Here is a 57,671-nt window from a genome sequence, read left to right as displayed (position 1 = left end):
CGGTGGGCTCGCACAATGCAAAAAGCCGCACAAGGCGGCTTTTGCACTAACTGGCGTCCCCAAGGGGATTCGAACCCCTGTACTCACCGTGAAAGGGTGATGTCCTAGGCCTCTAGACGATGGGGACCTGAACTGTTGTCAGGTAGTGGCAACTACCCGCAATGTACAAACTACATCAAAACTTGGTGGAGGTAAGCGGGATCGAACCGCTGACCTCTTGCATGCCATGCAAGCGCTCTCCCAGCTGAGCTATACCCCCCATGTAACGCGAACTACTCTGCGCTGGAATAACAAAGAACCGATTCATCGACTCTCTGGTAATACTGGCGTCCCCAAGGGGATTCGAACCCCTGTACTCACCGTGAAAGGGTGATGTCCTAGGCCTCTAGACGATGGGGACAGAAATCTGTCCTGGACGTATTCTACATCCTGACCTTACTTACCGCACCAACAAAAAACCCTGACTAGTCAGGGCGTTTAGTGGTACTAAACTGCGACTACATTGTACTACTTCGTACTGCTTTTTACTACTCGAATCCTGGCGTCCCCAAGGGGATTCGAACCCCTGTACTCACCGTGAAAGGGTGATGTCCTAGGCCTCTAGACGATGGGGACCCGGTACTGCAATCAGGTAGTGGCATCTACCTGCAATCTACTACAACAAACTGCTTCGATTAGTGGTGGAGGTAAGCGGGATCGAACCGCTGACCTCTTGCATGCCATGCAAGCGCTCTCCCAGCTGAGCTATACCCCCGTCCGTCGAAGAAGCAGAATTATATACTAGGGCTTGCAATATGCAAAGCCCCGAGGCCAACAATTTAAACTTCGACTTTCAGGCGTGACAGAACCAGTTCACGGCCCAGCAGCACCAGCACGGCATCGATCGCCGGAGTCTGCAACTGGCCGGTCAGCAAGAGGCGCAGCGGCATGGCCAGCACCGGCATCTTGATGCTGTTAGCAGCCAGCACTTCCTTGATCATGGCGGCCAGCGCTTCGCGCGTCCACTCGACCGTGGCGCAGCGCTCGGCGAACTGGGCTACGACAGGCTTGACGGCGTCGGTCAGATGCTGGGTCATCAGCGCCGCGTCCGGCTGCGGCGTGCGGTAGAACAGCATCGCCGCATCGGCCAGTTCGTTGATGGTATTGGTGCGATCCTTCATCAGCGCCAGCGCGGCGGCCAGGTCGGGCGCGCCCTCGAACTGGGCGCCCTGCGCTTCCATCAGCGGACGCGCCAGCGCGGCCAGGCGGGTGTTGTCGGCCTGCTTGATATAGTGATTGTTCAGCCAGGCCAGCTTTTCCAGGTCGAACTGGGCAGCCGAGCTGGTCAGGTGATCCGTATTGAACCACTCGCAGAACTGTTCCATCGAAAAGATTTCATCATCGCCGTGGCTCCAGCCCAGGCGCGCCAGGTAGTTCAGCATCGCTTCCGGCAAGATGCCCTTGGCCGGGTAATCCATGACGCTGACGGCGGAAGTGCGCTTGGACAGCTTCTTGCCTTCATGGTCGAGGATCATCGGCAGGTGGCCATACTTCGGCAACGGCGCACCGATGGCGCGCAGGATGTTGATCTGGCGTGGCGTGTTATTGACGTGGTCGTCGCCGCGCAGCACGTGGGTGATCTGCATGTCCCAGTCGTCGACGGCCACGCAGAAGTTATAGGTCGGCACGCCGCCCGGACGGGCGATGACGAGGTCGTCCAGTTCCTTGTTGGAAATCGTGATCGTGCCCTTGACCACATCGTCCCAGCTGACGTCGCCGTCGAGCGGGTTCTTGAAGCGCACCACCGGCTCGCGGTCGGCGGGTACGGAAGGCAAGGTCTTGCCCGGCTCCGGACGCCAGGTACCGTCATAGCGCGGCTTTTCGCCGGCGGCCGTAAAGCGCTCGCGCATGGCGTCCACTTCTTCCTTGGAGCAATAGCAGTGGTAGGCCGTGCCCGCTTCCAGCATCTGGGCCAGCACGTCGCGGTAGCGGTCCATGCGCTGCATCTGATAGAACGGGCCTTCGTCGTGCGTCAGGCCCAGCCACTGCATGCCGTCGATGATGGCCTGCACCGCTTCCGGCGTGGAACGCTCGACGTCGGTGTCTTCGATGCGCAGCACGAAGGTGCCGCCGAAATGGCGGGCATACGCCCAGCTGTAGAGCGCGGTGCGGGCGCCGCCAAGGTGGAGGTAGCCGGTTGGGCTGGGGGCAAAACGGGTGCGGACGACGGTCATGGGATCGGTATGCTGAGATAAAGAGAAGTATTTTACAGCGTCGCCGCCGCGCCGCCCATCGGCGCCGGCGTGGCGGCGAAACAAAGGCGCGGCCTAGAGGCTGACGACCTGCAGCATCGGCGCCGGTACGCTGCGTTCGGCCACGCCGAGCAGGTGGGCATGGTGGGTGAACACGATCACCTGGTGGTCCTTGGCGAAATCGGCGATGGCGCGCAGGGCCAGCGCTGCGCGGCCGTCGTCGGAGGTCATCAGCACGTCGTCGAGCACCACCGGCAGGTCGTAGCCGGCGTCGCGCCGGATTTCCAGCGCGGCCAGCCGCAACGCCAGGTAGAGCTGGTCGCGCGTGCCCTCGCTCAAGCCCTCGACCCGCACCTGGCCGCCATTGTCGCGCTGCGCCAGCAGGACCGGCTTGGCACCGGCATCGTCGCTGACCAGGCGCACGAACAGGCCGTCGGTCATCTGCTGGAAGTAGCGCGAAGCCGCCAGCAGCATCGGTCCCTGGGCGCGCTCGCGGAACCGCTTGAGCGCCTCGTCGAGCAAGGCATGCGCCAGCCGCGAGCGCATCCACGGCGCGATCGCCAGGCGTACCCCGGCCGCATCGCGCTCCATCAGCTCGCGCGCCACCGCCGCGGTATCGGCGGAATCGACAGCTTCCAGAGCGCGGCGCGCCGTTTCCTCGGCCTGGCGCGCGCTGCGCAAGAGCTCCTCCAGTGTCGCCAGCTCGGCCGAGACCTGGTTTTGCTCGTCGTTCATGCGCTCGGCGTCGTAGTCGCGCAGCAGCGCGCGCAGTTCGTCCACCGGCCGCGACGATGCCGTGGCGAGGTCCCTGCGCACCCGGTCCGCCTCGGCCTGGGCCTGGCGCTTGCGCTGCGATTGCGCTTCCGCCGCCGGCAGCGCCTCGGGCGAATCGACCTCGGCCGCGCGGCACAGCCGCTCCAGTACCGCTTCATGGCGCAGCGCCAGGCTTTCCTGTTCGCGCTGGCGTTCCTGCGCCTCTTCCAGTGCCTGCTGCTTGAGCGCGCGTTCGCTGTCGATCCGCCTTGCTTGCGCCAGCCTTGCCTTGAGCTGTTCGACGTAGTGCCGCAAGTCGGGGGACGGGGTGTCGCCCATCGCCTGCGCCAGCTCATGGCCCTGCCCCAGCAGCCGCTCGAATGCCTGCTGCGCGCGCAGCTCGCGCGCGCTGACGCTGTCGAGTTCCGCTTTGGCCTCGCCCAAGCGGCCGAATTCGAGCAGGCGCGCGCCCGCCGCGGCAACTCCCGCCTGCGGATCGAGGTGCAGCGCGCCGTACACGCCCGACGACACCGCCGCCGCCGCCCCGGCCAGTTGTTCTTCCAGGGTCTTCTGCTGCGCCTTGAAGCGGCGCTGGTGCTGTTCGCGCTCGGTGCGCTTGCCCAGCGCGGTGCTGAGCGCATGCTGGCGCCGCTCGATGTCGTTCTCGATCTCGCCCACCAGCGACCACAGGGTGGCCAGCGAGCCGTTGGCCGGCGCTGCCACGCCCACCGCCGATATCGCATCGCACAGATCGTCCACCAGCGCGCGCTCGGTTGCGCGCGCCATGTCCAGCTCATCGGTCAGCGCTTGCAGGTTGGCGCCCTGCTCGCGCGCCTCGGCAAGCCGGGACTGCCATTCGCGCAGCGCTTTCGGCGCCAGCTGCGGCAGACCGCGCGCCGCCAGCGTGGCGTTCCAGCGTTCCTGCGCTGCCGCGCTGCGCTGCCCGGTCGCCGCGCGTTCGTGTTCGAGGTCGGCCAACTGCTGCGCAAGCCGTGCCAGCTCGTCCTGGCTGCCCTGCAGCTGCGTGGCGCGTTCAGTGTCGCGCGCCAGCTCGTCGACCAGCCGGTCGGCATCGCGGACATCGGCTTCAAAGCTGTCGAGCAGTGTGCCGGGCGCGGGATTGCCGCCGGCGTTCGCCTCGCGCACCTGCGCCCACTGGCCGTCGCGCTGGCCGCGCGCGGCGCGCACCTGCGTCATCGTCGGTACCGCGCCGGCGGCCAGCAACTGCTCGCATCTGGCCGCAGCCCCCGCGTGCTCGATTTTGAGCTGCGCAAGCTGTTTGCGCAGCGTGGCCAGTTCGGTGTCCGCCGTGTCGAACTCGCTGCGCGCGGCATCGATTTCACTATCGAGCAGAGCGCGCACCTTGGTGAGCGCCACCTCGTCCGCCAGCCCCAGTGCCGCCACATCGGCCGCGACCTGCCGCTCCAGCTGCCGGATGTCGGCCGGAAGCTGCTCCTTGCGCTTCATCAGCACTTCCTTGCGCCTCGCTTCGTCGCGCACCGCATGCAGGGCGCTGACCAGGGCGGGCGTCGGCAGCGCGTCGGCGGCGTGCTCTTCATCGTCCTCCAGCGGCAGTGCCGATTCCAGATGCTGGTGCAGCCGCTGTTGCGCCACTTTGAAGTCGCCGAGCACCTCTTCGATCCGGGCCCGCGCGGCCGGGGCCGGCGCCAGTGCGAGCACGGCGTGCGCCGCCGCGCCGGGCAGGATGGCGCCCGCGCGTTCGTCCAGCAGGCGGCGCGCCTCGGCCACCTGGTCCGCGGCGTCGGCAATCGTGTTACGCAGACTCTCGAACGATTCCGCGCTGGCGGCCAGGCGCTCGATGCGGGCGGCCGCGTCGAGCGCCGCCTGGTCCGGCGCCAGGGCCTTGAGCTGGGTGGATAAACGCTGCACGGCGTCCTGCGCCGCTTGCGCGTTCTGGCATGCGGCGGCCAACCCCGCCTGCGCGGCGGCCCGTTCGGTGGCGGCGTTTTCCGCCAGCAGTGGCACACCGTCCAGCTCGGACAGCATGGCGCCAGCTTCGTCCTGGGTACGGATCAGCGGCGCCACGCCGCGCAATTCGGACAGGCGCAGCTGCCGGCGGTTGGCCTCCTCGTGGCGCACCTCCAGCTCGGCCAGCCGCTTTGCCGCCGACTGGTGCTCCTTGAAGCGTTCCGCCCACCATGCCGGCTTGATCTGCGCGGTTTTCAATTCGGCATGATGTTCTCCATAGCTGCGCAGCGCCTCGTTGATGCGCCCATTCTTTGCGCGCGCACCGGGCATGAAGTAGGTGCGCGCCGACTGGTCGAGCCGCTCCAGCACCGATGGAATGCTGCGCACTCCGGCGCTGGCCTCGAACAAGGCCGCGCCGATCTCGCCGTGGCCGGCCAGCAGCGCCTCGCCGCCGTTGCGCAGGCGGTCGTGGTCCAGGCCGAACATGGCCTCGTAATCCTCCTTCGACAAGCCACAGGTGATCAGCGCCTCGACATCGGGCGTGACCGGGCTGCCGTCGGCATACTGCAGGGTGTTGGTGCGGCCCTTGCGGCGCATGATGTGATAGGACTTGCCGTTGCGGTCCACCAGCACCCCGCCCAGCAGCATGTTACGGTGCTCGTGCACGAAATTATCGCGGCTTAGCTGCGGTATGCCGAAGCGCAGGTCCGAGATTGCGCGCAGGGTTGACGATTTGCCCGCTTCGTTGGGGCCGTGGACGAACACCACGTTCTGTCCGGCGCTGCCGAAATCGAGCTTGCGGTCGGTGAAGGGACCAAAAGCGGTCAGGTGCAATTCGCGCAGCTTCATCGTGCGATTCCTTCCATGCCGCCCAGATGGGCGAGGACGGTCGCCTCGGCGTCGGCCAGCAGCGCGCGCAGCGCTTCGGGCGGCAACGCGCCAGGGTCGCAATCGGCAAGACCCGGCGGCAAGGTCCCCAGGGCGCCCAGCTGCGCCAGCGCCCATGCGCGCAGGTGTTCCTCGCTGGACGCGATCTCGTCGACCAGCTGCACCACCTCGCCCACCGCGTCCTCGCGCTTGAGCGCGGCGGCGCGGTCGAGCGGCGAGCGCAGGTCGAGCTTGACTTCCTCGACCCACAGGTCGGCGCCCTCGAAGTCCTGGGTGCCGGCCTGGATCGTGGCGGCGATGGTGCCGGGCTGCTCGGCCTCGATGCGGTGCAGCTCGGTCTGACCGCTGACGATCACCCGCAGCGCATGCAGGCGCCCGTGCTCGCCGGCCACCAGCTCGCCGGCTTCCTTCATGAAGCGCTGGCGCAAGGCATTGAGGTCGGGCGCGCCGCCGGCGTCCAGTTGCAGCCGGTGCCAGCGCACCACGTCCAGCGGCACGAACTGGGCGCTCGTGATGGCGCCGCCGTCCACCGTCACCAGTTCACAGCCCTTGGGCCCGGTCTCCTTGGCGTGGCGCCCCTGCAGGTTGCCGGGATAAACGATGCGCGGATGGGCCTCGCGCACGACCTCGCGCGCGTGCACGTGGCCCAGCGCGAAATAATCGTAACCCTTGGCGCATAGCGCGTCGACCGTGGTCGGCGCATACACGTCGTGCCCGCCCCGCCCGTTCAGGCTGGTATGCAGCACGCCGATGTTGAACATATTGGCGATGGCGTCGGGATAGTGCTCGACCAGGTCTTCCGGCACGGCGCGGTTCGGGAAGCTGCGTCCATGCAAGGCCACGCCGAGCCCGTCGATCGTGAACGTTTCCACCGAACTGGACTTGAACGTATGGACGCCCTCGACCGGCGGGAGCTGTTTGGTGATCTGGCTTTCGGCGTCGTGGTTGCCCTTGACGATGTAGACGCGGATGCCCTCGCGCGTCATGCGCACCATCTGGTCGCGAAAAAACAGGCCGGTGCGGAAGTCGGCCCAGTTGCCGTCGTAAATATCGCCCGCCAGGATGACGAAATCGACCGCTTGTTCAATCGCGAGCTCGACCAGGGCCGACAAGGCCCGGCGCGTGGCGCCGCGCAACTCCTGCACCGGCGCGCCCTCGTAGCCGTTCAGCCCGCGCAAGGGACTGTCGATATGCAAATCGGCGGCGTGAATAAATTTCATGATCTGACCTCGGTAAGTGACCTCGACAAACGGCAGCCGTATTGTAGTGGCTACTGGCAAGGATTTGCTTACTCTTGCGAACTGTGGGACAGGCGTCCGCGCGCCGCACCACCGTCGCACGTCCACGCAACGGTGTCCGTCCATGCGACGACTCCTGTTTTTGCTGCGGTACTGCGGCTGCGTCGGCTCAAGATCAGCGTGGCGGCGGCGGGCTATCGTCGCCACGTAAGCCACCCTCATCAATGGCCGTGCCTCAAGGCATCCCCGCGCTTCCCGGCCGGAAGCCACCTTTCTGGGAAATCACCATGAAACGACGCACCTTCTTAACGATGGGCAGCGCAGCCGCCCTCGGCAGCGCCCTGACGGCTTGCGGCGGGTCGGACGAGCCGCCACCTCCTTCCCAGCCGGAACCACCGGCGCAAGTGGGTACGGTGATTGCCTGGAATAACACTGCCCTCGACGCCGTGCGCGCCACCCGCATGCCGCCGCCGATAGCCGCGCGCGCACTGGCAATCGTCCATAGCGCCATGTACGAAGCGTGGGCCGCCTACGATAGCGTCGCCCTCGGCCAATACCTTGGCGCGCAGCTGCGCAGGCCGGCCGCCGAACGCACGCCCGCCAACAAGGCGCTGGCGATCAGCTTCGCCGCCTACACGGCCCTGCTCGATCAGTTTCCCAGCCAGCAAGCTGCCTTCGAAGCGCACCTCGCCGCGCTGAACAGCCGCCCGATCGACGCCTACAACAACAGCGCCACCGCCCCGCGCGTGGGCACCATTGCCGCGCACGCGGTGCTCGACCGCTGCCGCGACGATGGCGCCAACCAGAACGGCAAGCTGACGCCGGGCGGCATGCCGTTCGCCGACTACAGCGGCTACCTGCCACGCAACCCGCCGCTGCTAATCACCCAGCCCACGCCGCGCGCCAGCATTCCTTTCCCTGGCCTGTGGCAGCCGCTTTCTTTCGACGCCGGCGGCGTGCGCCGCACGCAAACGTTCCTGACGCCGTTCTGGGGGAGCGTGCGTCCATTCGCCCTGGGCGCGGGCGGCCAGTTCCGCCCGCCCCCGCCCGCCGCCTTCGGCAGCAGGGAATTCATCGACCAGGCCGAGCAGGTCGTCCAGGTCCAGGCCACCCTGACCGAACGCCAGAAGGCGATCGCCGACTACTGGGCCGGCAGCACCGTCGGCGAGCTGCCCGGTTCTTACTGGTGCCGCTTTGCGCAACTGATATCGGAGCGCAACGATTACAGCGACGACGACAATATCAAACTGTTCTTCGCCCTGGCCAATGCGGTGTTCGACGCCAGCATTGCCGCCTGGGACGCCAAGCGCGCCTACGATTTCGCGCGCCCGATCAGCGCCATCCGCTATCTGATGCAGGGCCGCATCATCCAGAGCTTCGGCCCCGAGGGCCCGGCCGGCGGACTGCGCCCGGTCGCCGGCGAAGCCTGGATGCCCTTCCACCCGGCCAGCGCGCCCACGCCCGCGTTTCCCGACCACGTGTCCGGCCACAGCACCTTCAGCGCGGCTTCGGCCGAAATCCTGCGCCGCTTCACCGGCAGCGACACCTTCCGGCACGAGGTGACCATAGCGGCGCGCTCGCTGCTGATCGACCCGGCCCTGCCGTCCGCCCCGGTGACCCTGGCATGGGAAACGTTCAGCGATGCCGTGGCCGAAGCGGGGATCTCGCGCGTCTATGCCGGCATTCATTTCGAGCGCGCCAGCACCGACGGGCGCACCCTGGGCACCCAGGTTGGCGCCGCCGTGTTCGCACGCGCGCAGGCGCTCTGGCTGGGTTATGCATGAGGCGGCAGCCCGACATGGCAGCCTGACGCGACAGCGTGAAGCGACAGCGTGAAGCGGCAGCCTGAGGCGGGAGCCTCAGGCGACAACCTGACACGACAGCCCGGGCCAGGAGCGCACTTGGCCCTGGCTGTCCCCACACTGCCTTTCCGGCAAAAAAGACTTCCCAAAATTAACGTCAGCGGTTAACTTACTATCTTTAATCATTTGCCAACGGTCATACGCCGATGGCATTGTTCCTCCATGACTTTGAACGCCGATCAAATCCTCGCACTGGCGCCCGATGCGAGTTCCGCCAAAGCCGGCAGCCAGCTGGCAGGGCCTGCCAAGTGGGGCAACCTGGGCCGGACCGACACGGCCGTGTGGGGCGAATGCCAGGGCAGCGGCAAAGTCCCTTACCGCACCCAGATCGACCTGGGCGAGCCGGCCTTCAAGTGTTCCTGCCCCAGCCGCAAGTTCCCCTGCAAGCACGGCATCGGCCTGTATCTGTTATTAGCCAGCCATGGTCCCCTGTTCGCGGACGGCGCGCCGCCCCAGTGGGTGAGCGACTGGCTCGACAGCCGCCAGCAGCGCAGCGAAAAGAAACTCCAGAGCGCCGCCGAAAAAGCCATCGCCACCACGCCCGAGCAGGCGGCAGCCCAAGCTGCGGCGGCGCAAAAGCGCGAGGACAAGCGCGACAGCAAGGTCGCGGCCGGCATCGCGGAACTGCAAACCTGGCTCGAAGACCTGGCGCGCGAAGGCTTGTCCACCCTGCGCGCACGCGGCCCGGCCTTCTGGAACGACATTGCCGCGCGCATGGTCGACGCGCAGGCCGCCGGCCTCGCTGCGCGTCTGCGCCGCGCCAGCGGCATGTGCTTCGACACCACCCTGCCCGACTGGGAAACCCGGCTGGCACGCGAACTGGCGTCGATCTACCTGCTCGGCACCGCCTGCCGCCGCCTGCCGGACCTGCCGCCCGAGCTGCAAAGCGACGTGCGCACCCTGGTCGGCTGGACCGTGAGCCAGGAAGAGGTGCTGGCCCAGGCCGGCGTGCAGGACCGCTGGCAAGTGCTGGCCCAGCACACCGGCGACAACGAGCGCATCCGCGCGCGCACCACCTGGCTGCGCGGCATGGCGAGCGGACGCTGGGCCATGATCCTGCAGTACGCCGCCGGCACGCAAGGCTACGACAAGGTGCTCGCCCCCGGCACCCAGTTCGACGGCGAACTGTGCTTCTATCACAGCGCGTATCCGCTGCGCGCCCTCATCAAGCGGCAAGACGCCTTCAGCACGCTCGATACAAGCCTGGCGAACGCCCCCACGCTCGACGCTTCGCTGGCGGCCTACGCCGGGGCGCTGGCACGCAACCCTTTCCTCGACCGCTTTCCGCTCGTGCTCGACGCCATGGTGCCGCGTGCCGGCGGCGCGCCCCACCTGGCTGGCGCCGACGGCCGCATCGTCCCGCTGCACCCAGGTTTTCACCACCTGTGGCCGCTGCTCGCGCTCAGCGGCGGCCATCCGGTGACGGTGATCGGCGAATGGGACGGTTATGCCATCGTCCCGCTCAGCGTGTTCGCCGAAGGCCGCTTGCATCATTTTGACAACGAGACCGTAGCATGAGTTCCCCGCTTCCGATAAAGATTCACAAGACACTCCAGATCGGCACTTCGCGCGCCGCCCCCGGCTTCGACGACGACTTGCCGCTGGCCCTGCGCGACAGCGTACGGGGCCGTCCCGGCGCCGCGGCCGCCACACAAGAAGAAAACCTGTGGCTCTCGCTGGCCGCCCACGCCCTGTGGCAGCGTGCCGGCCATCAACCAGCCGCACCGGAGCCGGCCGCGCCCGCGGCGCCATCGAGCGACAGCGATACCCTGTGCCCCTGCCCGGCACAGGCCGAACGCGCGCTGGCGCTGCTGCTGCAAGATGAATTTCCACAAGTGCGCTCCGAATGGCTGCGCCTGGCCAATGCCTATAAATGCCGCCTGCCGCCGCGTCTGCTGCCGGGCGTGCTGGACATGGGCACGGCGCAGCGTCCCTTGCGCGCGCTGATCGACGGCGTGCTCGGCGCGCGCGGCCACTGGCTGGCGAAGCAGAACCCTTCCTGGAACTGGGTGGGGGCCGATACCGACGATGTGCGCTTGCTGTGGGACGACGGCAATATCGAACAGCGTGCCAACGCCCTGCGCGACATGCGCGCCCAGGATGGCCTCGCCGCCCTGCAAGCCCTGCAAGCGACCTGGCCGAGCGAAACGCCGGAGCACCGCGCCACCCTGCTCGGCTGCCTGTCGGTGGGCCTATCCCTGGCCGACGAAGCTTTCCTGGAAAGCGCGCTCGACGACAAGCGCAAGGAAGTGCGCAGCGTGGCCCAGCGCCTGCTGGCCGGCCTGCCCGCATCGCAACTGGCGCAGCGCATGCTGGCGCGCGCCATGCCGCTGCTGCGCGTCGAGCGCAACGGCGACTCGGCCCACCTGCTGGCGGACGTACCGCACGAGCGCGACAAGAGCATGCAGCGCGACGGCGTCGGCGCCGGCCTGTACCCCGCCATGGGCGAAAAATCGGGCTGGCTGGTCGACATTCTGGCGGCCGTGCCGCCGACGTACTGGTCGAGCACCTTCGATGCCTCGCCGCGTACCTGCCTGACCCTGGCCATGGCCAGCGAGTTCAAACACACGCTGCTGCTGGGCTGGTCGAGCGCGCTGCAGCGCAGCCTGCAGGCAGGCTACGATGCCGGACTGCACGCCTGGTTCACCGCCTTTCTCGACCTGTATTTGAAGTCGTCCGGTATCCACACCCACATGCCGCGCGATTTTTTCGGCCTGTTCGGCACCCTGCCCTTCGATGCCGCCGACGACTTGCTCAGCACCCTCGTCGAAGCGACCCCGGCAGCATGGATGCGCGCCCATTCGAGCCTGATCGACATGCTCGACGACGCCGCCAAGAGCGCCCAGCGCAACTGGCCGCTGGCCTTGTCCAAGGCCGTGGTGAGCCGCATCCAGGCCGGCTGCGCGGCCAACACGCTGCAGAGCTGGTCGCTGAGCTACACCATGGCCTCGCTCGCGCTGGTGCTCGACCCGCGCGGCATCGACGCCTACGAAAACGGCTGGCCGAAAGACATCCCCGAGTTCGCGCAATGGGAAGACACGGTCGACAAATTTCTGCGCACCCTGCGTTTCCGACACGATATGTATCAATCTTTTCAGGAGCAATCCGTATGACCGCCATTTCTACCATCCTGCGCCAGCACGCTGAAACGCAGTACGCCGAGGAACTCGCAGCGCTGGCCGCGGCCGACACGCGCCAGCGTCCGCCGCGCTGGAAACTGTCGCCGTGGGCTGTGTCCAAATACCTGCTGGGCGGCACGCTGGACAATGGCGTCGAGATCAGCGCAAAATATATCGGCAATGCGCGCGTGATCGAAATCGCCGTGGCCACGCTCGCCACCGACCGCGCCCTGCTGCTGCTCGGCGTGCCGGGCACGGCCAAGTCGTGGGTGTCGGAACACCTGGCCGCCGCCATCAGCGGCGATTCGACCATGATCGTGCAGGGAACCGCCGGCACCAGCGAAGAAGCGGTGCGCTTCGGCTGGAACTACGCGCAGTTGCTGGCCAAGGGCCCGTCGATGGAAGCGGTCGTCCCGAGCCCGATCATGCGCGCCATGCGCGACGGCAAAATCGCCCGCGTGGAGGAACTGACCCGCATCCCGAGCGAAGTGCAGGATAGCCTGATCACCATCCTGTCGGAAAAAATGCTGCCGATCGCCGAACTCGACGATGAAGTGCTGGCGCAAAAAGGGTTCAATATCATCGCCACCGCGAACGACCGCGACCGCGGCGTGAATGAGCTGTCGAGCGCGCTCAAGCGCCGCTTCAACACCGTCGTCTTGCCGCCGCCGGCCACCGCCGACGAGGAAGTGCGCATCGTCGAAACCCGCGTCGCCAGCCTCGGCCGCGCGCTGGAGTTGCCGGGCGAAGTGCCGGCGCTGGAAGAGATCCGCCGCGTCGTCACCGTGTTCCGCGAATTGCGCGCCGGCGTCACCACCGACGGCAAACGCAAGATCAAGGCCCCCAGCGCCAGCATGAGCACGGCTGAAGCGATTTCGGTCATTACCAACGGCATGTCGCTGGCCGCCCACTTCGGCGACGGCACCATGCGCGGCGCCGACGTGGCCGCCGGCATGATCGGCGCCATCATCAAGGACCCGGTCCAGGACCGCGTCGTGATGCTGGAATACCTCGAAACCGTGGTCAAGGAACGCGAAGGCTGGAAAGACCTGTACCGGGCCTGCCGCGACGTGATGAATTGACTGGCCGATGAGCGTTCATTTATTCGGCATCCGCCACCACGGTCCGGGCTGCGCGCGCAGCCTGGCGCAAGCCTTGCAGGCGCTGCAGCCGGACTGCATCCTGATCGAAGGCCCGCCCGAGGCCGACGACCTGATTGCCTTCGCCGCCGACCCGGCCATCAAGCCGCCGGTCGCGCTGCTGGTCTACGTGCCGGCCACGCCGCAGCGCGCCGTGTTCTATCCGTTCGCCGAGTTCTCGCCGGAGTGGCAGGCGATGCGCTACGCAACCGCCAACGGCGTGCCGGTGCGTTTTTGCGACTTGCCGCAGGCGCACCGTCTGGCCGAGGAAGCGGCCGCGCCGGCTGCCGATGAATCCGAAGCCGGGCAATCCGATTCCGATACCGACGAACTGCACGAAGACCCGCTCCAATGGCTGGCCAACGCGGCCGGTTTTTCCGACACCGACACCTGGTGGGACCATCTGGTCGAGCAGCGCGCCGACAGCCTCGACCTGTTCGCCGCCATCGCCGAGATGATGAGCACGGTGCGCACCGAGATCGCCGCCCCGCCCAATCTGCGCGAGCAGCAGCGCGAGGCGTGGATGCGCAACGCCATCCGCCTGGCCGAAAAACAGGGCCACCAGCGCATCGCCGTGGTCTGCGGGGCGTATCACGTGCCGGCGCTGGCGAACATGCCGTCCGCCAAGAGCGACAACGACTTGCTCAAGGGCTTGCCCAAGGTCAAGCTGGCCGCGACCTGGACGCCGTGGAGCTATGGCCGCCTGGCGTTTCGCAGCGGCTACGGCGCCGGCGTCACCGCGCCCGGCTGGTATCACCACATGTGGAGCCACCCGGCCCAGGCCAGCCTGTACTGGCTGACCGATGTCGCCATCCTGCTGCGCAAGCACGACCTGGATGCCTCGTCGGCCAGCATCATCGAAGCGGTGCGGCTGGCCGATACGCTGGCGGCGATGCGCGAGCGGCCGCGGCCGGGCCTGGGGGAGCTGCAGGAAGCGGTGCGCGCCGTGTTCTGCTACGACAGCGATACCCCGCTGCGCCTGATCCACGACGCCCTGCTGATCAACGACCGTTTGGGCGAAGTGCCGGAAAGCGTGCCTACCCTGCCGCTGCCGCAGGACGTGCAAGCCCAGCAAAAGCGCCTGCGCCTGCCGGTCAAGGCCGATCACAGCCAGCTCGAACTGGACCTGCGCCAGGCGCCGCATCTGGAAAAAAGCGTGCTGCTGCACCGCCTGGCGCTGCTCGGCGTCGACTGGGGCCGGGCCGAACGCGTTACCGGCAAGTCGGGCACCTTTCACGAATGGTGGCGCCTGGCATGGGAGCCGGAATTCGCCATCCGCCTGATCGAAGCGAACGTCTGGGGCGGCAGCGTCGAGGCGGCCGCCACCGGCAAGGCGGTCAGCCAGGCCACCGAGGTGACCACCCTGCCCGAACTGACCGCGCTGATCGAACAGGTGCTGCTGGCCGACCTGCCGAAAGCGGTCGATTTGCTGATGCGGCGCATCGACGAAGTCGGCGCGCTCACGCCGGACGTGGGCTTCATGCTGGCGGCCCTGCCGCCGCTGGCCAGCGTCATGCGCTACGGCAGCGTGCGCGGCACCGATACCAGCGCCATCGGGCAGGTGGTCGACGGCCTCGTCACGCGGGCCTGCATCGCCCTGCCCTTCGGCGTGCTGGGCATGGCCGACGAACCGGCGGCCGAACTGGTCAGGCAGCTGATCGCCGCCGACCGCGCCATCCGCCTGATTCAGGAAGAAGCGCTGCTGGACGCCTGGTTCGGCGCGCTCGACCAGGTGGCGGGCAATGAACTGTCGCATCCGCTGATCAGTGGCCGCTGCGCCCGCATTTTGTCGGAGCAAGGCCACTGGGACGAAGAACGCACCGCGCGCGCGCTGGCCTTGCGCTGTTCGCATGCGAGTGCGCCGCTGGCCAGCGGCAACTGGCTCGAAGGCTTCCTGCAGGGCAGCGCCGCCCTGCTGCTGCACAACGACAGCCTGTGGAGTTTGGTCAACAACTGGATCAATCGACTCGATCCGGAAAGCTTCGTCGAACTGCTGCCGTTGCTGCGGCGCACCTTTGGCGCCTTTGAAGCGCCGGAGCGGCGCCAGCTGAGCGAACGCGCCGGCAGCGCCGGGGGCGCGGTGGTTTTCGCCGCGTCCGCCGGCAGCGTCGATGAAGCGCGCGCGCGGCTGGTGCTGCCGGTGCTCGGCATGATTCTCGGCGCCAGCGCTGCAACCTCAACACCGGAGACCGTTCATGTCCCATGAGCTCACCCCACAGGAACAAATGCGCCGCTGGCGCATGGTATTGGGCAGCGAACCGAACCAGCCGGAAGTGTCGCTCGGCGCGGATGACCTGGCCATGGACCGGGCCCTGTCGGCCCTGTACAACCCGCCGCCGGGGCGCAATGGCGCTCTGGGCGCGTCGGCGCCGAACGTGTCGCGCTGGCTGGGCGACATCCGCCAGTATTTTCCGTCGAGCGTGGTGCAGGTGATGCAGAAAGATGCGCTGGAGCGGCTGGGCCTGGAGCAAATGCTGCTGGAACCGGAAATGCTCAAGGCGGTCGAGCCGGATGTGCATCTGGTCGCCACCCTGCTCAGTCTGAATCGGGTCATGCCGAACAAGACCAAGGAAACCGCGCGCATGGTGGTGCGGCAAGTGGTGGACGAGCTCGAGCGCAGGCTGGCCAGTCCGTTCCGGCAGGCGGTGACGGGCAGTTTGAACCGGGGCACGCGCAACCGCCGGCCGCGCCACCACGAGATCGACTGGCTGCGTACGATCCGGTCCAATCTGCGCCATTACCAGCCCGAGTACCGGACGATTATTCCGGAAACGCGCATCGGGTTCGGGCGCAAGGGGCAATCGCTGCGCGACATCGTACTGTGCATCGACCAGAGCGGTTCGATGGCGCCGTCGGTGGTGTACGCCAGCGTGTTCGCGGCGGTGCTGGCCAGCATCAAGGCGGTCAGTACGTCGGTGGTGGTGTTCGATACGGCCGTGATCGACTTGACGCCGATGCTGGCCGATCCGGTCGATGTGCTGTTTGGGACCCAGCTGGGCGGCGGCACCGATATCAATCGGGCGCTCGGGTATTGCCAGGGCTTGATCGAGCGGCCGGCCGATACCATTTTCGTGCTGATCAGCGATTTGTACGAGGGCGGGAATAATGCCGAGATGCGCAGACGAGCCGCGGCGATGGTGGCGGCGGGCGTGCAGGTGATTGTGCTGCTGGCGCTCGATGATCATGGGGCGCCGGGGTATGACCACGCGAATGCGGCGTATTTTGCGGCGCTCGGGGCACCGTGTTTTGCGTGTACGCCGGATTTGTTTCCGGAGCTGATGGCTGCGGCGATCAAGCGCAGTGATGTGGGACAGTGGGCTGCGCAGGCGGGAATTGTGGGGATTAAGCCGTAACTCGTTCCCGCGCAGGCGGGAACCCAAGTTTCGTGGCCAGCGACTGTGCTACATACTTGGGTTCCCGCCGAGTGCCGCCTTGGCGCGGGAATGACGTTTGAGAGGTTACGGTGCGATCGACGTCGATTCATACGCCCCGATATCGAGCTGGCTGCTCACCGGACGTCCGATCCAGAACGCCACGTGCTTGTACTGCGCTACCGGCGTGAGCGAATACCCCGTCGCCGACACGCCAGGATCGGTGCCCGCATTGACCACCAGCGGCGATGGCGTCGGCCGCAGATCGTACGTCGCCCGGTTCACGAACCCCGGTGCGATCGAGCGGTAATTGGTCTTGGCCACCGTGCTGACCTGGGTGCTCAAGGTCCCGATCCCCGAAAAGATATTGTTCTGCAGCAGCACCGGCTTGGTCACGCCCGAACCGACCATCACGAACACGCCGCGCGCCGTATCGTCGTTCACAAACGTGTTATTCACCACATACAAATCATGGCCGGTATTGGTGGCGCCCTCTTCCCCATACGCGAGCATCGCGCCGTTCTGGTTGGCGGCCGGCTGCTGGATCACATTGCCGATCACGTAGGACGTACCGGCATTCGGCAGGTCGATCTCGTAACTCGGCTGCCCCGCCGCCGTCGAACCGGTCTCGCCAGGGCGCAGGCTGGAAAAACGGTTGTACAGGATATGGTTGGTCTGCGCGCGCGACTTGAGATTGTGGCCCACGTGCGCATCATGCGAGAAGTTGCGGCGGAACATCAAACTGCGCACCTTGCCGATATACAGATTGTGCGTTTGCCCCGTCCCATACCCGTTGCGACCGAATTCGGTCCCTTCGATGACGATATCGCTGAGCGGATTGGCGCCGCTGAGAATGCCGTTTTCATTGCTGTGAATGAAACTATTGCGCAGGGTGAAGCCAGTACCCTCCAGGCGCAGCGCGGCGCCGTTGCGGTCAGGCACCTTGGAGCCGAACATTTCCACGTTATCGATCAGCACGCTGTTGCCGACGACGACCCAGGTCGCCTTCCCCATCGCATTCTTGCCGGCCGCATCGATGCGCGGACGGCCGTTGACGCCGCGGATCGTCAGATAACTGGCGTAAATGCCGCAAACGTCGCCGCTGTACAACACGCCGCCGGTAATTTCGATCACATCGCCGTTTTTAGCAGCGGCAATCGCGCGGCACGGGGTCGCGTAGGTCTTGCCCGGGCCAACGCTCAAAATCGCCGCCGAGGCGATACCCTGCACGCCCAACACTGCCACTGCCGACACGCAAGCAGCACGCACTATGTTTTTCTTTATCATTTTGTCTCCTGGGGGAGCAGGTGGGCGTACAAACGCATCCCTGCGAACAATCAACTTGAAATATGACCATTGTCAAAGCGTCATCCATGCGAGTATGGTAACCGCAAGTTGTCAATTCTACGAGGAAGTTTTTAGCGCCGTCGCGCTTGAGACACGCCCGGCAGTGGCCGACCGCTCAGGGAACCTGCACGTTGAGGCGCTTGCCGAGCTTGCGCAGTTCGCCGCTGTCGACATAGGCATTGAAGGCGCGGTCGAAGCGGGCGCGCATGATGTCGTATTCCGGGCGCTTGGGGAAGGCGAAAAAACCACGTTGCAGGGAGATCGTGCGGCCCAGCGCCGCCACTTTGCCCTCGAGCGCCAGCAGCGGGATGACCGGCTCGGTATTGCGCACATTGCTGGCAAACAAGTCCACCCGTCCGTGCGCCAGCATGGTCAGCGCCGATTCGACCGAATTGGTCACGCTGACCGCCAAGTCCTTGAGTGCGGCATTGAACTCGTCGCCATAGGCCCAGCCGTTGATGATCACAATGCGCTTGCCGCGCAGGGAGGCGTACAGGCCATCCCAGGCGAACGGAGCAGCGCTGCGCGAAAAGAACACCATCTGGTCCTGGTAAAAGGGACGTTCGCAGAAGATGAAGAGCTCAAGCCGTTCGGGCGATTTGTAGGGGCCGACGAGGATATCGGCCTGCCCCTGTGCCACCATCGACTGCGCGCGCGCCCACGGGTACAGCTCGAAATGCACCGGCTGGCCCAGTTCGCCGGCAATGGCGCGGATGATCTCGACCGCCATGCCCGAGAATTCGCCATTGGCGCGCTCGTAGACGCGCGCAAAGTGCGCGCCGACGACAAGCAGCTCGCGCGGCGCGGCACCCGCCGGCAGGGCCAACGCCGCGGCCGCGCCCAGCAACAGGGCGCGTCTGGCAACATACACAGGGGAATAGGAGGGCTTCATGGCAGCAATTGTTTTCTCGATAAAAACAATTGTACTGCCGACAGCGCTCGCAGGGGAATTACTTGACGGTGACTTTAATCGACTTGCTCATCGGCGTGCCGTAGGACTGGTGCGCGCCGTTGGCGAACTGCATGGTCAGGGTGTACTCGCCCGGCGGCAGCTTGACGTCGGTTTCGGTCTGACCCTTGCCGAAATGCAAGTGCTTGTCGTCGAAGGGGATCGAATCGCCCTCCTTGATCGCGGCGCCGTTGATAACCAGGTGATGGTGCCCCGAATTGGCCACCAGCGCGCCGGCCGGCTTGACCTCCATGCCTTCGACGGCGAATTTCACCTTGAACGGGCTTTTGACGGTCGCGCCGTCGGCAGGCTCGACGAACGAGACCGATTGGGCCGACGCGGCCGCCATGGCCAGCAGCGATGCGGAGAAGACGACGTGCTTGATAAACGATTTCAAGTGAATTCCTTTGCGGTTGGAAAAGCGACAGTGGGAAATACAAGCCGTTGGCGCAGTGCACGCCAACCCTTGCCTATTTTGCACGTGGGCGCCGCGAAAGCGCCACACGCTTGCCTGCTCAGTCGTTCTTGATGACGATGCTCGGAAACTTGCTGGTCATGTCTTTCGCCTTTTCGGCGATCTTGATGGCCACCTTGCGCGCGATATCCTTGTAGATCTGCGCCACCGGACCATTGGGCTCGGCCACCACCGTCGGGCGGCCCGAATCGGTCTGTTCGCGGATCGACATCGTCAGCGGCAAGGCGCCGAGGAATTCCACGCCGAAGTCGGCGCACATTTTCGCGCCGCCGCCGTGGCCGAAAATGGCTTCCGTGTGGCCGCAGTTCGAGCAGATGTGCGTGCTCATGTTTTCCACCACGCCGAGGATCGGAATGCCGACTTTCTCGAACATTTTCAAGCCCTTGCGGGCGTCGAGCAGGGCGATGTCCTGCGGGGTGGTGACGATCACCGCGCCCGTGACCGGCACTTTTTGCGACAGGGTCAGCTGGATGTCGCCGGTGCCTGGCGGCATGTCGACGATCAGGTAATCGAGGTCGCGCCAGTTGGTTTGTTCGAGCAACTGCTGCAGCGCCTGCGTGACCATCGGGCCGCGCCACACCATCGGCTCGTCCGGATCGATCATGAAGCCGATCGAGGACACTTGCAGGCCGTGGTTTTCCAGCGGCTCCATGGTCTTGCCGTCGGTGGTTTCCGGACGCCCGTTAATGCCAAGCATCATCGGCTGCGACGGACCATAAATGTCCGCGTCCAGCACGCCAACGCTGGCGCCCTCGGCCGCCAGGGCCAGCGCCAGGTTGACCGCCGTGGTCGACTTGCCCACGCCGCCCTTGCCGGACGCCACCGCGATGATGTTCTTCACGTTCGGCATGATCTTCAAGCCGCGCTGCACGGTGTGCGAAATGATCTTGGAATACACGTTCGGATTGATCCGGCCCGCGCCCGGCAGCGCCTGCAGGGCGGCCACGATGGCGCTGCGGATGGCGTCGATCTGGCTTTTGGCTGGATAGCCGAGTTCGACGTCGAGCGCGATGTCGTTGCCGTCGAGCTTGATATTCTTGATTGTCTTGGAAGAAACGAAATCTTTCTGGGTGTTCGGATCGATAACCGCCGTCAGTGCGTTCTTGACGTCTTCTACTGTGATGCTCATGTAAATCTCCAGGGAATATGATGCCGAAACATGCCGAAGTTTAGCGCAAATCGCCCTGTCAAGCCTTGCCTGAATGGCAAATCCGGGCAATCCCCTGTGCGCAGTCGGGTCATCCGCTGGTAAAATGCTTCTCTGTTTTTCTTGATAAACTTTCCAATAAGCGCATTTCAACCATGACTCGCAAGCTGTTCGTCACCACCGCCCTGCCTTACGCCAACGGCGCCTTTCACATCGGCCACATGATGGAATACATCCAGGCCGATATCTGGGTCCGTTTTCAGCGAATGCAACGCGACGGCGACGCCCAGCGTGAGGTCCATTTCGTCTGCGCCGACGATACCCACGGCACGCCGATCATGATCGCGGCCGAAAAGGAAGGCATCACGCCCCAGGAATTCGTGGCCAAGATCGCGGCCGACCGTCCGCAATACCTGGACGGCTTCCACATTGCCTTCGATAACTGGTACTCGACCGATTCGCCCGAGAACGTGGAGCTGTCGCAAGGCATCTACCGCAAGCTGCGCGATACCGGCCTGATCGTCACCAAGACAGTCGACCGCTTCTTCGACCCGGTCAAGGGCATGTTCCTGGCCGACCGCAACATCAAGGGCGAATGCCCGAAATGCGGCGCCAAGGACCAGTACGGCGACAATTGCGAAGTCTGCGGCGCGGCCTACCAGCCGACCGAACTGGTGAACCCGTTCTCGGTCTTCACCGGCTCGACGCCGATTCTGAAGCCATCGGAACAGTATTTCTTCGCCCTGTCGGACCCGCGCTGCTACACCTTCCTCAAGGAATGGCTGAACACGCCTGGCCGTTTGCAGTCGGAAATGGTGAACAAGGTCTCCGAGTGGCTCGGCGACGCCGGCGAGAAACTGGCCGACTGGGATATTTCGCGCGATGCGCCCTACTTCGGCATCCCGATTCCTGATGCGCCGGGCAAGTTTTTCTATGTCTGGCTGGACGCGCCGGTCGGCTACCTGGCCAGCCTGAAAAATTACTGCAGCAAAAAAGGGATGGATTTCGATGCCCTGCTGAACGATCCGGACACCGAGCAAGTCCACTTCATCGGCAAGGATATCGTCTCCTTCCACCTGCTGTTCTGGCCAGCGATGCTCAATTTCGCCGGCCACCCGGTGATCGACAAGCTGAAAGTCAATGTCCACGGCCACCTCACCCTGAACGGTGAAAAGATGGCGAAGTCGCGCGGCACCGGCATTTCGCCGCTGCGCTACCTCGACCTGAAGATGAATCCGGAGTGGCTGCGCTACTACATCGCCTTCAAGCTGAACTCGAAGGTGGAAGACCTCGACTTCAACGGCGAGGACTTCATTGCGCGCGTGAATAGCGACCTGATCGGCAAATACGTCAACATCGCCAGCCGCTGCGCCGGTTTCATCGCCAAGAATTTCGAGGGCAAGCTGACCTCCACCCTCTCGCCGCACGCGCAGCAGTGGATCGGCCGCGCGCTGACGGTGGACGGCAATGAACGCCAGGCCAGCATCGCCGCCAACTTCGAGAGCCGCGAGTTCGGCAAGGCGCTGCGCGAAATCATGGAAATTGCCGACATCACCAACCAGTATGTCGATGAAAACAAGCCGTGGATCCTGGCCAAGGACCCGGAAAAAACGGCGCAATTGCACGATGTCTGCACCACGGCGCTGATCTTGTTCCGCCAGATCACCGTCATGCTTTCGCCGGTGCTGCCGCAGATCGCTGCCAAGGTCGCCGAATTCCTGCGTGACGATGCGTTGACCTGGAGCGACACGACGGGCGCCGCCGTGTACGAAACCATGCTCGGCCGCGAAATCGGTGCCTACAGCCACCTGATGACCCGCATCGACGCCAAGATGGTCGACGCGCTGATCGACAAGCCGGCCGTGGTGGCCGCGCCTGCACCGGCGCCAGCCGTCGCCGCGCCGGCCCTGGACGCGCCCGAACGTGGCGATATCGAAGAACTGGCGCCGGAAATCAAGATCGACGACTTCACCAAGATCGACCTGCGCATCGCCAAGATCGTCAACTGCGAACAGGTGGACGGCTCCGACAAGCTGCTGCGCCTGACCCTGGACGTGGGCGAAGGCCGTCTGCGCAACGTGTTCTCCGGCATCAAGTCGGCTTACACGCCCGAGCAGCTGATCGGCAAACTGACCGTGCTTGTGGCCAACCTGGCGCCGCGCAAGATGAAATTCGGCGTTTCCGAAGGTATGGTCCTGTGCGCCTCGGCCGCCGACGAGAAAGCTAATCCTGGCTTGTACGTGCTGGAACCGTGGCCGGGCGCGCAGCCGGGCATGCGCATTCGTTAAGGACGCCGATGAACCTCGTGGTGCGCCCGGCTGGCGATGACGACGCCCAACTGATCGCCGACCTGACCCGGGCTTCCTGGGCTGGTACGGTGACGGTGACGTCGAGCGGCCACCGCGAAACCGCCCAGCGCGTGGCCGAACAGCTGCGCGACGGCGGCGCCTTCATTCTCTTGCTCGACGATGCGCCGGTCGGCTCGGTGCGCTGGGCTCCCCACGAGTTCGAGCCGGATGTGTGGGAAATCCGGCGCATGGGCGTGCTGCCGCAATGCCGTGGCGGCAACCTGTCACAGCACCTGCTCGAAGCGGTGATCCACCAGGGCCTGGCCAGCGGCGTGCAGGAACTGCGCCTGGCCGTGCGCGACGACCAACCCAGGCTGCTGGACCTGTACGCCGCCTACGAATTCGAGCTGGCCGACGAACTTGAATACTCCCACGCCAACGCGCTCGAACCGCCGCCGCGCGTCATGCGGCGTGTGCTGCGCCATTGAGACGATCATCACTCTTGTACCTCATCGCATCGCTGCAGATATCGGACCCCGCAAGCGGGGGCTATAATGTCGCGCTTGACGAGAAAAACAACATGCCCCGCTCCTGCGCCCTCATGGCGCCGGCCGGGGTGGTGGGCCCGGGGCCCGAACCTTCTTACTTTTGAGTGGTATCTATGACCGAATTGACTTCCTTGAGGCACATTCCGCACGCCAACCTGTTTCGCAAGGGCGACGTGTTCGTACTGTTCGGCGAACTGTTCGGCCGCGGCTACGCTAACGGCCTGATCGATGAGGCACGCAAGGCCGGCATGACCATCGTCGGCATCACCGTCGGCCGGCGCGACGAGAACAACGCGCTGCGCGCACTTAACGAAGAAGAACTGGCCGAAGCCGAAGCCAAGCTGGGCGGACGCATCATCAACGTGCCGCTGATGGCCGGCTTCGACCTCGACGCGCCCGAAGGCGAACAGAACCCGACCGAGATGCTGTCCGGGCTCACCCTCAAGGGCTGGCAGGAAGAAAAGCTGGATTGGGCCGCGGTCGAGCGCTGCCGTGAAGTCGGCGTGCGCCGCTTCGCCGCCTCCGCCGCCCAGGCCATGGCCGAGATCGACAAGCTCATTCCAGATGGCAGCAACGTCTTCTTTGCCCACACCATGGCCGGCGGCATTCCGAAGATCAAGGCTTTCCTGGCCATCGCCAACCGTATCTATAAAGGCCGCGGCGAGCGCTTCATGTCCTCGCGCGAACTGCTCGATAGCGACCTCGGCAAGCTGATCTTGATGAACTTCGACGAAGTCACTGCCAACACCCTGCAACACCTGATTACCGCCAGCGCGGCCATCCGCGACCGGATCACCGCCAAGGGCGGCCAGGTGCGCTACACGGCCTACGGCTACCACGGCAGCGAGATCCTGATCGACGGCAAGTACCAGTGGCAGACCTACACCAACTACACCCAGGGCTACGCCAAGATGCGCCTCGAAAGCGTTGCGCAGGCAGCATGGGCCCAGGGAATCAGCGCGACCGTGTTCAACTGCCCGGAAATCCGCACCAACTCGTCGGACATTTTCGCCGGTGTCGAACTGTCGCTGTTCCCCCTGCTCGCCGCGCTCAAACGCGAAGACGGCGGGGCCTGGGCCGAGCAGCAATGGGCCGCCTGCCAGGAACTGCTGAACGACGGCGTGTCGCTGCAAAGCCTGATCGACCAGATCGAGGCCTATAACAACGACCCGGTCAGCGCCAGCTTCCGCAACTTCGACGCCTGGCCGATGGACAACACGCCGCCCCTGGCGGAAGTAATGATCGGCACCTCGGACGAAATGACCAAGCTGCACAAGGACCGCAAGGCCCTCATCACCGACCACCTGAGCGCGCTGGTGCTGGAAAGTGCCGGTCCGCTGATGTTCTACGGCGCGGCCGAGAAAATCGCCCCGGTGGTGTGGCTCAATCACGACATCATCGCCAAGCAACTGAACCAGCTGCACCCTTAAGCGCGCGAGCGCATATCCTCGTCGGGCCGTCATGGCGGCCGACGAATTTCCCCTGCCGCCTTGCTCGCGGTAAAATAGCATTGTCCGCTACCCAAGTCGCTACCCGCGTCGCTACCCGTGTCCATATCATGAAACTGACCAAACAATTCCAGCTTTACGAATCCGACCACACCAAGTTCATCCGCGAACTCAAGGCCAAGAATCCCGAGATGGAAGCCGGTCAGATCGCCGGCCGTGCGCTGCTGTGGGACAAGGCACCGACTTCCCTGGCCGAGCAGGATAAAACCAAGGAATCGCGCGTGAGCCAACAAGCGTACGTGTACCAGAACAAACTCTGACGTCCAAGGGCGAGACCATGTTGCCAGAAGAGGCGGCGACGGAAGAACTCGCCACCGAGCCAGGTGGCTCGCTAGCTGACGCGCCTGCCGCGCCGGTCGAGCTGCCGGCGGTGCTGGAAACGCCGCCCGAGGTGCCCGCCTTTGCCCGATTGTACGGCGAGCCGCTGCTGCGCATGCCGACCGACCTGTTCATCCCGCCCGACGCGCTCGAAATCTTCCTCGACGCCTTCGAAGGCCCGCTCGACCTGCTGCTGTACCTGATCCGCAAGCAAAACTTCAACATCCTCGACATTCCGATGGCGCAGGTCACCCTGCAATATCTGAAATATGTCGACCAGATCCGCCTGCACAACCTGGAACTGGCCGCCGAATACCTGCTGATGGCCGCCATGCTGATCGAAATCAAGTCGCGCATGCTGCTGCCGCAGCGCGTGGTCGACGACGACCTGCTCGACACCTACGATCCGCGCGCCGACCTGGTGCGGCGCCTGCTCGACTACGAGCAGATCAAGCTGGCCGCCTACGAAATCAACGCCATTCCCCAGCTCGACCGCGACTTTACCCGCCCCGCCCTGTTCGTCGAGCAAAGCAACATCCCCAACTGGCCCGACGTCGACCCGGTGGACTTGCAGCGCGCCTGGCTGGACGTGCTCAAGCGCGCCAAGCTGACCCAGCATCACCGCATCAGCCGCCAGGAACTGTCGGTGCGCGAGCACATGACCTCGATTTTGCGGCAACTGCAATCGGCGCGCTTCGTCGAATTTGCCGACTTGTTCCAGGGCCAGGGCGGCGTGCCCATCGTCGTGGTGCACTTCGTGGCCATGCTGGAACTGGCCAAGGAAACCCTGATAGAAATTACCCAGGCCGAGCCGTTCGCGCCGATTTACGTGCGCCTCGCCTACTCCCCGGCGTAAGCCGATTCATTTGATACCCGTTTGAGGAAAGCCCCATGAAAATCATCTCTTCCGTTGAAGAACTGCGCGACCAGCTCAGCGGCCAGCTGCGCACGGCCTTCGTGCCGACAATGGGCAACCTGCACGAAGGGCATCTGTCGCTGATGCGTCTGGCGCGCAAGCATGGCGACCCGGTGGTGGCCTCGATCTTCGTCAACCGCCTGCAGTTCGGGCCGAACGAAGACTTCGACAAATACCCGCGCACCTTCCAGGCCGACGTCGAGAAGCTGGAAAAGGAAGGCGTGTATGTGCTGTTTGCGCCGACCGAAAAGGATTTATACCCGGAGCCGCAAGAATTCCGCGTCAGCCCGCCGCAGGACCTCGGCAATACGCTGGAAGGCGAATTCCGTCCGGGCTTTTTCACGGGCGTGACCACCATCGTCCTGAAACTGTTTTCGTGCGTGCAACCGAAGGTTGCCGTGTTTGGCAAGAAGGATTACCAGCAGCTGATGATGGTGCGCAACATGAGCCGTCAATTCGCCCTGCCGACGCAAATCATCGCCGCCGAGACCTGGCGTGCCGACGACGGGCTGGCACTGTCGTCGCGCAATATGTACCTGTCGGAAGCGGAGCGGGCTGAGGCGCCGGCGCTGTACCGGAGTCTCAATGCCGTGGCCAATGAAGTGCGTTCCGGTCACCTGGATATTTTCCAGCTCGAACACAAGGCGATGGAAGAGCTGGCGCGGCGCGGCTGGAAGCCGGATTACATCTCCATCCGCAAGCAGAACGACCTGCAGCCGCCGACCGCGGGCGACCTGGCGCAAGGGGCGCCGCTGGTGGTGCTCGCCGCGGCCAAGCTCGGCACCACGCGCCTGATCGACAACCTCGAAATCTAGGCACGGCAGCCAAATTCCGACACCTCAAGGCGAAAAACTCCCACCCCGGGGGTCAGAGCTCCAAATTGCAACATGAGCGATGTTCGCTCTCGCCGTGAGCGGCGTCGGATGCTTTCGTCAACCCGCCGAAGCACGAAGCGCTATTTAGCAGCATTACCGCAACATGCCCACACCGGGGTCAGAGCTCTGATTAGAAAGATTTCTAGTCAGAGCTCTGACCCCGGTTTTCCGGTTTTGGTTTAGAGCTCTGACCCCGGTTTTGGTTTTGGTTATGCCGTTCCCGCGCTGGCAGCCGTCAGAACCTGCCCTTGAACTTGCAGTTGCTGGCGCCTCGTTTGCGCGACTTGCAGCGCTGCACGCGCGTCGTGCCTTGCGCGTCGTTGTCGATCTCCACCGCGAACAGCCTGCCATCGACGCAGCGCGCACTCCACAGCGCCGTATCGCGCTCATCGCTGCCTTGATAGATCGCGCGCTTGATGCCGATGCATTTGATGCCCGCATCCGTCACCGCCTCCCCCAGCGCCGCCTTGCGCTTCGTCTGCGTCATCTTGGCCAAGGTCATGTGGACCGGATTGGCGCATGCCGCGCCGGACAGCGCGGCGATCAGGGCGCCCGAGATCAGGCGTGAGATCAATTGTTTCCCCACAAAATTTCCTTTATACAGTGCCAGCACGGCCGGCGTAACGTTCGATTGTTCGGATACCCGCTTCCATTTTTTCGCGCGCCGAGGCATTGGCCGAGTGCACCCGCATCACGGGCGGCTGGAAGCCTGCGGTGAATACCTGTTGCTCGATCCACAGCACCACGTCGTAACCGGTGCCGCGCGCGTCGTCGCCCAGGTCGTGATCGAGGCTGATGTCAGTGACCGCGCCCGTGCCGAGCAAGGCAATGGCCTCATCCGGCCAGTACACCCGCACCCACCCTGGCGGGGTGGCGCGTTCATCGTCCAGATACACCTTCATGCGCGGCGGCTCGCCGGCAAGACAATTGCCATCAATGCAGCGCAAGCCGACGCGGCCAGCGCGCCGGCAAGCAGCAGGAGGCGGGCCAGCCGGAAGGGCGAGAGCAATGGGACGTGATTCATGTGTGTTGTCGGTCGTGGCAAGCAGCGGGGTCAGATATCCGATCAGAAATCTTTCTAATCGGACGTCTGACCCCGGTTGGGCAACAAAGGGAACGCGAATCGTCAGGTGCTGACGTTTTGCGCCCAGGCCAGTGCCGACAGGTGGGCCTTGTTGACGTCGACCGGCGTGATGTTGATCGACTTGGCCAGCGAGGCGACCAGCTGCGAGTTGAGCTCGCACGCTTCAGCCAGCGCCAGGTACGGGCCATAGGCGCCGCCACGGGTGAGCAGCGCGCGCACCACTTCGTCCGGCAGCTGGATGGTGTCGAGCACTTCTTTCATCGACAGGCCCAGCAGACGGTCGAGCAGCGAGAACATGCCGGTCATGAACAGGTTTTCGCTCTCGCTGCGCGGCAAGCCTTTGTTGCCGAGCAGCTCGGTCAGGCGGCCGCGCACGACCGCCGTTTCCATCAGCACCGGCGAGTAGCCGCTGGTGCTGGCCGTGGCCAGCAACAGGGTCAGCCAGCGGTACATCGGCGAGTAGCCGAGCATGGTGATGGCCTGGCGCAGCGATTGAATTTCGCGCCCGACCCCGAAACCGGCCGAGTTGATGAAGCGCAGCAGCTTGTACGAGAGCGCCGGATCGCGCTTGAGCACGCTTTCGATCTTGGGAATGTCTTCGTTCTTTTGCACCATCTGCATCAGTTGCAGGATGATGGTCTGGGCCGGGTTCATGCCCTTGACGGGCGTGCCGGCGCGCGGCGTCAGGTGCAGCTTGCCGACGAAGGCATCGAGTCCGAGCGCGGCGCAGGCGTCGAAGTCGGCCCAGGTGGTGACCGGACGGCCCACCATGCGCACCGACGACTGCTTGGCGGCCGCATACGTGCGCGCCTGGGACGCCACGTCGGCGCCCGAGAAGCGCACTTCGATGTAGGAAGCGCTCATGCCCAGGTTCTTGCCGAGGTGGGCCAGGTCGCCGTCGCGCACCGAAATGCCGACGCCGCCGGCGCGCAAGCCCTGCACCGCGGCCAGGGTGTCCGGGTCGGCCAGGTCGGAAGCCTTCATGGTCAGCACGGTGCGCTCGGGCGGCATGGCGAACAGGGCGTCGGTCGATAGCATGTTCGGAACCGCGTCGAGGAACAGGACTTTGTCTTTCAGCAGCCAGCCGTGCTCGTCGTCATTGACGTTCTCGGCGACGAAGCCGATCAGCGCCTCGAGCTCTTCGTCGGTGACGGGCTGGTCTTCATGATGCTGCCAGGATAATTCATAACCGATCACGCGCTGCTTGGGATCGAGCAGGGGTTCGCGGACGATAAAGTTTGATTCGTGCATTGTATGGGTCGTTTAGGTGGTGCCATGCGAAAGCGGGGCAATGCGCCCCGCCTGACTCAAAATCTCAGCCGGCTTAAAAGCCCAGGCTGTCCAGCAGATCGTCGACCTGGCCCTGGTTCGACACCACGTCGTGCCGGGTGGGGTCGATCTGCGGGCCATTGAGCAGCCCGTTGTCGTATTCGCGCTTGACCTCGGCCGGCGCAAAATCGACCAGCATCTGCACCAGTTGCTGTTCCAGGTTGCGGGTAATGGTGGTCACCTTGGTGATCACTTGCCCGGTCAGGTCCTGGAAGTCCTGGGCCATCATGATGTCCATGAGGTAGCCCTTGGTGGCGCTGCTGGCGCTGCGTGCCTGAGCCATGGCCGCCACGCTGCGCTCGGCCAGCGCGCGCCATTCGGCGTCGCTGGTGGCGGGCGCATCGAGCAGCGCCTGCCACGAGGCCGACAGGCCGGCCGCGCCGCTGTCGATCTGGTCCTGCAGCGGGCCGGCCCCTTCGGTCGCGGTGAGCACCTTCTGGGCTGCCTGTTCGGACAGGCGCGCCACGTAGTCGAGGCGGTCGCGCGCATCCGGAATGTCGCTGGCGGCTTTTTCGATCAATTTGTCCAGGCCAAGGCCGCGCAGGCTCTCGTGCAGCGCGCGCGTCATGTGGCCGATCCGGCTGAGGAACTCGTCGTGCACGCCCGGCTCGTCCAAACCACCGTCCGCCTGGCCCGCGCCTTCGGTGAGGTGCTCGCTCATGGTCACGCTCCGCTTTTTTCGAGCTTCTCGAAAATCTTGTTCAGCTTTTCGTCGAGCGTGGCGGCCGTGAACGGCTTGACGACATAGCCATTCGCGCCCGCCTGGGCGGCCGCGATGATGTTCTCTTTTTTGGCTTCGGCCGTCACCATCAGCACCGGCAGCTTGGCCAGCGCGGGGTCGGCGCGGATGTTCTGCAGCATGGTCAGGCCATCCATATTGGGCATGTTCCAGTCCGAGACCACGAAGTCGAACGTTTCGCTACGCAGCTTGGCCAGCGCCATGACGCCGTCTTCCGCCTCGTCGACATTGGCATAACCCAGTTCTTTCAACAGATTACGCACAATGCGGCGCATCGTGGAGAAATCGTCAACAACTAAAAAACGCATCTTTGGATCAGCCATTAAATTACTCCGTTGATTCTCTTACTTAGGTTATTGACAGACTTCCCCCTACTGGCGAAGCAGACTAAAGGATAGCAGTTTTGTTGCTGTGAAGCGAATAAACGAGCAGCAAAAAGACAGTAATTCGGGCCAAACCAGACCAAACCGGATCAAACGCGCAACGCGCGGCTGCCATGCGTTGCCAGATAGCCAAGGACCATGCCCGGCAGCGCGCTCAGGGCCCCTACTTCGTGGGTGCCGCCCATGGCGATCGCTTCGCGCGGCATGCCGAACACCACGCACGATGCCTCGTCCTGGGCGAAGTTGTAGGCGCCCGCCGTTTTCATGTCGAGCATGCCGGCCGCGCCGTCTTTGCCCATCCCGGTCAGGATCACCCCGACCGCATTTTTACCGGCCGCCTGGGCCGCCGAGCGGAACAGCACGTCGACCGAGGGGCGGTGCCGGTTGACCGGTTCGCTCTGCTCGATGCGGGTCACATAATTGGCGCCCGAACGCGCCAGCAGCAGGTGCGAGTGGCCCGGCGCGATGTAGGCGTGGCCGGGCAGCACGCGCTCGTCGCCGGCCGCTTCGCGCACGCTGATCTTGCACAGGCTGTCGAGACGGCGCGCAAACGAGGTGGTGAACCCTTCCGGCATATGCTGGGCGATCAGGATGCCGGGGCAGTCGGACGGCATCTGCATCAAGAATTCGCGGATCGCTTCGGTGCCGCCGGTGGAGGCGCCGATGATGATCAGCTTTTCCGACGACGTGAGCGGATTGCGCAGGGCCGGCAGCGCGCCGGCCGCCTTTTCGCCGGTGACGGTGCGCGGCTTGATGCGCGCCTTGGACGCGGCGCGGATCTTGTCCGATATCAGTTCCGTGTATTCGCGCATGCCGCTCTGGATCGAGATCTTCGGCTTGGTCACGAAATCGACCGCGCCCAGTTCCAGCGCGCGCATGGTGATTTCGGAGCCGCGCTCGGTCAGCGAGGACACCATCACCACCGGCATCGGGCGCAGGCGCATCAGCTTTTCCAGGAAGTCGAGGCCATCCATCTTGGGCATCTCGACGTCGAGCGTGAGCACGTCCGGGTTGGTCTGCTTGATCAGTTCACGCGCCACCAGCGGATCGGGCGCCACGCCCACCACTTCCATGTCGGGCTGGCTCGAAATGATCTCGCTCATGACGCTGCGGATCAGCGCCGAATCGTCCACGATCAGTACTTTGATCTTCATATAGGCTTTCAGAATTCAGGAGCAGTAGGCTAAAACAGATCGATCGCGCCGCCGACCGGTTCGACCTTGAGGCGGCTGGCGTAATCGAGTTCGCGCCGCGCCAGGGTATCGTTATGGGTCTGCATCAGCTTCTTGACCAGCACCTTGCCGGTGCGCGGGAAAAAATAAACCTTGCGCGGCCAGATATCGTTCAGGTCTTCGGCCACCACGCGCATCTTTTCGGTTTTCAGGAAGTTCATGACGAAGGCCGCATTGCGTTCGCCCACGTTGATCGCGGTGAAGCCGCGCAGCACCGCGCCGCCGCCGAACACTTTCGCTTCCATATTCTCGCGCCGCGCGCCGGCCTTGAGCAGGTCGTTGATCAGCACTTCCATCGCGTAGGTACCGTAGCGCATCGAGGCCGAAATCGGGCTGTTCGGATCACTGCCGCCGTCCGGCAGCATGAAGTGGTTCATGCCGCCCAGGCCGGTGACCTTGTCGCGGATGCAGGCCGACACGCAGGAACCGAGCACCGTCACGATCAGCATGTCCTTGGGCGTGTAGTAGTACTCGCCCGGCAGGATCTTGGCCGCGTCGCAGTCGAAGGTGCGGTCGTAATACACGTTGGTTGCGAATTGTTCTTTGATTTCGATAGCCATGTTCAGTTCTCAGTTCACTGCGGGTCGCATCAGCTCCGGCGACCATCGAGTTCGTACACGGTTTTGCCACGCAGTTTGAGCGACTCCGACACGTACAGGAAATTCTCGGAGTGGCCGGCAAACAGCAGTGCGTCGGGCTTCATCAGCGGCACGAAGCGCGAGAGAATCTTGCGCTGGGTCGCCTTGTCGAAATAGATCATCACGTTACGGCAGAAAATGACGTCGAACGGGCCTTTCAGGGGCCAGCTGTCGCCCAGCAGATTGAGCTGCTTGAAGGTGATCAGCTGGCGCAGTTCGGGACGCACGCGCACCAAGCCTTCCTGGTCGCCCTTGCCGCGCAAGAAAAAGCGCCGCGCGCGCTCCGGTTCGAGCTTGTCGATGCGGTCGATCCCGTACACGCCGCTGGCGCCCGCGGCCAGCACATTGGTGTCGATATCGGTGGCGATGATCTGCACCGGCGGCGTGAGCGTGTTGAACGTTTCGCACACGGTCATGGCGATCGAATACGGCTCCTCGCCGGTGGAAGCGGCCGAGCACCAGATCTGGATCGGATGGTCGCGCAGCTTTTTCACATGCTCGGCCAGCAGCGGGAAGTGGTGCGATTCGCGGAAGAACGAGGTCAGGTTGGTGGTGAGCGCGTTGGTGAACGACTCCCACTCCTCGCCCAGGCGCCCCGCTTCCAGGTCGTCCAGGTAGCGCCCGAACGAGACGATGCCGGTGGCGCGCAGACGGCGCGCCAGGCGGCTGTAGACCATTTCCTGCTTGCTGTCGGCCAGCGAAATGCCGGCGCGCTGGTAGATCAGCGCGCGCACGCGCTCAAAATCACTTTTGGTGAAGTTGAATTCCTTGACGGTTTCCGTTTTCGTTTGCGTCACCTTGCTTCACCCTGTTTCCGTTGATATGCGCGCGCGGCCGGCTGGCCGCCGGCAGCTTAAAACTCTTCCCAGTCGTCTCCCGGCGCCGCCGCGGCCAGCTTGCGCGGCTTCGATGCCGGCGCCGGCTTGGCCACGGTGGCCACCGCGCGCGCCGGGGCGCGCTGCGGCGCCGGCGCGGCGCGGGATGGGGCAGGCGCATGCACGGCCGCCTTGCGCTCGTCGCCATTGAGCTTGAAGATGCTCACGGCGGCGGCCAGCAACTGCGCCTGCTCCTGCATGCTTTCCGCCGCTGCCGCGGCTTCCTCGACCAGGGCCGCGTTCTGCTGCGTCATTTCGTCCATCTGGGTGATGGCCTGGTTGACTTCTTCGATGCCGTTGCTCTGTTCCTGGGTCGCAGCGGTGATCTCGCCCATGATGTCGGCCACCTGCTTGATCGAGGTCACGATCAGGTCCATGGTCTGGCCAGCTTCGTCTACCAGCTTGCTGCCGGCATCGACCTTGTCGACCGAGTCGCCGATCAGCGCCTTGATTTCCTTGGCCGCGCCGGCCGAGCGTTGCGCCAGGTTGCGCACTTCCGATGCCACCACCGCGAAGCCGCGGCCCTGTTCGCCGGCGCGCGCCGCTTCCACCGCGGCGTTCAGCGCCAGGATGTTGGTCTGGAAGGCGATGCCGTCGATGACGCCGATGATGTCGACGATCTTGCGCGAGCTTTCCTTGATCGAACCCATCGTATCGACAACCTGCGACACCACGGCGCCGCCCTTGACCGCCACCGACGATGCCGACACGGCCAGCTGGTTGGCCTGGCGCGCATTGTCGGCATTCTGCTTGACGGTGCTGGTCAGTTCTTCCATCGAGCTGGCGGTTTCTTCGAGCGAGCTGGCTTGCGACTCGGTGCGCGAGGACAGGTCGGCGTTGCCCGAGGCGATTTCCTGCGAAGCCACGGTGATCATTTCGGTCCCGGAGCGCACGTCGCCCACGGTCTTCGACAGGCTGTCGTTCATGTCCTTGAGCGCCTGCAGCAGTTCGCTCGTTTCATCCTTGCCCTCGACCCGGATTTCCGAGGTCAGTTCGCCGGCGGCGACCTTCTTGGCCACCCGCACGGCGCCCAGCAGGGGCGAAGCGATCGAACGCGTGATGACCAGGGCGCACACCACACCCAGCGCCACGGCCAGGGCGCACACCGCGAACATGATCATGCCCACGCGCTGGTCGGCCAGCACCGACTTCTTGAGGAAATCGTCCGCTTCCAGTTGCTGCTTGTCGACCAGCTTGTTGAGGACATCGAGCGTCTTCTGGTTCAGCGGATCGATGCGCTGGGCGATGACCTTGGCCGCGCCTTCGCTGTTAAACGCCAGCACCTGGCCGATGGCTTCCTTGAAGGCGACGTCGACTTCCTTGTCGAGCGCGGCGATGTCGGACAGCAGCTTGGTTTCGGCTTCGTCCAGGCCCGTCGCCTGCAGCCTGGTGCGCGCATCCTCATAGCGCTTGCTCTGCACCTTGACCTTGTCCTGTTCCTTCTGCATCAGCGCGACGTCGGCCTGCAGGCCGATATTGCGCATGGCGATGCCGGTCTCGAGCATCGCACTCTTCATGCTTGCCGCGTGCAGGTTCTGGGCGCTGGCGCTGGCCAGACCCGTCATCAGGCTGTTCTTGTTGCGAGAATTGAGCAAACTCGCCATCAACGCCATCGCCACCAGAATCAGCAGGATGCTGCCGAAACCGAAGGCCAGACGCGTACCTATTCTAAAATCGCGCAGATTCATCGTTCTCTCCTCGATACTTCATATGATGGTGGCGTGGCCGCTTCTGTGGAGTCGCTCCCGCCGGCATTGCGGTTGTCAGTCTTGCGTGTCTCAGGCGGCCAGTTTTTCGATCAGGCCCATTTCGCCCGACGACATCAGCTTGTCGATGTCGATCAGGATCAGCATGCGCTCGTCGACCGTGCCCAGGCCCACCAGGTAGTCTGAACCGAAGGCGGTGCCCATTTCCGGGGCCGGCTTGATCTGCTCGGGCGTGAGCGTGGTCACGTCGGAGACGCTGTCGACCACCATGCCCATGATGCGCCCGCCGATGTTGAGGATGATGACCACCGTGAACTGGTCGTACACCGGGGTGCCGAGGTTGAACTTGATGCGCATGTCGACCACCGGAATGATGATGCCGCGCAGGTTGATCACGCCCTTGATGAACTCCGGCGCGTTGGCAATCCGCGTCACCACTTCGTAGCCGCGGATTTCCTGCACTTTCAGAATGTCGATCCCGTATTCTTCGGAGCCGAGCGTGAAGGCCAGGAACTCGCTTCCGGCGCCATCCTTGACGTCGCCGTTCTTGGAGGAGGTTGAGGTCATTGACATGATAAATCCCTATCTGGTTGCTGGTATTGGTTAGGAGAAGATGGCGTCGTCGGCCAGCTGGCGCGAGGAGCGCATCAGGGCCGAGACATCGAGAATGAGCGACACGCCGCCATCGCCTAAGATGGTGGCGCCGGAAATCCCGGTCACCTTGCGGTAATTCGATTCGAGGTTCTTGACCACGACCTGCTGCTGTCCGACCAGATCATCGACAAACAGCCCGGCCTTGCGCCCGTCCGACTCTAGGATCACGACGATGCCTTCGCACGGATTGGTAAAGCGCGGCACGATGTCGAACATCTGGTACAGCGGAATGAGGGGCAGGTATTCGCCGCGCACCTTGATCACGGGGCCGCGTCCGGAGATTTCCTTGATGTCTTCCGGCGAAGGCTGGAGCGACTCGACCACGAAGCCGAGCGGCAGGATGTACACTTCTTCGCCGCAGCGGATCGACATGCCGTCCAAGATGGCCAGCGTGAGCGGCAGCGAGATCGAGATCGTGGTGCCGAAGCCCTTGGCCGAGCGGATATCGACCGAGCCGCCCATGGCCATGATGTTGCGCTTGACGACATCCATGCCCACGCCGCGTCCCGAGACGTCGGTCACGGTTTCGGCGGTCGAAAAGCCCGGCGCGAAAATGAGCTGCCAGACGTCCGCGTCGCTCATGTTCTCGCTCACCGGCAGCCCGCTCTGGGCCGCCTTGGCCAGAATGCGTTCGCGGTTCAGGCCGGCGCCGTCGTCGGACACTTCGATCACGATATTGCCGCCCTGGTGGCCGGCCGAGAGGAACAGGCGCCCCGCTTCGGTCTTGCCGGCGGCGGCGCGCGCTTCCGGCATTTCGATGCCGTGGTCGATGCTGTTGCGTACCAGGTGGGTGAGCGGATCGACGATGCGCTCGATCAGGCCCTTGTCCAATTCGGTGGCGGCGCCGTTGGTGATGAAGTCGACCTTCTTGCCCAATTTGGCCGCCAGGTCGCGCACCATGCGCGGAAAGCGCGAGAACACGAAATCCATCGGCATCATGCGGATCGACATGACCGCTTCCTGCAGGTCGCGCGTATTGCGCGTGAGCTGGCTGACGCTGTTCAACAGGCGCTCGTGCAGCATCGGGTCGAGCGCGTCGCTGCGCTGCTCGATCATGGCCTGGGTGATCACCAGTTCGCCGATCAGGTTGATCAACTGGTCGACCTTCTCGATCGAGACGCGGATCGACGACGATTCGGCGGCGGCGTGCTTGTCGTCCTTCTTGACGACCTTTTTCTCGGCCGTCTCGGTGACGTCGAGCGGCTCGGCGCGCACGGGGGCCGGCGCGGCGCTGGCCGGCGGCGCTGCGACAATGCCGGCGCTGGTGCGGATATGTTCGATCGGCTGGAAGAAACCGTAGCCGCGTTCCTCGTCGGTCTTGTCCTGGCTGGGCGCGTCGATCGGGTCGAAGAAACCGTAGCCCATGTCGTCTTCGACCTTGGCCCGTTCGCGGTCTTCGAGGACCTGCTGCTCGGGCGTGAGCGCGGGCGCCTCGAAGATCTTCAGGTCGTCGGGATCGAGCACGAACGAGCAGATCGCGATGATGTCCTCGAGCGACTCGTGGGTGGTAACGGTGATCGCATGCCGCTCGCCCGGCAGCGGCATGACCGACACGCGCCCGAGCAGCCCCAGTTCGGCGGTCAGCGCATTGACGTCGCGCTGCTCGACATGCGGCATCTCGATGCGAAAGCGCCGCCCGCCGCTGCTCACGTTGGCCTTGATCGAACTCTGGATGAACGACGGCGCCGGCGGCGCGGCCACCGGCACCACGTCCTGCGAGAGCTCCTGCAGCATCATGCGCACGTCGGCCACGGCGTCCTGGTCGACGTGGGCGCCGTTGCGGTGGCCGTCGAGCTGCATCTTGAGGATGTCCTTGGCCGCCAAAAAGGCGTCCACGTGCTCGGCGGTGAGCGCCATTTCACCCTTGCGGATGCGGTCGAGCAGCGACTCGAGGATGTGCGTCACTTCGGTCATGTCGTTCAGGCCGAACGTCGACGAACCGCCCTTGATCGAGTGGGCGGTGCGGAAAATGGCGTTCAGGTCTTCCGGATCCGGCGACGCAATGTCGACGGCCAGCAGCAGACGCTCTTTTTCGGCCAGCAGTTCTTCGGCTTCATCGAAGAAGACCTGGAAAAACTGGCTTATGTCGATGGTCATGTTCAGACTCCGTGAATTTCGCGATGCATCATTGCGCGTGCTCCCACCCCGGTCATCAGCCGATGACTTTTTTGACCACTTCGATCAGGCGCTGCGGGTCGAACGGCTTGACCAGCCAGCCGTTGGCGCCGGCCGCACGTCCCTTGGTCTTCATTTCGTCGGACGATTCGGTGGTCAGCATCAGGATCGGCACCTTCTGGTACGCGGGCAGGCCGCGCAGCAGCTTGATCAGCGACAGGCCGTCCATGCGCGGCATGTTCTGGTCGGTCAGCACCAGGTCGACCGTCTGCTGCTTGGCCTTTTCCAGCCCGTCCTGGCCGTCGACCGCTTCCACCACGAGGTAACCGGCGGCCTTGAGACTGAATGCCACCATCTGGCGCAGCGAACTGGAATCGTCGACTGCGAGTATTGTTTTAGCCATTTTTGCTCCTGCTTTTTTTAAATCGGGGGCACCGCGCCCATAATCATCGAGAGTGAACCTTAGAACAGTTCTATGTCGCCACTTTCCAGATGCTGCTGATTGACTGCTTTTCTTAGTACACTGCGTAATTCGAGCGACTGGATCGCCAGCGCCATGCTGACCTTGCCGAGCAGTTCGACGATTTCCTCGCTGCCCGCCTCCGGCACGATGTCGGCGCCGTGCGAGCCCAGGGTGCCGAGAAATTCGCGCAGGCCGGTCACCCGTTTCAGGGTGCGGTCGATCAGCTGGCTCGTCATGTCCTGGAACTGCATGCTGGTAATGGCCGTGTTCACGTGCGCGCCGATCTCGTCGGACATGCCGCCCAGGCGCGCGCCATCTTCCGCGCTCGGGGTGCCGCCGGCCAGCAGCAGGTTGATGGTGTCCTGCTGGGCTCCGACCGCCGTGTGGATCGCCATGAAGCTGCTGGTGAGCTTGTCGATGGCTTCCTCCAGCAGCAGCTCGGTCTGGATCAGATCGGTCTCGACTTCCGTCAGGTGCTTCTTGCCGTGATCCGACACGCCCGACAGCAAGCGCTTCACGTGCGAGCCCAGTATTTTCTTTCTTGTCATTCGCCCTCTCCCCTATCTTCCCTGACCATCATGGCGCTGCCTTCGGCACCGCTGGTGCCGGTGTTTGCCCTGCCGCCGCTGCCGGCGTAGCGACGCCCGGCTGCTCCGGGACGTCCAGCGAGGCGCCATCGCGCATCACCGCTTCTTCGGTGCGCTTGTTCATCACGATGATGCTGATGCGCCGGTTCATCGCGGAAAACGGGTCCTGGCGATCCAGCGGCGCGGCCGCGGCCAGCCCCACCACGCGCAGGATCTTGGCGTCGCTCATGCCGCCGATGACCAGTTCGCGGCGCGAGGCGTTGGCGCGATCGGCCGACAATTCCCAGTTGCTGTAGCCGGTGTCGCTCATGTAGGGCGTCGAATCGGTGTGGCCCGACAGGCCGATCCGGTTCGGTACTTCGTTGAGCACGATCCCGATCACGTGCAGGATGTCGCGCGTGTACGGCTGCAGTTCGGCCTTGGCCAGGTTGAACATCGGCCGGTTCAATTCGTCCACGATCTGGATCCGCAAGCCTTCGCTGGTGATATCGAGCAGCAGCTGGTTCTTGTACTTTTTCAGCAGCGGATTGGCCTCGATGGTCGCTTCCAGCTTGGCCTTGAGCGTTTTCAGGCGGTCCGCTTCGGCCGCTTCCAGAATCGCCTTGGCCGCTTTCAGGTCGTAATTCTTCTTGTCCGGATCGTTGCTGCCGCGCTTGACCTGGCCGTTGCGGCGCGACAGGTCCTGGCCGCCGCCCTGCACGATCGAGGAACTGTCGCCGCTGCCCGAGCCGCCCGCCATCGCCACCTTCAGCGGGGTCTGGAAAAAATCGGAAATGCCGTTCAAGTCACCCTTGCTGGTCGAGCCCAGCAGCCACATGAGCAGGAAGAAGGCCATCATCGCCGTCACGAAGTCGGCGTAGGCAATCTTCCAGGCGCCGCCGTGGTGGCCGCCGGCGGTCTTCTTGATGCGCTTGACGATAATCGGGCGCAGCCCTTCATCGGACATAAGCGCTCCGTGCGGTCGGCATCATGCGGGAAGAAGGGTCGCTGTGCATGATGGGCTTATTTGGTCTTCGATTTCTTGATGTGCTCTTCCAGCTCGGCAAAGGTCGGGCGCTCGGTCGAATACAGCACCTTGCGCCCGAATTCGACCGCCAGCGCCGGCGCGTAGCCGTTCAGGCTGGCCAGCAGGGTCACTTTCACGCACTGGAACATCTTGGTCGATTCTTCCAGCTTTTGTTCGAGCAGGCTGGCCAGCGGACCGACGAAGCCGTACGCCAGCAAAATACCAAGGAAGGTACCGACCAGCGCCTTGGCGATCAGGATGCCCAGTTCTGCCGGCGGTATGCCGACCGACTCCATCGTATGCACTACGCCCATCACCGCGGCCACGATGCCGAACGCCGGCAAGCCATCGCCCAGCTTGGCGATGCAATGGGCGGGAACCGCGCCTTCATGGTGGTGCGTTTCAATTTCGTTATCCATCAGATTTTCAATCTGGAAAGCATCCATATTTCCCGATACCATCAGCCGTAGATAATCGGTCATGAATTCGACAATATGGTGATCGGCCAGCACGCCGGGATATTTGGAAAATACCGGGCTTTGTTCCGGATTTTCGATATCGCCCTCAATCGACATCAAGCCTTCCTTGCGCACCTTGGAAAGGACGTCGAACAGCAGCGACATCATTTCCATATACAGGTCCTTGGTATAACGCGACCCCTTGAACAGTCCGGGAACGGCCTTGAGCGTGGCCTTGATCGATTTGCTATTGTTGCCGACGAAGAAAGCGCCGAAAGCCGCACCGCCGATCATCACCAGTTCGAGCGGCTGGAACAGCGACGCGAGGTGGCCGCCACTGGCGGCAAAGCCGCCGAAGACCGAGCCGCAAACGATGATGTATCCGAGAATGACTAACAAAGTGCGCTGACTCCCAAGGTGGAAAGAGCTCGGGCAGCGCCCGACGTTTTAAAGATAACAACGCCAATATATGAATGGCAATTCATGCTGTCGGATCTTTAAAAAGCTCGATTCATTTAATTTACATACGGAACTACAATAGCGTGAGAAGGCGCGAGCGGCAAGGAAAACCCTCCCGGTTGTCTCCTAAAAGTGCCATCCGTACAAAGGCGCGCCACGCCCTGTAGGCATAAGAATAATATCCGGTGTTTTTTCCGTTATCAGAAACTCATAACTGAGCAAAATCGCACCTGGACGCATCTCCTGCGATGCCTTGCGCCATAAGGCGCTCATGGCCGCCGGCGACAGATAAGCGAACACCGCATCGTAGCTGCTTAAATCAAGATGATCGTAATCGCCACGCACAAAACGGGCGCGGCTGCCGCTCAGGCGCGCGCGTATCCAGCTGAGCAGCCACGGCAGCGGCGCCAGTTCGATGCCGACAAATTGCGAGGCCGGCCGGCGGCGCGCCATCTCCATCGTAAAACCGCCCAGGCCGCTGCCGATATCGACCACCAGCAGCGGCTTGTCGTTCGGCAGCAGCTTGTCGACTTCATTCCACACCCACTTGCCGGATGGGTAGTACGGCACCTGGGTGCGGAAGGTCGACCAGTACAGCGCCAGCAGGAACAGGAAGATGGCCAGAAACAGCAGCGGCGGAATCTGCAAGCGGTGCGTGCCCATCAGGGCCAGGGGAAACACCAGCTGGATGCCGAGCCACCACATGGCCAGGCCGCGCAGGCGCGTCAGGGCGCAGGCCAGGATGCCCTGGATCAGGGCGGCGTCGGCGTAAGACAGGATGGCGCCGGCGCGCGCCAGCAGGAACACCACGATCAGGGTCAGCGGGAAGGCGGCGCACTGCAGCACCAGCGCCTGCGCCGCGGGCGCGCGCCAGATGCGGCGAAGGGCAAGGCTGGCGCCCTGCCCTTCGGACGAGGCACGAGGGGTACGAGGGGCTTGGCCGGTGGTCACGCGCCGTGCAGCGCCGCCGCGGCGTCGTGCGCATCTTTGGCGTCGCTCGCGTCCTTGGCATCCTTGGCGTCCTTGACCTTCCTGGTCTTGCCGGCGCGCGAAGGCATGTTGCACAGGCCGCACTGATAAGCGTGGTTCAGGTCGAGGCAATCGACCACGAACTTGCCCTGGCACTTGTCGCACGGGGCCATGGCCAGCATCTTGCTCTGGAAGAAGCGCACCAGGGTCCACGCGCGCGTCAGCGACAGCAGCGGTTCGACGCCTGGCTCGGGCGGCATTTGTTCGAGGTACAGCTTGTACGCCTTCATGACCGCTTCGATGCCGGTGGCGCCGGCGTGGACGGTGAGGAATTTATGGATATTGATGAACAGCGAGGAATGGATATTCGGCTGCCATGTGAGGAACCAGTCGGTCGAGAAAGGCAGCATGCCTTTCGGCGGCGAGACGCCCTTGAGTTCCTTGTACAGCTTGAGCAGGCGTTCGCGCGAGAGCGAGACCTCGGTTTCGAGCAGTTGCAGCCGGGCGCCAAGGTGAATCAATTCGATCGCCAGCTGGATTTCCTGGGCTTCCGATACGACGCTTTTCTTGGACATGACGACTCCCGACGTTGCTGTTTTCAGCGGCGCTTGCTGCAAAAAAGCCAGCAAGCCTTACACGATTTCTTCGACTGCCTGGCCGGCCATCAGGATGGCGGCGTGGGACTGGGCGAGAACGCGGTCTTTGCTGTTGTTGGTCAACATCGACAGAATAGCACTGTCGTCGAAACGGAAGCGCGCCAGCATCATGTTGCCGCCGGCCAGCTTCAGGATCTGGGAATTGCTCATGTTTTCGATCAGTTCAGCGATGTCCGCCGAAATCCCGAGACGGAAGATCGCGGTCACTTTGTCGGCGCGAATCATCTGCTGGGCGAGCATCAGGTAGCTCAGGTTCGCATCACGAATTTCAGCCATCATGTCGTTCGCAGTCATTTTCCGTCTCCTTCAATCCGTTGAAATCTGGCGCTGTGTTCGTATTGCCAGTGAGATAGATTCTGACTGTACAGCAACAATACGAGAATAGGCGCGCGCCTGTATTTTGGGTGAGGTACAGATGAGGCGAGTCCGTAGGTGTTCGTCCTACGAACACTGCCGGATCATGGTCGCGCCCCTATGACACCAGGGCGGAAAAGCGATTTGTGGGACGCGGTGTAACTGACCCGTCGACGCGGTTTTTCTGTCGTCTTGTACCGGTTACGTCAAACTGTTGGAGAACTTGAGGGTTTTTTTAAAATAATTTGAAAAGAATTCAAATTATTCTTCGGATTCCCGCTTGTCTGAGTTGTTAGCGGCATGCCCGGACGAAACTTTAGGGCCGGAATGCATCTTTTTTCAGAAATTTTTGTGGCGAAAAATTTAAGTGTGTCGCAGATACAACTCATCCATAGTAAGCGCGCTTCGAAAAAGGATGGCGTTTGCCGCGCCGCGGCAATTCAACGGTCCGGATAGCAGGCTGCCAATCCGCCCCAAATTCTTGCTACACTCCCGCACCGGCTTCAATTAGATGAAGCCTAAAGTAATTTTTAAGGTGAACGATGAACCGTAACGACTGCCTTGCCCTCGACGCCGGGGACGCCCTCGCCCACCTGCGCCAGCACTTCGACTTGCCCGACGGCGTGATCTACCTCGACGGCAATTCGCTGGGCGCCCGTCCGCGCGCGGCGCTCGCCCGCGCCCAGGACGTGATCGCGCGCGAATGGGGCCAGGACCTGATCCGCAGCTGGAACACGGCCGGCTGGTTCGACCTGCCCAAGCGCCTCGGCGACCGCCTGGCCCCGCTGATCGGCGCGCGCGCCGGTGAAGTCGTTATCAACGACACCACCTCGCTCAACCTGTTCAAGGCGCTGGCCTCGGCCCTGCACATGCAGTCCGGCGCGCCGCAGCGCAAAGTCATCGTCACCGAGCGCGGCAACTTCCCCACCGACCTGTATATGGCCCAGGGCCTGACCAGCTGGCTCGACCGCGGCTACCAGGTGCGCCTGGTCGACTCGGTGGAAGAACTGCCGGCCGCCATAGGCGCCGACTGCGCCGTCGTCATGCTCACCCACGTCAACTACCGCACCGGCTACCAGCACGACATGGCCGCCATGAGCGGCCACGCGCACGCGCAAGGAGCGCTGATCCTGTGGGACCTGGCCCATTCGGCCGGCGCCGTCCCCGTCGACCTGCAGCGCGACGGCGCCGACCTGGCCGTCGGCTGCACCTACAAGTACCTCAACGGCGGCCCCGGCGCCCCGGCCTTTATCTGGGTGCCCGAACGCCACCAGGGCGCCTTCAGCCAGCCGCTGTCGGGCTGGTGGGGCCACGCCAACCCCTTCGCCATGGCGCCCGAATTCACGCCCACCGCCGGCATCGGGCGGGCGCTGTGCGGCACCCAGCCGATCGTCTCGCTCACCCTGGTCGAGTGCGGGCTGGAGGTGTTCGAGCAGACCGACATGCACGCCATCCGCGCCAAGTCGCTGGCGCTGACCGATGCGTTCATCGACCTGGTTGAGACGCGCTGCACCACCCATCCGCTCGGTCTTGCCACCCCGCGCGAGCACGCCCGGCGCGGCAGCCAGGTCAGCTTCACCCACCCGCACGGCTACGCGGTGATGCAAGCGCTGATCGCGCGCGGCGTCATCGGCGACTACCGCGAGCCGGCCATCATGCGCTTCGGCTTCACGCCGCTCTATACCAGCTTCGCCGATGTATGGGATGCGGTCGAGATCCTGCGCCAGATCCTCGACGACCAAGCCTACGATATTGCCGCCAGCCGCGGCGCCGTTACCTGAAAGCGAATCATGTCCGATGAAGCAAAATGCCCGGCCCAATGGCACGGCGCCAAGATGGATTTCAGCGAAGCGATGAGCTATGGCGATTACCTGGGGCTCGACCAGATCCTCAACGCCCAGCATCCGCGCTCGCCCAATCACAATGAAATGCTGTTCATCGTGCAGCACCAGACCAGCGAACTGTGGCTCAAGCTGATGCTGCACGAACTGCAGGCCGTGCGCGTGAACCTGCGCGCCGGCGAACTGGCGCCCGCCTTCAAGATGCTGGCGCGGGTGGCGCGCATCATGGACCAGCTGGTGCACGCCTGGGACGTGCTGGCCACCATGACGCCGCCCGAGTACACCGCCATCCGCCCATTCCTGGGCGCGTCGTCGGGCTTTCAGTCGCACCAGTACCGCGAACTCGAATTCCTGCTCGGGAACAAGAATGCCGCCCTGCTGGGCGTCCACGAAACCGCGCCGGCGGCCCACGCGGTGCTCGACCGCGAACTGCGCGCGCCGTCGGTGTACGACGAAGCGGTGATGCTGCTCGCGCGCAGCGGCTTTGCCATCGCGCCGGAACGCCTCAACGCCGACTGGACCCTGCCCACCGCCGCCGACGAATCGGTCAAGGCGGCCTGGCTGGCCGTGTACCAGGACCCGTCGCGGCACTGGGCCTTGTACGAACTGGCCGAAAAGCTGGTCGACCTGGAGACGGCGTTCCGCTTCTGGCGCTTCCGCCACGTGACGACGGTCGAACGCATCATCGGTTTTAAAACCGGCACCGGCGGCACGGCCGGCGTGAGCTACCTGCGCAAGATGCTCGACGTGGTGCTGTTTCCCGAGTTGTTTGCCTTGCGTACAGCCCTGTAAGGCGCTCAGGCGCGGCTGGCAGGTTCCCCCTCCCTCATACGGCTATTTCACGATGAGCCAGCCGTACATATTGCCGCGTGCCGGCTTGCCATCGAGCATGGCTGGCGTAAAGCGGCAAGATTTTATCAATGCGCTTGCCGCGCTCACGACGGCAGGGTCAGTTTCCTCGGATTTCATACCGAAGGTATTGCCTCCTTCATCAAGAAGAAAGCGCACTGCAATGCCGTCAGCCCGGCGAATGAGATTGCCAGTGACGGGCAGGAAGGCGCCAAAATACACCGACGGCTGGCAACTGCTAGCCACCAGCGCAGCCGGTACCGGCGTTTGCCCATTGTCTGCCAGCTTCCAGCGATAAGTCTGCGTCAATCCGGCACGGACGACTTGCGGGTCGGAGGTCTGCTCGAAGCGGCAGCTTTCGATCGCACGGATGGCCATGTGATCGAGGATTTTCCAGCCACTGCCGCGCGTTACGCGAACCGATGAAGGCCGCCCGTCGTCGTCGACGTCGTACTGCAGGACAGTCGTTCCCTCCAGTTCATAGCGCCGCGCTTCATCGGTCCAACCGGATGGGTTGCAGGCGATCACGGCCGGCCGACGGAATGCGCCACCCGCGTCCTGGGCCCAGCCAGTGGCGGCGGCGAGTGAAGTCACCAGCACTGCGCTGACTTGAAACAATTTTTTGACCACGCTCAACCGTTCTAATGTTTGATCCCGGCACCGTGCGGGCTCCGGAATGTGAAGTGCTCAAGCTCAACGGCAGGCGCATTCCCGTTCGCGAATTTTAATCGAAAAGTTGGACAGAACGCATTCTTGTCCCCGCCGCTGGCAGGATATCCCTAACACTTGCAGTATGTCAGTGTTTCTTCCAGGCCGCACGACGGAAAGGTTTCCATTGACTTGGCGAGGAGCGTGATGTCAAATGCTCCACAGTCACCTGAAAACGATTTCACCTATATTTGGGGACGACAGGCGCCCGCGCGCGCCGCACGCAGCACCGAGATGGCACCAAGCCCGATCCCGCCACTGGCCCGTCGCCCCTCGCTTACCGACATCCACTCAGGAGACAATAGCGATGAGCATGACCCTCAGTAATGCAGCAGCATCCCGTCCGACTTTCCGCACCACCCTTATCGCCCTGGCGCTGTCGCTATGCGCCGGCGCCGCGCTGGCCGACGTGCCGGCGCTGTCGGTCAGCGGCAACCAGGTGCTCGTTGGCGGCAAACCGGGCAGCATCAGCGGCAGCAGCATGTACTGGTCCAACACCGGCTGGCCCGGGGAGCGCTTCTACAACGCCGGCGCGGTCGGCTGGCTCAAGGACGACTGGAAGGCCAGACTGGTGCGCGCCGCCATGGGCGTGGAAGAACCGGGCGGCTACATCCAGTTCCCGGCAGCGAACAAGGCGCGCGTCAAGGCCGTGGTGGACGCCGCCATCGCCAAGGACATGTACGTCATCATCGACTGGCACTCGCACTACGCCTTCCGCCACCAGAACGAAGCGATCGCCTTTTTCCAGGAGATGGCGCGCACCTACGGCAACAACAAGCACGTCATCTACGAAATCTACAACGAACCAAAGGACGACGTGACCTGGGACGCCCACGTCAAGCCGTATGCGCAGGCGGTGATCGCGGCGATCCGCGCGATCGACCCGGACAACCTGATCATCGTCGGCTCGCCGCACTGGTCGCAGGATGCCGACATCGCCTCGCGCAATCCGATCACGGGCCACAGCAACATCGCCTACACCCTGCACTTCTACGCCGGCACCCATGGACAATTCTTGCGCGAGAAGGCCGCCACCGCCATGAACAACGGCCTGGCCCTGTTCGTGACCGAATGGGGTTCGGTCAACGCCGACGGCAACGGTGGTGTCAACTATCCCGAAACCAATGCCTGGATCGACTTCATGAAGAAGCACAACATCAGCAACGCCAACTGGGCGCTCGATGATGCCAGGGAGGGGTCGGCCAGCCTGGTGCCGGGCGCCAGCGCCACCGGCGGCTGGGCCAACTGGGACCTGACCGAATCGGGCAAACAGGCCCGCGAGACCGTGCGCTTCTGGCCATCCACGTCCGACACCGGCTGCACGACGGCCACGGTACCGGCCACCATCCAGGCCGAAGCGTACTGCCAGATGAGCGGCGTGCGGATTGAATCGACCGGCGACGCCGGCGGCGGCCAGAACGTCGGCTACATCGATAGCGGCGACTGGATGAACTACACGGTCGACGTGCCATCGGCAGGCCTGTACACGGTGTCCTACCGCGTGGCCAGCGCCAATGGCGGCGGCAACATCAGTCTGGAACGGGCCGGCGGCAGCCCGGTATTCGGCACCAAAGCGGTGGCCGCGACCGGCGGCTGGCAAACCTGGAGCACCATATCGCACGACGTGCAGCTCCCGGCCGGCAAGCAGTCGATCGGGATCGCGGCCAAGGCTGGCGGGTTCAATCTGAACTGGATCAGCATCGCCGCGGCCGGATCGGGCGGGCAGATCGCGCTGATTCAGGCCGAGGACCATGCGAGCATGAGCGGCGTGGAGTCGGAGCAGACCAGCGACGCCGGCGGCGGCAGGAACGCCAGCCATATCGACAGCGGCGACTGGATGTCGTACACCAACGCGCCCGTGGTCATTCCCGAAAGCGGTGCCTACACCATCGAATTCCGGGTCGCCAGCCCGGGCGGAGGCGAACTGAGTTTCGAGGAAGCCGGCGGCAAGCCGACCCACGCCACGGTGGCCATTCCCGCCACCGGCGGCTGGCAGAACTGGGCGTCGGTCAACAAGACCGTGACGCTGGCGGCCGGCAGCCATTCATTCGGCATCTACGCGAAACAGGGCGGCTGGAACCTGAACTGGATCAAGGTGAGCAAGGGCGCGCGCTAAGCGGGCCGCATGCCGTTGATGCTTGCGGCGGCCAGGAACGCTGTCGCAAGCGTACAGCCGCTGCAGGCACGATGCAGGGCGGCATGGGTGGCCCCGTGCGCAGCTGGGCCCCGTCATTAGTCGTACAATCGACCTAATCAAACGACTGACGCGGAGGGGTAATGGATTGCGACGTATTGACATTGGCGGGAATCTGGAACTCGGGCCCGTCGCACTGGCAAACGCACTGGGAGCACCGCAACCCGGCATGGAAGCGTGTCGCGCACCGCGACTGGAACAACCCCGATCGCCGGGAATGGGTGGACGAGTTGGATGCGGCGATTGCCATGAGCGAAGGTCCGCCGATCCTGGTGGCACACAGTTTGTCGTGCGGCCTGGTGGCGCATTGGGCGCGTTCGGAGTCGGTGCTGAGCATCGGCGGCGCGTTCCTGGTGGCGCCGGCCGATGCGGAAAGCGCGTCGTTTCCGACCGAGGCGGTGGGCTTTGCGCCGATGCAGCTGCACAAGCTGCCGTTTCCGAGCATTGTGGTGGCCAGCACCAACGATCCGTACGTGTCGATCGGACGCGCACGCGCGTTTGCCCAGGCGTGGGGCAGCCGCTTCGTCGAGATTGGCGACGCCGGGCATATCAATGGGGATAGCGGGTATGGGGACTGGCCGGAGGGGGAGAAGCTGCTGGGGGAGTTGTGCAGGCAGGTGTCGGGGTAAGACGCCGACGCCCGCTCCCGTCATTCCCGCGCAGGCGGGAATGACGGATATGGGACTAGTGGTGCTAATAACGATACTTATTTTGCCCCGGCCAGCAGCATTTCGTTCAAACGCTTCACGAACGTAGCCGGGTCGCTCAGCGAACCGCCTTCAGCCAGCAAAGCCTGATCGAACAGAATGTGTGCCCAGTCGCCGAACTGGGTACTCGCTGCATCTTCGTTCTTCAAACGCGTCACCAGCGGATGGTTCGGGTTGATTTCGAGGATCGGCTTCGATTCCGGTGCACTCTGCCCCGCCGCCTTCAGCATGCGCAGCAGATTGCCCGACAGCTCGTTCTCGTCGGCCACCAGGCAGGCTGGCGAATCGGTCAGGCGGAACGTCACGCGCACATCCTTGGCCTTATCGCCCAGCGCCGCCTTCATGCGCTCGACCAGTTCCTTGTACGAGGTCTCGGTCTCTTCGTGCTCCTTCTTCTCGGCTTCGTCTTCCAGAGCGCCCAGATCCAGGCCACCCTTGGCCACCGACACCAGCTCCTTGCCTTCGAACTCGGTCAGGAACGACAGCATCCATTCATCGACGCGGTCCGTCATCAACAGCACTTCAACGCCCTTCTTGCGGAAGATTTCGAGGTGCGGGCTGTTCTTGGCCGCGGTGTAGCTGTCGCCGGCCACGTAGTAAATCTTTTCCTGGCCTTCCTTCATGCGTCCGATGTAGTCGGCCAGCGAGGCATTCTGGTCGGCGTTGTCGTTGGCAGTGGAGGCGAAGCGCAGCAGCTTGGCGATGCGGTCCTTGTTGCCGGCATCTTCGCCGATGCCTTCCTTGAGCACCTGGCCGAATTCGGTCCAGAAGGTCGTGTACTTGTCCTTCTTTTCCTGCTCGTCGGCGTTGGCCAGTTCTTCCAGCATGCCCAGCACGCGCTTGGTCGAGCCTTCGCGGATCACCTTCACATCGCGCGACTCCTGCAGGATTTCGCGCGAGACGTTCAGCGGCAGGTCGTTCGAGTCGATCACGCCTTTGATGAAGCGCAGGTAGGCCGGCATCAGCTGCTCGGCATCGTCCATGATGAACACGCGCTTGACGTACAGCTTGATGCCGCCGCGCTTGTTGCGGTCCCACAGGTCGAACGGGGCGTGGCTCGGCACGTACAGCAGCTGCGTGTACTCGCTGCGGCCCTCGACCCGGTTATGGGTGTGGGTCAGCGGGGCCTGGAAGTCGTTCGAGACGTGCTTGTAGAATTCTTCGTACTGCTCGGGCGTGATCTCGCTCTTGTTGCGGGCCCACAGCGCGCTGGCCTGGTTGACGGTTTCGACTTCGTCCTTGAGCACCGTCTCGCTTTTCTCGGCGTCCCACTCGTCCTTTTGCATCACGATCGGCAGCGAAATATGGTCCGAGTACTTGCGGATGATCGATTTCAGCTTCCAGCTCGACAGCAGCTCATCCTCGCCTTCGCGCAGGTGCAGGATGATGTCGGTGCCGCGCGAGATTTTCTCGATCGCTTCGACGCTGTAATCGCCCTCGCCGGCCGACTCCCAGCGCACACCTTCGGAAGCGTCGGCGCCGGCGCGGCGCGTTTCGACCGTGATCTTGTCGGCCACGATGAAGCCCGAGTAAAAGCCCACGCCGAACTGGCCGATCAGGGCCGCATCGGCCTGCTGGTCGCCGGAGAGCTTGCCGAAGAATTCCTTGGTGCCCGACTTGGCGATGGTGCCCAGGTGCGAAATGACTTCGTCACGGCTCATGCCGATGCCGTTGTCCGAAATGGTGACGGTGCGCGCTTCCTTGTTGAACGCCACGCGGATTTTCAGTTCGTGGTCGTTGCCGTACAAAGCGTCGTTATTGATCGCCTCGAAACGCAGCTTGTCGGCCGCGTCGGACGCGTTCGAAATGAGCTCGCGCAGGAAGATCTCCTTGTTCGAGTACAGGGAGTGGATCATCAGTTGCAGCAACTGTTTTACTTCTGCTTGAAAACCAAGGGTTTCTTTTTCGGCAACAGCCATTTTTAGTCCTCGTGTAAGACGGGTTGAACGGATTGGAGAGAAATGGGGGTGTTCCGGGCGATTTCAAGGCCCGCGAGCTCAACGTCCCAATTCCCGGGCCAGGAATTCCCACACGCCCGGCTCCTGCGAGGTCGACACGTTCATGCGCATCCGGGTCGAGGGCAGCTGGCTGGGCGAAAACAGGGCGCCGGGAGCTAGCAGCAAGCCCTCGGCCATGGCGCGTTCGGCCAGGGCGATGGTATCGATGCCGGTGTCGGCCCACACGAACATGCCGGCCGGCGGCGCCACGTCGACCTTCAAGCCCACCTTTTCCATCTGGCGCACGGTGCGCGCGCGGACCTGGTCGAGCCGTCCGCGCAGGCGGTCCACGTGCTTGCGGTACAAACCCTCCGAGAGCACCTTGTACACCACCCGTTCGCCGATGTCGCTGGTGGTGAGCGTGGCCAGCATCTTGCGGTCGCACAGGCGCTGGGCCCACTCGGGAGACGTGGCGATGAAGCCGACCCGCAGGTTGGCCGCCAGCGACTTCGAAAAGCCGCCCAGGTAAATCACCCGATGCAGCTGGTCGAGCGCCGCCATGCGCGTGGCCGGCTGCACCGCGCTGCCCGGATGCAGGTCGCAATAGATATCGTCTTCGACGATGGTAAAGCCGTGTTCCTCGGCGATGCGCAGCACCTGGAACGCCTTGGCCGCCGACAGCGAGGTGGAGGTGGGATTATGCAGCACCGAATTGATCACGTACAGCTTCGGTCTATGCAGCGCCGCCATGGCGGCCAGTTGCGCGATGTCGGGACCGTCGGCCAGGCGGGCAATGCCGACGACCTTCAGGCCCATGGCCGCGAACGCGCCGAACATCAGGAACCAGGCCGGATCGTCCACGAAAATGGTGTCGCCAGGGCGGGTGAACTCGCGCGCCACCAGGTCCAGCGCCTGGGTCACGCCAACGGTGGTGACGATCTGCTCGGGGGCGGCGTCGATTTCCAGTTCGGCCAGCTTGAGCTGGAGCTGCTGGCGCAGCGGCAGGAAGCCTTGCGGCGCGCCGTAGTTGACCAGCAGCGCCGCGCTCTGGCGGCTGACGGCGCGCAGGGCGTTGGCGATCATCGGGCCGTCGAGCCATTCGGACGGCAGCACGCCGGAACCGGGCACGCGCTGCGATGGCGCAGGGCGGAACATGTTCCGGATCAGCCAGACCACGTCGAGCGGCTTGGCTTCCAGCGGCGCCGCTGGCGCGTCGGGCATGGAGCGCTCGCCGGCGTTCAGGGGCGAGCGCTCGCGCACGAAAAAACCGGCGCCGCGGCGCGATTCCACATAGCCCTTGGCCACCAGCTTGTCGTAGCTGGCCACCACCGTGAAGCACGACACGCCGTGGGTGGCGGCGAACTGGCGGATCGACGGCATGCGCGCGCCGCTGCGCAGCAGCTTGTCGTCGATGCGGCTCGCTACCGAGCGCACGATCTGGTCGATCAGCGTTTCGCCCGAGCTGCGGGTGAGCAGGCCGATGGCGGGATTGCCTGTATTGGTCATGGCACCGTCACAGTATGCGTAATTATATGGTCAAGTGTATTGGTACTGTATTGGTTTTCTCGTCTAGGATACACCTATCGACCTTCCCGTTCCACCCCTTTGAAAGAGCGCCATGTACCTGCCTTCCCTCGCCGAGCTTGATGCCGCCGCCGCCCTGGTCTACCGCGCCATGCCGCCCACGCCGCAGTATTCGTGGCCGCTGTTGAACGAGGCGGTCGGCACCGAGGTCTGGGTCAAGCACGAGAATCACACCCCGCTCGGCACCTTCAAGGCGCGCGGCGCGGTGGTCTACCTCGAGGCGCTGGTGCGCCGCGCGCCCGAGGTGCGCGGCATCATCGCCCCGACCCGCGGCAACCATGGCCAGGCGATTGCCTTCAGCGGCGCGCGCCTGGGGCTGCAGGTGACGGTGGTGGTCCCGCACGGGAACAGCGTGGAAAAGAATGCCTGCATGCGCGCCCTCGGTGCGCGCGTCATCGAACATGGCGACGACTTCCAGGCAAGCCGCGAGCATGCGCTGGCACTGATGCGCGAAGAAGGCCTGCACATGGTGCCGTCGTATCACGAGGATCTGGTGGCGGGCGTGGCCAGCGGCTGGCTCGAACTGTTCCGCGCCCAGCCCGACCTGGACCTGGTGCTGGTGCCGATCGGCCAGGGCTCGGGCATCTGCGGCGCGATTGCGGCGCGCCACGCGCTGGGCGTCAAGACCCGGATTATCGGCGTCGTGTCGAGCCATGCGCCGGCGTACCAGCTCTCGTTCCGGGCCGGGCGCAGCATCGAGGCGGCGGTCAGCACCGTGGTGGCCGACGGGCTGGCGTGCCGCGTGGCCGATGCGGCGTCGCTGGTGGCCGTGCTCGAATGCGCCGACGACGTGCTGGCCGTGACCGACGACGAAGTGGCGCGCGCCATGCGCCTGTACTACCGCTGCACCCACAATCTGGCCGAAGGCGCGGGCGCGGCGGCGCTGGCGGCGGCCATGCAGATCAAGGACAGCGCCCTGATCCGTGGGAAGAAAATCGGCCTGCCGTTGACCGGAGGCAATGTCGACGCCGAGCTGTTCCGTCGCATATTGCAAGGGCCTTGAACCATGACGACGATCGTGCCAAATGAGTTGACCAGTGCGGCGCGGCCCGGGATGTCGGACGAGAGTGCCGGCATGCTGCTGGGGCTGGTTGGCGTCGCCATGTTCAGCCTGACCTTGCCGTTCACGCGGATGGCGGTGGCCGGGCTGGAGCCGGTGTTTGTCGCGCTGGGACGGGCGCTGGTGGCGGCGCTGCTCGCTGGCAGCTGGCTGGTGTGGAAACGCGCGCCGCTGCCGCCGAGGTCCGCGCTGTGGCCGCTGGCGATGGTCTCGCTCGGCTGCGTGATCGGCTTTCCGTGGCTGACCTCGGTTGCCTTGCGCAGCCTGCCGGCATCGCACGGCGCGGTGCTGGTCGGCATATTGCCGCTGGCCACGGCGCTCGTCTCGGCGCTGCGCGGCAACGAAAAGCCCTCGCTGGGTTTCTGGCTGACCGCTCTGACCGGCTCGGCTATCGTGATCGGCTTCGCCCTGCGCCAGAGCGGCGGCAGCTTTCATCAGGCCGACCTGCTGATGTTCGGCGCCGTGGCGGCGGCGGCGGTGGGCTACGCCGAAGGCGGAAAGTTATCGCGGAGCATGGGCGGGCAACAAGTGATCAGCTGGGCGCTGGTGTTATCGGTGCCGCTGGTGTTGCCGCTGGTGATCTGGCTGGCCTGGCCGCAAGTGGGCCGCATGGCCGAGGCTGGGGCGCAGGCGTGGATTGGCTTTGCGTATGTGTCCGTATTCTCGATGTTCATCGGCTTTTTCTTCTGGTACCGCGGCATGGCGCGCGGCGGCATTGCCCGGGTGGGGCAAGTGCAACTGCTGCAACCGTTCATGACCCTGGCCGGCGCCTGGATGCTGCTGGGCGAGCCGCTGGAAGCGGCCAATATTGGCTTCGCGCTGGCGGTGATCGCCGTGGTCGCTATCGGTCGCCGCATGCAAATCAAACGCTAAAACCACCAACCGGGGTCAAAAACCACCAACCGGGGTCAGAGCTCTGACTCGAAATTTTTTTGTTGCCTAACCGAGGTCAGACCCCGGTTAGGCAAGTTTTGGGGGACGAGCAGAGTCGACACACCCGATATGCGGCCAAACTGTTTCCGATCAAAAATAGTTTACATTGAAGTAGAGCAAATGTTTCGAGTCAGAGCTCTGACCCCGGTTGTAGGGGTTTTAGAAGTTGTTTAGCCGGAGTTTGCCGCCGGTTGTGCGAGGTTCTGGCAGGGCGCGATTCCGGTGGGCAGCCGGTCGTGCCCGACGTACAATACTGCCTTGTTCTTTCTTATCGCATCGAGGAATCGCCATGACCGTCTACGACAAACTGAAATCGCTCAATATCACCCTCAGCCCGCCAGCCGCACCCGTCGCCGCGTATGTGATGTACGTGCAAACAGGAAATCTGGTGTTTATTTCCGGACACATCGCGAAGAACGCCGATGATTCCGTGAACGCCGGTCAGCTGGGCAAGGAAATCACCACCGAACAGGGCGTCGCCGCCGCACGCGCGATTGCGATCGATCTGATGGGCACGCTTCAGGAAGCTTGTGGCGGCGACCTCGGCAAGGTCAAGCGCGTGGTTAAGCTGATGAGCCTGGTCAATTCGACCCCCGGCTTCACCGACCAGCACATCGTCACCAACGGCGCCTCGGAACTGCTGGGCGAGGTGTTCGGCGATGCTGGCAAGCATGCCCGCTCGGCCTTCGGCGTGGCGCAGAATCCACGCGGCGCCTGTGTGGAAATCGAAATGATCGTCGAAGTCGCTTAAACCAACATCAACATCCCGGACGCTGCTTATCCGGCGGCGTCTTTCCAGCCGCTTACCCAGCGTGCTCTATAATCGGCCCAGTGCGAACCCGGCCGCCTTGACTGTGAGACCAGTATGAAAATCGAAAATCCAAACCCCATCGAGTGGCGTTTTTCCGAGCGCGCCAGCCAGCTTCAGAGTTCGTTCATCCGCGAAATCCTGAAGATCACCCAGCGTCCGGAGATCATCTCCTTCGCCGGCGGCCTGCCCTCGCCTGCCACCTTCCCGGTCGAACACATGAAGGCGGCCTTCGACAAGGTCCTGTCCGAAAACGGTAAAGTGGCGCTGCAGTACGGCCCGACCGACGGCTACCCGCTGCTGCGCGAGTGGATCGCCAATTCGCTGTCCACGGCCACCTGCAAGATCCTGCCGGAACAGGTCCTGATGACCTCCGGCTCGCAGCAGGCGCTCGACCTGCTGGGCAAGGTACTGATCGACGAAGGCAGCCGCGTGCTGGTCGAAACGCCGAGCTACCTGGGCGCGCTGCAGGCGTTCTCGGTCTACCGTCCCGAATTCAAGTCGGTCGCCACCGACGAGCATGGCCTGGTGCCGTCCTCGATCGAAGCGGTGGCCGAAGGCGCGCGCCTGCTGTACGCGCTGCCGAATTTCCAGAACCCGACCGGCCGCAGCCTGTCCATCGAGCGCCGCCAGGAACTGGTCGAAACCTGCGCCCGCCTCGGCCTGCCATTGATCGAGGACGATCCGTACGGCGCGCTGAGCTACAAGGGCGAGCCGTTCCCGAAAATGCTGAACATGAATCCGGACGGCGTCATTTATATGGGCTCGTTCTCGAAGGTGCTCACGCCCGGCATCCGCCTCGGCTACGTGGTCGCGCCGCTGCCGCTGGTGCGCCGCCTGGAGCTGGCCAAGCAGGCCGCCGACCTTCACACCGCGCAGCTGACCCAGATGGTGGTCTACGAAGTGGTCAAGGATGGCTTCCTCGATCAGCACATCCCGACCATCCGCACGCTGTACGCCAACCAGTGCCAGGCGATGCTCGATGCGATCACCGAATTCTTCCCGGCCGGCGTGACCTGGACCAAGCCCGAAGGCGGCATGTTCATCTGGGTGACCCTGCCCAAGCATATCGACGCCATGAAACTGCTCGACCAGGCCATCGCGGCCAAGGTGGCTTTCGTGCCGGGCGCGCCGTTCTACGCCAACGAAGCCGAAACGAATACCCTGCGCCTGTCCTTCGTGACCGTGCCGCAGGAGCGCATCCGTGAAGGCGTCGCCATCCTCGGCAAGCTGATCGCCGCGCAACTGTAAGCGTCGCTTCACCAGCGTCGACGCCGTCCCCCAGCTCACTGGCGGACGGCGTTTTTGCATGTGTATGCAGCATGGGCCCCATGTTATCTTGAGGCAAGTTCAACAGCGTCGAGGAAGCGGATGGTGAACCGGATCGCGAACGCCCAGCAGGCGGCCTTGTCCATCGCGCCGGCCTGGCCCGATCGGAAGGATGGCGATCACCGGCGCGGGCATGACACGAGCGGCAAGGGCGCCATTTACCCATGAGGCATAAAGCCACACAATCGCCGTAACAGGCACAATTGAATTCATAACAGGAATACAATTAGCCGACAACAGCGCGCTCTGCTAGGTATGGGAGCCTATGCTGGGCACACTCGTGGATGCGCCATGGATATTCAGCACCGCAACAACGTCACCTGTTACGGAAACGGTCCCTCGACCCTGGTATTCGGTCACGGTTTCGGCTGCGACCAGAACATGTGGCGCAAACTGCTGCCCTCCTTCACCGAGCGCTACAAGGTCATCCTCTACGACCTCGTCGGCAGCGGCAAGTCGGACCTGTCGGCCTACAACGAATTCGACTACGTCACCCTGCACCGCCACGCGGAAGACTTGCTCGAAATCATCCACGAATTTTCCAACGAGCCAGTGGTGTTCATCGGCCATTCGGTCAGCGCCATGATCGGCATGCTGGCCGCGATCCGCGAGCCGGCCATGTTCGCCGGCCAGGTCATGGTCGGTCCGTCGCCCTGCTTCATCAACGATGGCGACTACATCGGCGGCTTTAACCGCGAAGACATCGACGGCCTGCTGGGCCTCATGCACGACAATTACCTGAAGTGGGCCGCCAACATCGCCCCAATAATCATGGGCGCGCCGGACCAACCCGACCTGCAGCAGGAGCTGACCGCCAGCTTTTGCCGCAACGATCCCGAGATCGCCCGGCACTTCGCGCGTGTCACGTTTTTGTCCGACCACCGCGCCGACGTGCCGCGCTCGCACACGCCGACGCTGGTCCTGCAAAGCACCGACGACATGATCGCCCCGCGTGAAGTCGGCGAATACATGCGCAAGCACCTGCCGGTGAGCTGGCTGGCCTTTGTCGACAATATCGGGCACTGCCCGCATATGAGCGCGGCGAGCGACAGCACGGAGCTGATCCAGACATTCATCACGCGTTTGCTCAAGTAAGCGCGCTGCCGGATAATG

50 protein-coding genes and 5 tRNA genes are annotated in these 57,671 nt (G+C 63.9%); 21 read left to right on the top strand and 34 right to left on the bottom strand.

Going from position 1 to position 57,671, the window contains the following annotated elements:
• Nucleotides 1-51: 51 nt before the first annotated feature.
• The 8 genes from RBA40_RS01845 to RBA40_RS01810 form a co-directional block, all read right to left on the bottom strand.
• Nucleotides 52-127, bottom strand: a tRNA-Glu gene (locus tag RBA40_RS01845).
• A 56-nt stretch (nt 128-183) separates the two neighbouring features.
• Nucleotides 184-259 (bottom strand) — tRNA-Ala (locus RBA40_RS01840).
• Nucleotides 260-324: 65 nt separating this feature from the next.
• Nucleotides 325-400 (bottom strand) — tRNA-Glu (locus tag RBA40_RS01835).
• 139 nt (nt 401-539) lie between these two features.
• Nucleotides 540-615 (bottom strand) — tRNA-Glu (locus RBA40_RS01830).
• A 63-nt stretch (nt 616-678) separates the two neighbouring features.
• Nucleotides 679-754: transfer RNA gene (locus tag RBA40_RS01825), tRNA-Ala, on the bottom strand.
• 64 nt (nt 755-818) lie between these two features.
• Nucleotides 819-2,213, bottom strand: a complete 1,395-nt coding sequence (gltX, locus tag RBA40_RS01820) for a glutamate--tRNA ligase (protein WP_306645429.1) — start codon at nt 2,211-2,213, stop codon at nt 819-821.
• A 93-nt stretch (nt 2,214-2,306) separates the two neighbouring features.
• Nucleotides 2,307-5,762: an ATP-binding protein gene (locus RBA40_RS01815; RefSeq protein WP_306645427.1), complete on the bottom strand. Its 3,456-nt coding sequence runs from the start codon at nt 5,760-5,762 to the stop codon at nt 2,307-2,309.
• Entirely contained in the window at nt 5,759-7,021 is a 1,263-nt protein-coding gene (locus RBA40_RS01810; RefSeq protein WP_306645425.1) for a metallophosphoesterase family protein, read from the bottom strand. The genes RBA40_RS01815 and RBA40_RS01810 overlap by 4 nt, the downstream gene beginning before the upstream one ends.
• A gap of 305 nt (nt 7,022-7,326) precedes the next feature.
• On the opposite strand from RBA40_RS01810, the gene RBA40_RS01805 reads away from it, so the two are divergent.
• From RBA40_RS01805 to RBA40_RS01780, 6 genes are all read left to right on the top strand, one after another.
• Nucleotides 7,327-8,823: a vanadium-dependent haloperoxidase gene (locus RBA40_RS01805; protein WP_306645424.1), complete on the top strand. Its 1,497-nt coding sequence runs from the start codon at nt 7,327-7,329 to the stop codon at nt 8,821-8,823.
• 240 nt (nt 8,824-9,063) lie between these two features.
• Nucleotides 9,064-10,419 (top strand): SWIM zinc finger family protein, encoded by a 1,356-nt coding sequence (locus RBA40_RS01800; RefSeq protein WP_306645422.1) that lies wholly within the window; start codon nt 9,064-9,066, stop codon nt 10,417-10,419.
• Nucleotides 10,416-12,014 (top strand): DUF5691 domain-containing protein, encoded by a 1,599-nt coding sequence (locus RBA40_RS01795; protein ID WP_306645420.1) that lies wholly within the window; start codon nt 10,416-10,418, stop codon nt 12,012-12,014. Before RBA40_RS01800 ends, RBA40_RS01795 begins: the two co-directional genes overlap by 4 nt.
• 5 nt (nt 12,015-12,019) lie before the next feature.
• Nucleotides 12,020-13,102 (top strand): AAA family ATPase, encoded by a 1,083-nt coding sequence (locus tag RBA40_RS01790; protein ID WP_306645587.1) that lies wholly within the window; start codon nt 12,020-12,022, stop codon nt 13,100-13,102.
• A gap of 7 nt (nt 13,103-13,109) precedes the next feature.
• Nucleotides 13,110-15,365, top strand: a complete 2,256-nt coding sequence (locus tag RBA40_RS01785) for a DUF5682 family protein (RefSeq protein WP_306645418.1) — start codon at nt 13,110-13,112, stop codon at nt 15,363-15,365.
• The gene (locus tag RBA40_RS01780; RefSeq protein ID WP_306645417.1) at nt 15,355-16,512 is read left to right on the top strand and encodes a VWA domain-containing protein; all 1,158 of its coding nucleotides are present in this window, start codon (nt 15,355-15,357) and stop codon (nt 16,510-16,512) included. The genes RBA40_RS01785 and RBA40_RS01780 overlap by 11 nt, the downstream gene beginning before the upstream one ends.
• A gap of 105 nt (nt 16,513-16,617) precedes the next feature.
• Here the strand turns inward: RBA40_RS01780 and RBA40_RS01775 are convergent, their stop codons facing one another.
• From RBA40_RS01775 to apbC, 4 genes are all read right to left on the bottom strand, one after another.
• Entirely contained in the window at nt 16,618-17,817 is a 1,200-nt protein-coding gene (locus tag RBA40_RS01775) for a right-handed parallel beta-helix repeat-containing protein (protein ID WP_306645416.1), read from the bottom strand.
• A 175-nt stretch (nt 17,818-17,992) separates the two neighbouring features.
• The gene (locus tag RBA40_RS01770; protein WP_306645415.1) at nt 17,993-18,769 is read right to left on the bottom strand and encodes a substrate-binding periplasmic protein; all 777 of its coding nucleotides are present in this window, start codon (nt 18,767-18,769) and stop codon (nt 17,993-17,995) included.
• 58 nt (nt 18,770-18,827) lie between these two features.
• Complete coding sequence (locus RBA40_RS01765) at nt 18,828-19,229, bottom strand: DUF4399 domain-containing protein (RefSeq protein ID WP_374710446.1); 402 nt, start codon at nt 19,227-19,229, stop codon at nt 18,828-18,830.
• 112 nt (nt 19,230-19,341) lie between these two features.
• Complete coding sequence (apbC, locus tag RBA40_RS01760) at nt 19,342-20,430, bottom strand: iron-sulfur cluster carrier protein ApbC (protein ID WP_099876903.1); 1,089 nt, start codon at nt 20,428-20,430, stop codon at nt 19,342-19,344.
• 173 nt (nt 20,431-20,603) lie between these two features.
• Here apbC and metG point away from each other — a divergent pair, with 173 nt between their 5' ends.
• The 6 genes from metG (at nt 20,604) to panC (ending at nt 26,841) form a co-directional block, all read left to right on the top strand.
• Nucleotides 20,604-22,736: a methionine--tRNA ligase gene (gene metG / locus RBA40_RS01755; RefSeq protein WP_306645412.1), complete on the top strand. Its 2,133-nt coding sequence runs from the start codon at nt 20,604-20,606 to the stop codon at nt 22,734-22,736.
• Between the two features lie 8 nt (nt 22,737-22,744).
• Nucleotides 22,745-23,224 carry a GNAT family N-acetyltransferase gene (locus RBA40_RS01750; protein WP_306645410.1) on the top strand — a complete coding sequence of 160 codons (480 nt, stop codon included), beginning with the start codon at nt 22,745-22,747 and terminating at the stop codon, nt 23,222-23,224.
• A 173-nt stretch (nt 23,225-23,397) separates the two neighbouring features.
• Nucleotides 23,398-24,714, top strand: coding sequence for an enoyl ACP reductase FabMG family protein (locus tag RBA40_RS01745; protein WP_306645408.1), 1,317 nt, complete (start codon nt 23,398-23,400; stop codon nt 24,712-24,714).
• A gap of 128 nt (nt 24,715-24,842) precedes the next feature.
• Nucleotides 24,843-25,052 carry a DUF3460 family protein gene (locus tag RBA40_RS01740; RefSeq protein ID WP_099876892.1) on the top strand — a complete coding sequence of 70 codons (210 nt, stop codon included), beginning with the start codon at nt 24,843-24,845 and terminating at the stop codon, nt 25,050-25,052.
• 17 nt (nt 25,053-25,069) lie between these two features.
• Nucleotides 25,070-25,966: a segregation and condensation protein A gene (locus RBA40_RS01735; protein ID WP_306645406.1), complete on the top strand. Its 897-nt coding sequence runs from the start codon at nt 25,070-25,072 to the stop codon at nt 25,964-25,966.
• A 35-nt stretch (nt 25,967-26,001) separates the two neighbouring features.
• A complete protein-coding gene (gene panC / locus RBA40_RS01730) occupies nt 26,002-26,841 on the top strand; it encodes a pantoate--beta-alanine ligase (RefSeq protein WP_306645404.1) in 840 nt (279 codons plus the stop codon).
• Between the two features lie 295 nt (nt 26,842-27,136).
• On the opposite strand, the gene RBA40_RS01725 is transcribed toward panC, so the two are convergent.
• From RBA40_RS01725 to flhD, 19 genes are all read right to left on the bottom strand, one after another.
• Nucleotides 27,137-27,487 carry a hypothetical protein gene (locus RBA40_RS01725; RefSeq protein ID WP_306645402.1) on the bottom strand — a complete coding sequence of 117 codons (351 nt, stop codon included), beginning with the start codon at nt 27,485-27,487 and terminating at the stop codon, nt 27,137-27,139.
• A gap of 10 nt (nt 27,488-27,497) precedes the next feature.
• A complete protein-coding gene (locus RBA40_RS01720) occupies nt 27,498-27,803 on the bottom strand; it encodes a cyclic-phosphate processing receiver domain-containing protein (protein ID WP_306645400.1) in 306 nt (101 codons plus the stop codon).
• Nucleotides 27,800-27,925, bottom strand: a complete 126-nt coding sequence (locus RBA40_RS01715; protein ID WP_306645399.1) for a hypothetical protein — start codon at nt 27,923-27,925, stop codon at nt 27,800-27,802. Before RBA40_RS01715 ends, RBA40_RS01720 begins: the two co-directional genes overlap by 4 nt.
• Nucleotides 27,926-28,027: 102 nt before the next feature.
• On the bottom strand, nt 28,028-29,236 hold the full coding sequence (locus tag RBA40_RS01710) for an EAL and HDOD domain-containing protein (RefSeq protein WP_099876876.1): 1,209 nt from the start codon (nt 29,234-29,236) through the stop codon (nt 28,028-28,030).
• A gap of 73 nt (nt 29,237-29,309) precedes the next feature.
• Nucleotides 29,310-29,975 (bottom strand): protein phosphatase CheZ, encoded by a 666-nt coding sequence (gene cheZ / locus RBA40_RS01705; protein WP_099876873.1) that lies wholly within the window; start codon nt 29,973-29,975, stop codon nt 29,310-29,312.
• A gap of 2 nt (nt 29,976-29,977) precedes the next feature.
• A complete protein-coding gene (cheY, locus tag RBA40_RS01700; RefSeq protein WP_054267179.1) occupies nt 29,978-30,376 on the bottom strand; it encodes a chemotaxis response regulator CheY in 399 nt (132 codons plus the stop codon).
• 149 nt (nt 30,377-30,525) lie between these two features.
• Complete coding sequence (locus RBA40_RS01695) at nt 30,526-31,590, bottom strand: protein-glutamate methylesterase/protein-glutamine glutaminase (protein ID WP_306645398.1); 1,065 nt, start codon at nt 31,588-31,590, stop codon at nt 30,526-30,528.
• Nucleotides 31,591-31,619: 29 nt separating this feature from the next.
• A complete protein-coding gene (gene cheD, locus RBA40_RS01690; protein WP_181002760.1) occupies nt 31,620-32,228 on the bottom strand; it encodes a chemoreceptor glutamine deamidase CheD in 609 nt (202 codons plus the stop codon).
• A 29-nt stretch (nt 32,229-32,257) separates the two neighbouring features.
• Nucleotides 32,258-33,103, bottom strand: coding sequence for a CheR family methyltransferase (locus tag RBA40_RS01685; protein ID WP_306645396.1), 846 nt, complete (start codon nt 33,101-33,103; stop codon nt 32,258-32,260).
• 56 nt (nt 33,104-33,159) lie between these two features.
• Nucleotides 33,160-34,869: a methyl-accepting chemotaxis protein gene (locus RBA40_RS01680; protein WP_306645394.1), complete on the bottom strand. Its 1,710-nt coding sequence runs from the start codon at nt 34,867-34,869 to the stop codon at nt 33,160-33,162.
• Between the two features lie 90 nt (nt 34,870-34,959).
• Nucleotides 34,960-35,454, bottom strand: coding sequence for a chemotaxis protein CheW (locus tag RBA40_RS01675; RefSeq protein WP_306628173.1), 495 nt, complete (start codon nt 35,452-35,454; stop codon nt 34,960-34,962).
• A gap of 36 nt (nt 35,455-35,490) precedes the next feature.
• Nucleotides 35,491-37,638 carry a chemotaxis protein CheA gene (cheA, locus tag RBA40_RS01670; RefSeq protein WP_306645392.1) on the bottom strand — a complete coding sequence of 716 codons (2,148 nt, stop codon included), beginning with the start codon at nt 37,636-37,638 and terminating at the stop codon, nt 35,491-35,493.
• A gap of 55 nt (nt 37,639-37,693) precedes the next feature.
• Nucleotides 37,694-38,059: a response regulator gene (locus RBA40_RS01665; RefSeq protein WP_054267173.1), complete on the bottom strand. Its 366-nt coding sequence runs from the start codon at nt 38,057-38,059 to the stop codon at nt 37,694-37,696.
• 59 nt (nt 38,060-38,118) lie between these two features.
• Complete coding sequence (locus tag RBA40_RS01660) at nt 38,119-38,667, bottom strand: chemotaxis protein (RefSeq protein WP_099876858.1); 549 nt, start codon at nt 38,665-38,667, stop codon at nt 38,119-38,121.
• A gap of 28 nt (nt 38,668-38,695) precedes the next feature.
• Nucleotides 38,696-39,652 (bottom strand): flagellar motor protein MotB, encoded by a 957-nt coding sequence (gene motB / locus RBA40_RS01655; RefSeq protein ID WP_306645390.1) that lies wholly within the window; start codon nt 39,650-39,652, stop codon nt 38,696-38,698.
• Between the two features lie 56 nt (nt 39,653-39,708).
• Nucleotides 39,709-40,569, bottom strand: a complete 861-nt coding sequence (motA, locus tag RBA40_RS01650; protein WP_099876852.1) for a flagellar motor stator protein MotA — start codon at nt 40,567-40,569, stop codon at nt 39,709-39,711.
• Nucleotides 40,570-40,755: 186 nt separating this feature from the next.
• Nucleotides 40,756-41,580, bottom strand: a complete 825-nt coding sequence (locus RBA40_RS01645) for a class I SAM-dependent methyltransferase (protein WP_306645388.1) — start codon at nt 41,578-41,580, stop codon at nt 40,756-40,758.
• A complete protein-coding gene (gene flhC, locus RBA40_RS01640; RefSeq protein ID WP_306645386.1) occupies nt 41,577-42,173 on the bottom strand; it encodes a flagellar transcriptional regulator FlhC in 597 nt (198 codons plus the stop codon). Before flhC ends, RBA40_RS01645 begins: the two co-directional genes overlap by 4 nt.
• Nucleotides 42,174-42,230: 57 nt before the next feature.
• On the bottom strand, nt 42,231-42,548 hold the full coding sequence (gene flhD / locus RBA40_RS01635) for a flagellar transcriptional regulator FlhD (RefSeq protein WP_054267168.1): 318 nt from the start codon (nt 42,546-42,548) through the stop codon (nt 42,231-42,233).
• 602 nt (nt 42,549-43,150) lie between these two features.
• Between flhD and kynU the strand changes: the two genes are divergently transcribed.
• Both kynU and kynA read left to right on the top strand, forming a co-directional pair.
• On the top strand, nt 43,151-44,389 hold the full coding sequence (gene kynU / locus RBA40_RS01630; RefSeq protein WP_306645384.1) for a kynureninase: 1,239 nt from the start codon (nt 43,151-43,153) through the stop codon (nt 44,387-44,389).
• A 9-nt stretch (nt 44,390-44,398) separates the two neighbouring features.
• Nucleotides 44,399-45,241 (top strand): tryptophan 2,3-dioxygenase, encoded by an 843-nt coding sequence (gene kynA, locus RBA40_RS01625; protein WP_306645382.1) that lies wholly within the window; start codon nt 44,399-44,401, stop codon nt 45,239-45,241.
• 42 nt (nt 45,242-45,283) lie between these two features.
• Here kynA and RBA40_RS01620 read toward each other — a convergent pair whose 3' ends face one another.
• On the bottom strand, nt 45,284-45,928 hold the full coding sequence (locus RBA40_RS01620; RefSeq protein ID WP_306645380.1) for an energy transducer TonB: 645 nt from the start codon (nt 45,926-45,928) through the stop codon (nt 45,284-45,286).
• Between the two features lie 385 nt (nt 45,929-46,313).
• On the opposite strand from RBA40_RS01620, the gene RBA40_RS01615 reads away from it, so the two are divergent.
• Both RBA40_RS01615 and RBA40_RS01610 read left to right on the top strand, forming a co-directional pair.
• Nucleotides 46,314-48,122, top strand: coding sequence for a cellulase family glycosylhydrolase (locus RBA40_RS01615; RefSeq protein ID WP_306645379.1), 1,809 nt, complete (start codon nt 46,314-46,316; stop codon nt 48,120-48,122).
• A 161-nt stretch (nt 48,123-48,283) separates the two neighbouring features.
• Nucleotides 48,284-48,829: an RBBP9/YdeN family alpha/beta hydrolase gene (locus RBA40_RS01610; RefSeq protein WP_306645377.1), complete on the top strand. Its 546-nt coding sequence runs from the start codon at nt 48,284-48,286 to the stop codon at nt 48,827-48,829.
• Nucleotides 48,830-48,906: 77 nt separating this feature from the next.
• Here the strand turns inward: RBA40_RS01610 and htpG are convergent, their stop codons facing one another.
• Complete coding sequence (htpG, locus tag RBA40_RS01605) at nt 48,907-50,826, bottom strand: molecular chaperone HtpG (RefSeq protein WP_306645376.1); 1,920 nt, start codon at nt 50,824-50,826, stop codon at nt 48,907-48,909.
• Nucleotides 50,827-50,904: 78 nt separating this feature from the next.
• Nucleotides 50,905-52,350: an aminotransferase-like domain-containing protein gene (locus RBA40_RS01600; protein ID WP_306645374.1), complete on the bottom strand. Its 1,446-nt coding sequence runs from the start codon at nt 52,348-52,350 to the stop codon at nt 50,905-50,907.
• A gap of 112 nt (nt 52,351-52,462) precedes the next feature.
• Here RBA40_RS01600 and RBA40_RS01595 point away from each other — a divergent pair, with 112 nt between their 5' ends.
• The 5 genes from RBA40_RS01595 to RBA40_RS01575 all read left to right on the top strand — a co-directional run bounded on the left by RBA40_RS01595 (nt 52,463) and on the right by RBA40_RS01575 (nt 57,653).
• Entirely contained in the window at nt 52,463-53,431 is a 969-nt protein-coding gene (locus RBA40_RS01595) for a threonine dehydratase (protein WP_306645373.1), read from the top strand.
• 3 nt (nt 53,432-53,434) lie between these two features.
• Nucleotides 53,435-54,361 carry a DMT family transporter gene (locus RBA40_RS01590; RefSeq protein ID WP_306645371.1) on the top strand — a complete coding sequence of 309 codons (927 nt, stop codon included), beginning with the start codon at nt 53,435-53,437 and terminating at the stop codon, nt 54,359-54,361.
• A gap of 349 nt (nt 54,362-54,710) precedes the next feature.
• Nucleotides 54,711-55,172, top strand: coding sequence for a RidA family protein (locus tag RBA40_RS01585; protein WP_306645369.1), 462 nt, complete (start codon nt 54,711-54,713; stop codon nt 55,170-55,172).
• 114 nt (nt 55,173-55,286) lie between these two features.
• Nucleotides 55,287-56,480: an aminotransferase-like domain-containing protein gene (locus RBA40_RS01580; protein ID WP_306645367.1), complete on the top strand. Its 1,194-nt coding sequence runs from the start codon at nt 55,287-55,289 to the stop codon at nt 56,478-56,480.
• A 369-nt stretch (nt 56,481-56,849) separates the two neighbouring features.
• Nucleotides 56,850-57,653, top strand: a complete 804-nt coding sequence (locus RBA40_RS01575) for an alpha/beta fold hydrolase (RefSeq protein WP_306645366.1) — start codon at nt 56,850-56,852, stop codon at nt 57,651-57,653.
• The last annotated feature ends 18 nt before the right edge of the window (nt 57,654-57,671 follow it).

Origin of the sequence: Massilia pseudoviolaceinigra (assembly GCF_030846505.1) — a bacterium.
In the GTDB taxonomy this organism is placed as follows: Bacteria; Pseudomonadota; Gammaproteobacteria; order Burkholderiales; family Burkholderiaceae_D; genus Telluria_A; species Telluria_A violaceinigra.
The sequence above is the reverse complement of the archived record's forward strand: the minus strand, read 5'-3'. Positions and strand labels throughout refer to the sequence as shown.

Coding starts and splice junctions, on each gene's coding strand:
- RBA40_RS01710 (WP_099876876.1), bottom strand. CDS start 29,236: ATGCACGAATCAAACTTTATCGTCCGCGAACCCCTGCTCGATCCCAAG.
- RBA40_RS01665 (WP_054267173.1), bottom strand. CDS start 38,059: ATGGCTAAAACAATACTCGCAGTCGACGATTCCAGTTCGCTGCGCCAG.
- RBA40_RS01805 (WP_306645424.1), top strand. CDS start 7,327: ATGAAACGACGCACCTTCTTAACGATGGGCAGCGCAGCCGCCCTCGGC.
- RBA40_RS01740 (WP_099876892.1), top strand. CDS start 24,843: ATGAAACTGACCAAACAATTCCAGCTTTACGAATCCGACCACACCAAG.
- RBA40_RS01815 (WP_306645427.1), bottom strand. CDS start 5,762: ATGAAGCTGCGCGAATTGCACCTGACCGCTTTTGGTCCCTTCACCGAC.
- cheY (WP_054267179.1), bottom strand. CDS start 30,376: ATGGCTGATCCAAAGATGCGTTTTTTAGTTGTTGACGATTTCTCCACG.
- RBA40_RS01575 (WP_306645366.1), top strand. CDS start 56,850: ATGGATATTCAGCACCGCAACAACGTCACCTGTTACGGAAACGGTCCC.
- RBA40_RS01615 (WP_306645379.1), top strand. CDS start 46,314: ATGAGCATGACCCTCAGTAATGCAGCAGCATCCCGTCCGACTTTCCGC.
- cheZ (WP_099876873.1), bottom strand. CDS start 29,975: ATGAGCGAGCACCTCACCGAAGGCGCGGGCCAGGCGGACGGTGGTTTG.
- apbC (WP_099876903.1), bottom strand. CDS start 20,430: ATGAGCATCACAGTAGAAGACGTCAAGAACGCACTGACGGCGGTTATC.
- RBA40_RS01600 (WP_306645374.1), bottom strand. CDS start 52,350: ATGACCAATACAGGCAATCCCGCCATCGGCCTGCTCACCCGCAGCTCG.
- gltX (WP_306645429.1), bottom strand. CDS start 2,213: ATGACCGTCGTCCGCACCCGTTTTGCCCCCAGCCCAACCGGCTACCTC.
- flhC (WP_306645386.1), bottom strand. CDS start 42,173: ATGTCCAAGAAAAGCGTCGTATCGGAAGCCCAGGAAATCCAGCTGGCG.
- RBA40_RS01715 (WP_306645399.1), bottom strand. CDS start 27,925: ATGAATCACGTCCCATTGCTCTCGCCCTTCCGGCTGGCCCGCCTCCTG.
- cheA (WP_306645392.1), bottom strand. CDS start 37,638: ATGACCATCGACATAAGCCAGTTTTTCCAGGTCTTCTTCGATGAAGCC.
- RBA40_RS01785 (WP_306645418.1), top strand. CDS start 13,110: ATGAGCGTTCATTTATTCGGCATCCGCCACCACGGTCCGGGCTGCGCG.
- RBA40_RS01780 (WP_306645417.1), top strand. CDS start 15,355: ATGTCCCATGAGCTCACCCCACAGGAACAAATGCGCCGCTGGCGCATG.
- RBA40_RS01585 (WP_306645369.1), top strand. CDS start 54,711: ATGACCGTCTACGACAAACTGAAATCGCTCAATATCACCCTCAGCCCG.
- panC (WP_306645404.1), top strand. CDS start 26,002: ATGAAAATCATCTCTTCCGTTGAAGAACTGCGCGACCAGCTCAGCGGC.
- RBA40_RS01810 (WP_306645425.1), bottom strand. CDS start 7,021: ATGAAATTTATTCACGCCGCCGATTTGCATATCGACAGTCCCTTGCGC.
- RBA40_RS01580 (WP_306645367.1), top strand. CDS start 55,287: ATGAAAATCGAAAATCCAAACCCCATCGAGTGGCGTTTTTCCGAGCGC.
- RBA40_RS01795 (WP_306645420.1), top strand. CDS start 10,416: ATGAGTTCCCCGCTTCCGATAAAGATTCACAAGACACTCCAGATCGGC.
- kynU (WP_306645384.1), top strand. CDS start 43,151: ATGAACCGTAACGACTGCCTTGCCCTCGACGCCGGGGACGCCCTCGCC.
- RBA40_RS01660 (WP_099876858.1), bottom strand. CDS start 38,667: ATGACAAGAAAGAAAATACTGGGCTCGCACGTGAAGCGCTTGCTGTCG.
- RBA40_RS01750 (WP_306645410.1), top strand. CDS start 22,745: ATGAACCTCGTGGTGCGCCCGGCTGGCGATGACGACGCCCAACTGATC.
- cheD (WP_181002760.1), bottom strand. CDS start 32,228: ATGGCTATCGAAATCAAAGAACAATTCGCAACCAACGTGTATTACGAC.
- RBA40_RS01735 (WP_306645406.1), top strand. CDS start 25,070: ATGTTGCCAGAAGAGGCGGCGACGGAAGAACTCGCCACCGAGCCAGGT.
- motB (WP_306645390.1), bottom strand. CDS start 39,652: ATGTCCGATGAAGGGCTGCGCCCGATTATCGTCAAGCGCATCAAGAAG.
- RBA40_RS01675 (WP_306628173.1), bottom strand. CDS start 35,454: ATGACCTCAACCTCCTCCAAGAACGGCGACGTCAAGGATGGCGCCGGA.
- RBA40_RS01745 (WP_306645408.1), top strand. CDS start 23,398: ATGACCGAATTGACTTCCTTGAGGCACATTCCGCACGCCAACCTGTTT.
- metG (WP_306645412.1), top strand. CDS start 20,604: ATGACTCGCAAGCTGTTCGTCACCACCGCCCTGCCTTACGCCAACGGC.
- kynA (WP_306645382.1), top strand. CDS start 44,399: ATGTCCGATGAAGCAAAATGCCCGGCCCAATGGCACGGCGCCAAGATG.
- flhD (WP_054267168.1), bottom strand. CDS start 42,548: ATGACTGCGAACGACATGATGGCTGAAATTCGTGATGCGAACCTGAGC.
- RBA40_RS01610 (WP_306645377.1), top strand. CDS start 48,284: ATGGATTGCGACGTATTGACATTGGCGGGAATCTGGAACTCGGGCCCG.
- RBA40_RS01590 (WP_306645371.1), top strand. CDS start 53,435: ATGACGACGATCGTGCCAAATGAGTTGACCAGTGCGGCGCGGCCCGGG.
- RBA40_RS01800 (WP_306645422.1), top strand. CDS start 9,064: ATGACTTTGAACGCCGATCAAATCCTCGCACTGGCGCCCGATGCGAGT.
- RBA40_RS01680 (WP_306645394.1), bottom strand. CDS start 34,869: ATGAATCTGCGCGATTTTAGAATAGGTACGCGTCTGGCCTTCGGTTTC.
- RBA40_RS01770 (WP_306645415.1), bottom strand. CDS start 18,769: ATGAAGCCCTCCTATTCCCCTGTGTATGTTGCCAGACGCGCCCTGTTG.
- htpG (WP_306645376.1), bottom strand. CDS start 50,826: ATGGCTGTTGCCGAAAAAGAAACCCTTGGTTTTCAAGCAGAAGTAAAA.
- RBA40_RS01775 (WP_306645416.1), bottom strand. CDS start 17,817: ATGATAAAGAAAAACATAGTGCGTGCTGCTTGCGTGTCGGCAGTGGCA.
- RBA40_RS01695 (WP_306645398.1), bottom strand. CDS start 31,590: ATGAAGATCAAAGTACTGATCGTGGACGATTCGGCGCTGATCCGCAGC.
- RBA40_RS01595 (WP_306645373.1), top strand. CDS start 52,463: ATGTACCTGCCTTCCCTCGCCGAGCTTGATGCCGCCGCCGCCCTGGTC.
- RBA40_RS01720 (WP_306645400.1), bottom strand. CDS start 27,803: ATGAAGGTGTATCTGGACGATGAACGCGCCACCCCGCCAGGGTGGGTG.